A 56,105-nucleotide genomic window follows, 5' to 3' on the forward strand; every position below is an offset into this window, starting at 1 on the left:
GAGCTGCGCGCCGAGCTGTGCGCGCGCACCGAACGCGAGGGCCGGGCCACCGCGATGGTCGCGCACCCGTCCGTCATCACCGTCTTCGACGTCGTCACCGAGGACGACCGGCCGTGGATCGTGATGGAGCTGCTCCACGCGAGGTCCCTTGAGCAGCTCATCAAGGAAGAGGGACCGCTCCACCCCCGCAAAGTGGCCGAGATCGGCCGGCAGATCCTCGGCGCGCTGCGCGCCGTGCACGCGAAGGGCATCCTGCACCGCGACGTCAAGCCGAGCAACGTGCTGGTGACGGAGGACCGCGCGGTCCTGACCGACTTCGGCCTCGCCGCACTCGAAGGTGACGTCTCCATCACCCAGGCGGGCATCGTTCTGGGCTCCGCCGGATACATCGCTCCAGAGCGGGTGCTCGGCTCCAAGGCCAGCCCCGCCGGCGATCTGTGGTCGCTCGGCGCGACCCTCTACACCGCCGTCGAGGGCAGGGGCCTGAGCGGCAGGCGTACGGCCGCCGCCGCCCTGGCCGCGCTCACCAGCGGCGAGCCGATCCCCATGACCAAGGCGGGGCCGCTCGCGCCCGTGCTCGACGCGCTGCTCAGGATCGACCCCGCGACCAGGCTCGATTCCGTACGCGCCTCGCTCATGCTGGCCAGGGTGGCCGCGGGCGGCTCGGCGGAGGAGCCGCTGCCGCCGCGTAAAAGCGACGCCAAAAACGCAGGTAAAGCCACTGGCAGGCCCCCGGCGTCGAACCCACAGCCCTCTTTCGTACGCCGGCCCTCGCACCGGGGGATGCACAGGGCCGACCCGCCCGCCGCGCCGTTCACCGTGCCCTCGCCCAGACTCGAACGTAAATCCGGCGAAGGCGTCCACAGGAGGCGTGTCGAACAGCGGCCCACGCCGTCCGCTTATGCCCGATTCAAAGCGACGGTGATAAAGTTGTTCCTTCCTCGGCGGTTCTGGCCAAGAGAACTTCGCAAGCGAGGGTAAAGCACTTCCCAAGCGAGAATCGATATCTTCTTCTCATGCCGGAACAGCAGACACGCCTGCTCGCGGAGCGCTACGAGCTCATCGCCCCGCTCGGCCGGGGCACGATGGGAACCGTGTGGCGCGCCCGCGACCGCGCGCTCGGGCGCGAGGTGGCGGTCAAGGAAATCCGCCAGGACCCCGGGCTCACCGAGGAACAGCGGGCCGAGCTGCGCGAGCGCATGGTCCGCGAAGGACGTATCGCCTCGCGGATCAACCATCCGTCCGTGGCCTCCATCCACGACGTCCTCATCCAGGACAACAGCCCGTGGATCATCATGGAGCTCATCGAGGCCCGCTCCCTTGAGCAGGTGATCGAGGAGGAGGGGCCGCTGCCGCCGCGGCTCGTCGCGGAGATCGGCGTCGACCTGCTCGGCGCCCTCCGCGCCGCGCACGCCCAGGGCATCACCCACCGCGACGTCAAACCGGCCAACGTGCTCATCACCGAGAGCGGGCGCGTCGTGCTCACCGACTTCGGCATCGCCAAGGCCGAGGGCGACTCGCGGCTCACCAAGACCGGCATGGTCATCGGCTCCCCCGGCTACACCGCTCCCGAGCGGGCCCGTGGCGAGTACACCGGGCCCGAGTCCGACATCTGGTCGCTCGGGGCGACGCTGTACTTCGCCGTCGAGGGGCGGCCCGCGTACGAGCGGTCCACGATCGCCGAGACGCTGGCCGCGCTGCTCACCGAGAACGCCGACCCGCCCACCCAGGCGGGGCGGCTGCGTCCGGTGCTGAACGGGCTGCTCAACAAGGACTACCGGCAGCGCCTCGGCGCCGCCAAAGCGGAGACCCTGCTGCGCATGGTCGCCGACACCCCCACGAGCGAGATGCCGGCGCTGACGGCCGAGGCTCTTAAGGCGCAGGAGGCCGCTTTGCCCGACCCGTTCGCCCCCCAGTCCAAAACCTCCCAACCCCAGGGACGCGGCTCCCAACACCCCGGCGCAGCAGGCCAGGGCCCAGGCGCACAGGGCGGCCAGGGCGGACCGAGCGGCCAGGGCAGCCAGGGCAGGCCGGGAGGACCGGGTGCGCAGGGCGGCCAGGGCAGGCCGGGCGGCCCAGGTGGGCAGCGCCCGGGGATGCCGGTCAGCCCCGGCGGACCGGGCGCGCAGGGCCCCGGCATGCCCGGCGCTCCCGGCGGTCAAGGCGGTCCCGGCGGTCAAGGCGCCGGTGGACAGGGTGGCCCTGGTAGGCAGGGCGGCCCGGGTGGCGGGCAGGCTCCCACGGGGCCTGGCCGGCGACCGGCCGCTGCTGCCGGCGGCCGTGGCCCCGCGTCGGGTGCGCACCCGGCATCAGGCCCCCACAGTGCCACGGGCCCACAGGGTGCTTCCGGATCAGGCCCGCACGGACCCACGGGCCCGCAGGGGGCTCCCGGGTCTCGGGGTGCCACGGGTCCGCATGCTGCTTCAGGGCCGCAGGGCGGCGCGCGGGGTGCGAACTCGCCGACCATGCCCCAGGTCACCCCTCCCAGCTATCCCCCACCGGGCCAGCAGCAGGCTTTCGCCTCCCCGGCCCCGGGCGGCGCTCCCGGGACGGCACCGGGCCGGCCGGGAAACGGCCCGCACGGCAACACGCCGGGCGGCGCGGGCAGCGGGCCCTACGGAAGCGCGCCGGGCAATGGCCCGCACGGAGGCCCCCAAGGAAGCCCCCAAGGCGGGCCGCGCGGCGGTGCCCAGAGCGGCCCTCAAGCTCCCACCGGCCCTCAAGCTCCCACCGGGCCGCACGGGACCGCCCAGAGCGGCCGTCAGGCACCCACTGGACCGCACGGGACCGCCCAGGGCAGCGCTCAGGCGCCCACCGGGCCGCACGGGTTCGCCCAGGGTGGGCCCGGCGCGCCTCAGGGTGGGCCGCGTGGCGGTGCGGGCGGAGGGGGCGACGACTACGACCCCGAGCGGACGGTCAGCATCTCGCGCCCCAAGGGCCCCTTCCCGTCGGCTCCTGACCAGGGCGCGGGCGGCCGGCCACCTCAGGGTGGCGACGAGGGTGCGGTGGTCACCACTCGCATCCCGACCCCGCCCAAGAACCCACCGGGCCAGCAGGTCTACCCGGTGCCCCCGCCCCAGCCGGGCCAGCAGCCGGGCCAGCCGCAGCCGGTCGGGCCGCAGCAGGGCATCAGCGAGAGCCACGGCCTCGGCACGGACCTGTTCGCGATCGCCGGCCCGGAGGAGAAGCAACCGGCCGGCAACCGCAACGGCATGCTGGTCCTGATGGCGGTGGCCGCCGCGGCCGCCGTGGTGATCGCCGTCCTCATCGTGGCCCTCTTCTCCAGCTGACCCGCTCCAGAGCACCCACGCCTCCCCGGGAAACGCCGGTGGGGTTCAGGGGGAGAGCTACGCGGTGGGTAAGACTGGACGGCATGAGTGAGTTCAGGATCGAACATGACTCCATGGGTGAGGTGCGCGTGCCGTCCGGCGCCAAGTGGCGGGCGCAGACGCAGCGGGCCGTAGAGAACTTCCCGATCTCGGGGCGGACGCTGGAGCCGTCCCACATCGCGGCGCTCGGCCTGGTCAAGGCGGTGGCGGCGGAGGTCAACGGCGAGCTGGGCGTGATCGAGAAGGACATGGCGGAGGCCATCGCCCAGGCCGCGGCGGACGTGGCGGAGAACGAGCACGACGCCCAGTTCCCGATCGACGTCTTCCAGACCGGCTCGGGCACCTCGTCCAACATGAACGCCAACGAGGTGATCGCGATGCTGGCCGAGGAGCGGCTGGGCCGCCCGGTGCACGCGAACGACCACGTGAACGCCTCGCAGTCGTCCAACGACGTGTTCCCGACGTCGATCCACGTGGCGGCGGCCACGGAGGTGACGTACCACCTGCTGCCCTCGCTGCGCCATCTGGCGGAGGCGCTCAGGGAGAAGGCGGTGGAGTTCGACGGGGTGGTGAAGTCGGGCCGTACGCACCTCATGGACGCCACGCCGGTGACGCTGGGCCAGGAGTTCGGCGGGTACGCCACGCAGCTTGAGCACGCGGTGGTGCGGGTGACGGCGGCGCTGGAGCACGTCCTGGAGCTGCCGCTGGGCGGCACGGCGGTGGGCACGGGCATCAACACGCCGCAGGGGTTCGCGCAGCGGGCGATCGCGAAACTGCGCGAGGCGACGGGCATCCCGTTCCTGGAGGCGCGCGACCACTTCGAGGCGCAGGGCGCGCAGGACTCGATCGTGGAGCTGTCGGGACAGCTCAAGGTGGTGGCGGTGTCGCTCACCAAGATCGCCAACGACCTGCGCTGGATGGGCTCGGGGCCGCGGGCGGGGCTGGGCGAGATCAACCTGCCCGACCTGCAGCCCGGCTCGTCGATCATGCCGGGCAAGGTCAACCCGGTGATCCCCGAGGCCACGGCGATGGTCGCGGCCCAGGTGATCGGCAACGACGCGGCGATCACGTTCGCGGGCGCGTCGGGCGCCTTCGAGCTGAACGTGCAGCTGCCGGTGATCGCGCGCAACATCCTGGAGTCGATCAAGCTGCTGGCGAACGTGTCGCGGCTGCTCGCCGACCGCTGCGTCGCCGGGATCACGGCGAACGTGGACCGGCTCCGTGAGTACGCGGAGTCGTCCCCGTCCATCGTGACCCCGCTGAACCGCTACGTCGGCTACGAGGAGGCCGCGAAGATCGCCAAGCAGGCCCTGGCGGAGCGCAGGACGATCAGGGAGGTCGTCATCGAGCGCGGCCACGTCGCCGCCGGCACGCTGACCGAGGAGCAGCTCGACGCGGCCCTCGACGTCCTGTCGATGACCAGGCCGTGACGCTCAGCCGGAGCTGACGGGCCGCAGCCGGGCGGCGGCCTCCTGGGTGGCGTGCGCCCAGCGGGTGAGCAGCGACAGCGCCGCGCCGGAATCGACCGCGTCGGCGGCCCGCTTGACGGCGGCGGCCAGCGCGGGCGTCAGCTCGGCGGCGGGCGGCGTGCCGTCGGCGGCCACCAGCGCGGCGGCGGCGTTCAGCAGGACGACGTCGCGCACGGGCCCCGGCTCGCCGGCGAGCACCGCGCGGGCGACCTCGGCGTTGTGCCGGGCGTCGCCACCGCGCAGGTCGTCGGGGCGCGCCCGGGCGATCGACAAGTCGAGCGGGTCGAAGGTCGTGCGGGTGACCGCGCCGCGGCGTACCAGCCAGATCGTGGAGGGGCCGCAGGTGGTCAGCTCGTCGAGCCCGTCGTCGCCCCGGAAGACGAGCGCGGAGCAGCCGCGCTCGGCCAGCACGCCCGCGATCACGGGCGCCATCGACGGATGGTAGACGCCGACGGCCTGGGCGGGCGGCAGCGCGGGGTTGGTGAGCGGGGCCAGGAAGTTGAAGACGGTCGGCACGCCCAGCTCGCGGCGCGGCGCCGAGGTGCGTTTGAGCGCCGGGTTGAAGGCGGGCGCGAAGCAGAACGTGATGCCGGTCTCCTCCACCACCCGTACGACGGCGGCGGGCGGCAGGTCGACGACCACGCCCAGCGCCTCCAGCACGTCGGCGGAGCCGGCCATGGAGGAGGCGGCGCGGCCGCCGTGCTTGACCACCTTGGCGCCGGCGGCGGCGGCCACGACGGCGGCCATGGTGGAGATGTTCACGGTGCCCGCGCGGTCACCGCCGGTGCCGACCAGGTCGACGGGGTCGCCGGGCACCCGGATGGCCGCCGACCTGGCCAGCATGCCGTCGGCCAGGCCCGACACCTCGGCGACGCTCTCGCCCTTGGCGCGCAGCGCGACGGCGAACGCGGCGATCTGGGCGTCGGTGGCGCGCCCTGACATGATCTGGTCCATCGCCCACGCGGCCTGGCGGGAGGTGAGCGACACGCCGTCGAGCAGCGTGGTGAGGAGCTGCGGCCAGGTGGAGGTCATGGGTTCCCCTTCTCGTCTGTGCTCGACGGGGGGACACCCACCACACGGTGACGGCCGCCTCGTCGAGGCGGCCGTGTGCGTATCGCGCCGGGAGGACCGCCTAGGAGGCGGACCACCACTGGGACAAATACGCGATCATGCCTCCCAACATAGCAGACGCCGCTGATCCACATAGGACGCCGCGCATCTATGTCGCTCGGCCCCATGCTGCCCGCGGGGGTCGAGCGCCTAGGGTGCGAGGTATGGCGAAGGAGCTGACGGGGCGGACGGCGCTGGTGACGGGCGCCGGCGGCGGCATCGGGGCGGCCTGCGCCCGGCGTCTGGCCGCGGCGGGGGCCAGGGTGCTGGTCGTGGACGTGCGGGCCGAGTCCGCCGAGAGGGTGGCGGGCGAGGTGGGCGGCACGGCCGTGGTGGCCGACCTGAGCGATCCCGGCTTCGTGGCGGCGCTGCCCGGCGAGCCGGTGGACATCGTGGTGAACAACGCGGGCTTCCAGCACGTGGCGCCGATCGAGGAGTTCCCGCCGGAGGTGTTCGCCACGATGCTCAAGGTGATGGTGGAGGCGCCGTTCCTCATCGCGCGAAAGGTGCTGCCCGGCATGTACGCCAGGGGCTGGGGCCGGTTCGTGAACATCTCGTCGGTGCACGGGCTGCGGGCCTCGCCGTACAAGTCGGCTTATACGACGGCCAAGCACGCGCTGGAGGGGTTCTCCAAGGTGGTGGCGCTCGAAGGGGCGCCCCACGGGGTGACCTCGGTGTGCGTCTGCCCCGCGTACGTGCGGACCGGGCTGGTCGAGGCGCAGATCGCCGACCAGGCGCGGGTGCACGGCATCGACCCCGAGCAGGTCGTGACGGACATCATGCTCGCACCGGCCGCGATCAAGCGGCTGATCGAGCCGGAGGAGGTGGCCGACATGGTCGCCTACCTGTGCGGTCCGGGCGGGTCGTTCATCACGGGCGTGTCACTGCCCGTGGACGGCGGCTGGACGGCGCGGTAGTGGTCAGGCGGTTTCTCGAGCTGCTGGCCAGGGAGGCGTCGGCGGTCGAGTTCGAGGGGCCGATCATCCAGGCGCGGGCGGCGGGCGCTGACCCGGCGGCGATCGAGGAGCTGGAGCAGGCCAAGGTCGAGGCGCTGAAGGTACGCGACCTGCTCAAGCGGCGGGCGCGGCGCGAGGCGGAGCTGTCGGCCCTGTACGACACCGCCGGCGACCTCGCCGCGCTGCGCGACCTCGACGCGGTGCTGGAGGCCATCGTGCACCGGGCCAGGCAACTGCTGGCGACCGACATCGCGTACATGACGCTGCACGACCCCGAGCGCGGCGACACGTACATGCGGGTCACCGACGGGTCGATCTCGGCGAAGTTCCGTGCGCTGCGGCTGGCGATGGGGCACGGGCTGGGCGGGCTGGTGGCGCAGACGGCGACGCCGTACGCGACGGCCGACTACTTCGCCGACGCCCGCTTCCGGCACAAGGAGCACATCGACGAGGCGGTCACCGAGGAGGGTCTGGTCGCGATCCTGGGCGTGCCGCTGCGGCTCGGCCAGCGGGTGATCGGCGTGCTGATGGCGGCAAACCGCAGCGCGCGGCCGTTCCACCAGGAGGAGGTGTCGCTGCTGGCGAGCCTGGCGGCGCACGCCGCGGTGGCGATCGACAACGCCAGGCTGCTGCAGGAGACCAGGAACGCGCTGGAGGAGCTGTCCCAGGCGCACAGGACGGCCAGGGAGCACGGCGAGGCGGTCGAGCGGGCCGCGCTGGCGCACGACCGCATGACCTCGCTGGTGCTGCGCGGCGGCGGCATCGAGGACGTGGCGGCCGTGGTGACCGACGTGCTGGGCGGGTCGCTGGCGGTGCTCGACGACCTGGGCAGGGCGATCAGCGGTGACGTGGGCGAGCTGGACGCGGGGGTGTTCGAGGCGGCGCAGGCGTCGCGGGCGCTGGGGCGTACGGTGCGCAGGGGCGACCTGCTGATCGCCTCCGTGGACGTCGGCGGCGAGCCGCTGTGCACGCTGATCCTGCGCAGCGACGACGCCGACGAGCGGATCCTGGAGCGGGCGGCGCTGGTGTGCGCGCTGCTGCTGCTGTTCCGCAGGAGTGTGGCGGAGGCCGAGGGCCGGGTCAGGGGCGAGCTGCTCGACGACCTGATCTCCCGGCCCGAGTCGCCCGGCCTGTCCGACCGTGCCCGCAGGCTGGGCATGGACCTGGGCGCGCCGCACGTCGTGGTGGTGGTCAAGCACGGGGGTCAGCGCGAGCGTGCCGCGTTCTGGGCGTCCTCGCAGGCCGCCGTACGCCACGGGCTGGCCGCGGGCCGCGGCGACGAGGTGGTGCTGCTGCTGCCCGGCGACGACGCGGGCGGCGTGGCCCGGCGGGTGGCGGCGGAGCTGACGGCCTCGCTGCACAGCGCGGCGACGGCGGGCGCGGCCCGGGTGGGCGGCTCATGGGCGGGCTCCCGGCAGCAGGCCGGCGCGCACGAGGTCGCGGCGGCCTACCAGGAGGCGCGCAGGTGCGCGGACGCGCTGATCGCGCTCGGCCGCGCGGGCGACGGGGCGGGCGCGGTCGAGCTGGGCTTCGTGGGGCTGCTCATGGGCGACGGCCGCGACGTACGCGGCTTCGTCACCCGGGTGCTCGGCCCGCTCATCGACTACGACGCGCGCCGGGGCACCGCGCTGGCCGACACGCTGAGCGCGTACTTCGGGACGGGCGGCTCGCCGTCGCGGACGGCCGAGGCGCTGCACATCCACGTCAACACCGTCACGCAGCGGCTCGACCGCGTCGCCAAGCTGCTCGGCGACGGCTGGACGGACCCCGAGCGGGCCCTGGAGATCCAGCTCGCGCTGCGCCTGCACCGGCTGGGCCGCACCGACGACCCACACAGCTGAGCGGAAGACTGTGGGCTCCCGCACCATATGAGTGACTCCGGTCACACCCTACGGTGACCGGCATGGCCACTTCCATCAAGAAGATCGTCGCCGCGAGCCTGATCGGCACCACCATCGAGTGGTACGACTTCTTCCTGTACGGCTCGGCAGCCGCCCTGGTGTTCAACAAGCTCTTCTTCCCCGACTCCGACCCGCTGACCGGCACGCTGCTGTCGTTCCTCACCTACGCGGTCGGCTTCGTCGCCCGGCCACTCGGCGGTCTGGTCTTCGGCCACTTCGGCGACCGGATCGGCCGCAAGACGCTGCTGGTCGTCAGCCTGCTGATGATGGGCACGGCGACGTTCCTGATCGGCTGCCTGCCGACGTACGAGACGCTCGGGCCGGCCGCCGCGCTGGTGCTGACGGCGCTGCGGCTCGTGCAGGGCTTCGCGCTCGGCGGGGAGTGGGGCGGCGCGGTGCTGATCGTCTCCGAGCACGGCGACACGGCGCGGCGCGGCTTCTGGGCCTCCTGGCCGCAGGCGGGCGCGCCGGGCGGCAACCTGCTGGCCACCGGCGTGCTGGCGGCCCTGGCCGCCTGGCAGTCGGACGAGGCGTTCCTGTCGTGGGGGTGGCGGGTGCCGTTCCTGCTGTCGGGGGTGCTGGTGCTGATCGGCCTGTGGATCCGGCTGACGATCACCGAGTCGCCGGTGTTCCAGGCGGCGCCGCCGGAGCCGCGCGCGCCCATCGTCGGAGTGCTGCGCCATCACAGCAAGGACGTGGTGGTGGCGATCGGCGCCCGGCTCGCCGAGAACATCTCCTTCTACCTGCTGACCGTCTTCGTCATCACGTACGCCACGCAGAGCGGCATCGACAACTCGACCGTGCTGAACGCGGTGCTCGTCTCCTCCGCCATCCACTTCGTGACGATCCCGATGTGGGGCGCCCTGTCGGACCGGGTGGGCCGCCGCCCGATCTACCTCGCGGGCGCGGCGGGGATCGGCGTGTGGATCTTCGCGTTCTTCCCGCTGGTGGGCACCGGCAACTTCTTCGCGATCACGCTGGCGGTCACCGTCGGCCTGCTCTTCCACGGCATGATGTACGGCCCGCAGGCCGCCTTCTTCTCCGAGTTGTTCGGCACCAGGACCCGCTACACCGGCGTCTCGATCGGCGCGCAGCTGTCGGCCATCGTGGCGGGCGCCCTCGCCCCGATCATCGCGGTGGCCCTGCTGCGCGAGTACGCCAGCAGCGTGCCGATCTCCATCTACCTCGCGCTCGCGGCGGTGCTCACGCTGGCCGCCGTGTACGCGGCGCGCGAAACTCAGGGCAGCGACCTCGCGGAAAGGACGACCACGCGTTGACATTCCCCCCTCCTAAGGAGGGGGAGTCCCACGGTCGCCCGTGGGCCTTCCTGCTTCACCGCCGATTGCCCGCCCGAGAGGACTCTCGTTGAGGTCTTACACCAGCTCCACAGGCGTTTCAGCTCTCCGCCAGCCCGGCGGCGAGCACATTCTTGGCCGCGTTGACGTCCCGGTCGTGGACCGCGCCGCAGGCGCATACCCATGCGCGGATGGTCAGCGGCATCTTCTCCCGCAATGCGCCGCAGGACGAGCACAGCTTGGAGGAGGGGAACCAGCGGTCCACCGCCATCAGGGTGCGCCCGTACCAGGCGGCCTTGTACTCCAGCATCGACCGCAGCTCGCGCCAGCTCGCGTCCGAGATGGCGCGAGCCAGGCGGCGGTTGCGGACCATGTTGCGAACGTTCAGGTCCTCGATCACGACCGTTTGGTTCTCACGGACGAGCCGAGTGGTCACCTTGTGCAGGAAGTCCCTCCTGCGATCGGCGATGCGGGCGTGCACCCGCGCCACCTTCAGGCGGGCCTTGGCCCGGTTGTTCGACCCCTCCTCCTTGCGGGCGAGGTTCCGCTGGGCCTTGGCCAGTGTGCGGCGGTCGCGACGCTCGTGCCGGGGGTTGACGATCTTCTCGCCGGACGACAGCGTCACCAGGGCCGTGACCCCCGCGTCGACCCCCACCGACCGCTCCACCGGCGCAAGCGGGACGATCTCCTCCTCCACCAGGATCGACACGAACCAGCGCCCAGCCGCGTCGCGGGACACGGTCACCGTGCTCGGCTCCGCCCCCTCGGGAAGCGGGCGCGACCAGCGGATGTCGAGCGGGGCGTCCATCTTCGCCAGCGTCAGTGCGCCGCCGCGCCAGCGGAACGCCGATCGCGTGTACTCGGCCGAGGCCCGCGACCTCTTGCGGGACTTGAACGCCGGATACCCGGCCCGCTTGGCGAAGAAGTTCGCGAAGGCCGCCTGAAGGTGGCGCAATGCCTGCTGAAGGGGGACCGAGGACACCTCGGACAGGAAGTCGAACTCGCCGCTGCGTTTCCACTCCGTCAGCTGCGCCGAGGACTCCACGTAGGAGACCCTGCGACCTTCCAGCGCGTAGACACGGGTGCGCTCTTGCAGGGCCTTGTTGTAGACGAGGCGGACGCAGCCGAACGTCCGGGCGAGCTCCTCGGCCTGCCCGGACGTCGGATAGAAGCGGTACTTGTAGGCCCGCTTCACGACCTGCGCCACACCTCGCAGCGTACCGAACGATCAGCCAAGAATCGTGTGTTTGTTCGAAACTGCGTTTTGCCTGGCGGCGAAACGCTTGCCCCTGTCCTGCTTCGCAGGGGTCCGATTCCTCCCTCGCCTGAAGGCGGGGGTTTCCTCGGAGGTCTTCGATGAAGGTCACCACATCCAGGCTCACCCAGCACGTCATGACCGTCGAGGGCAGGGACACCGGCACGCCGGTGCTGTTCGTGCACGGCAACGTCTCCTCGTCGGCGTTCTGGCGCGACACGCTGACGGCGCTGCCCGAGGGCTTCCGGCCGCTCGCGGTGGACCTGCGCGGCTTCGGCGACAGCGACCCCTCGCCGGTGGACGCCACCAGGGGCCTGCGCGACTACTCCGACGACCTCGTCGAGCTGATCGAGGCGCTCGACCTCGGCGGCGTCCACCTGGTCGGCTGGAGCCTGGGCGGCGGCGTGGTGCTGCAGCTCCTGCGCGACCGCCCGGCACTGGTCGGGAGCGTCACGCTGGTCAACCCGGTCTCCCCGTACGGCTGGGGCGGCACGGAGGGCCCTGAGGGCCGTCTGACGCACCAGGACGGCACCGGCTCCGGCGCGGGCGCGGCCAACCCCGACTTCGTGGCCAGGCTCAGGGCCGGCGACCTGTCGGAGGAGTCGCCGACGTCGCCGCGCAACGTCTTCAGGACCACGTACGTCAAGAACCCGGTCCCCGACGAGGACTTCTACCTGCGCTCGATGCTGACCACCCGGGTCGGCGAGTCGCACTACCCGGGCGACGCGGTCGCCTCCGACGCCTGGCCGGGCGTCGCTCCGGGCAAGACCGGCGTGCTGAACGCCATCTCCCCCGTCCACTTCCGCCTGGACGACCTGCACGAGATCGACCCGAAGCCGCCGATCCTGTGGATCAGGGGCGCCGACGACGTGATCGTCTCCGACACCTCGCTGCTCGACCTCGCCCACCTGGGCGCGATCGGCGCGGTGCCCGGCTCGCCGGGCACGCCCGCGCAGCCCATGGTGACGCAGATGCGGGCGGTGCTGGAGCGCTACGGCGACCACCGCGAGGTCGTGCTGGACGACTGCGGCCACAGCCCGCACATCGAACGTCCTGAGGACTTCCGCCGCGTGCTGGCCGAGCACCTCGGGGAGGCGTAGATGTTCGTCGCGCTCACCCTGGTCGCGAGCCTGCTCACCCCGGTGCCGAAGCTCACCGTGCCCGGCGCGGAACACGTCGAGGTCGCCGTGCTGGCCGACCTGACCACGGCGGGCACGGTCGCGAGCGGCCACACCGACCCCGCCGACTGGGCGGGCCTGCACTCGGCCGCCACCGTCAACCCCACCGGCGTGCCGGGCACGCAGATCGACGGCTACTTCCCCGACACCTCCACCGGCAACGCCACGCACGGCTGGAACCACGACTCCCAGTTCGTCATCAGGCTGCCGAAGACGTGGAACGGCGGTCTCGTGGTCAGCGGCACGCCGGGCAACAGGGAGCAGTACGCCAACGACTACACGATCTCCGACTGGGTGCTGTCGAAGGGCTACGCGTTCGCCGCCACCGACAAGGGCAACGTGGGCGTGGACTTCCACCTCGACGGCCGCCGCCCAGGCGACGCCATCGCCGAGTGGAACGACCGGCTCACCCAGCTCACGGTGGCCGCCAAGGCCGTCGTCAAGCGGCACTACGGCCGGTCGGCCAAGCGCACGTTCGCGGCCGGCATCTCCAACGGCGGCTACCTCGTCAGGTGGCAGCTGGAGAACCGCGGCCGGCTCTACGACGGCGGCATCGACTGGGAGGGCACGCTCTGGCGGGTCAAGGGCGACGACCTGCTGAACTTCCTGCCGCAGGCGCTCAAGGCGTATCCGGACGAGCAGGGGGTGCGGGCGGCCGGGTTCGCGGCCGGGTCGGAGTTCCTGTGGCCGTTCCACCGGGACTACTACTGGGAGCTGACCCAGGAGCTCTACCAGAAGGAGCTGGACCCGGCGTACACGGGCGCGCCGGCCGACTACGACTACGACGCGCGCCGGCCGTACGCGGCCATGGCGAAGATCGGGCTGACCGGCCGCATCACCAAGCCGCTGATCACGCTGCACGGCACGCTGGACACGCTGCTGCCCATCACGCGCGACTCCGACGTCTACGCGAAGATGGTCGGCCCGCACCGCCCCTTCCGCTATCACCGCATCGAGGGCGGCAACCACCTCGACAGCCTCGTCGACGTCTACCCCGACCGGCTCAAGCCCATCCTGCCGGCCTTCAGGAACGCCTTCGGCGAGCTGGAGCGCTGGGTCAGTCCTTGAGGTAGCGATGGCCGCCCGCGCGCGCCAGGCGCACGATGTGCCGCGCGCCGGGCAGTCTCCTGCCGAGCCGGTGCAGCGCCGTGTCGCGGCCCATGGGCGAGTGCTCGGGGTCCGCGGCGGCGGCCGGCCTGGCCTCGATCCTGCCGCGGCGCATCTCCAGCGCGAAGCGCAGCCCGACCTCCTCCTCGGACGAGCGCAGCGAGCACATCCAGGCGCCTGGCCCGAGGTGCTCGACGCCCGGCAGCAGCCGCTTGACCGGCACCTTGGCGACGAGCTGGCCCGCGATCCTGCCCGGCACCCCGGCCTCGACCAGGGCGGGCGCGCACACCTCGCGGGCCCGCTTGCCGGTGCCGCGCATCACCAGCTCCAGGGGCGGCCCGCCGCTCGGCGGCACGTACGGCACCGGCAGCACCACGTACGCGTGCCCGCCGATGTGCCTGACCTCCACGCCCGGCGAGACCAGCGCGATCGACTCCGAGAACGAGCGCGGCTCGACGGCCAGGCCCAGCTCGCCCTGGTCGCTCCAGCACGGCACCACCAGCCGCATCCTGGGCCGCTGGGCCAGCACGCCCAGGCAGTTGAGCGGCCCCTCGGGGCGGCTGACGCGGCTCCTCGCCTGGTTGGCGCCGGAGAACATGCGGACGTGCACCTCCCACTGTCCTGGCCGCAGCGGCTCGCCCAGGGCCGCCTGGGTGACGTCCAACCGGGTCTCGCCCTTGATGCGCACCCGCATCCTGCGGCGGCCGTCCTCGATCCGCTCGACCTCCTGGGTCAGCGGCAGGAAGTGCACGAGCCCGGTCTCGGTGTGGCGGACGTACAGCTCGACGCGGGCCCGCTCGACGGCCTCGGTGATGTCGGTGATGTCGTCGGGCAGCCTCTTGGTGTCGAGCGCGCGCGGCGGGATCCAGTGCAGGCGGTCGCCGTCCACCCGGTAGCGGTCGGGCGTTCCGTCGCCGGTCACCACCTCGACGCTCACGCCGAGCACCAGCACGTGGGCGTCCCAGCGCACCTCGGTGAGGTCGGCGCGCAGGCCCGCCTTCCTGGTGGCGTTCGCCATGAGCACGATCTGGTCGAGGCGGCCGGCGCGCACGTACGCGGCCACCACGCGCAGCTGCACCGGCAGGTGGCGGTCGAGCCGCTCGGGGAAGCGGCGCTCGGTCAGCTCCTGGGCGACCCTGAAATGCGCGCCCCGGTCGACCGAGGAGTCCGCGAACTTGCTGGTGACCAGCGGGCGCAGCACCGCCTGGCGGAACCAGTGCGCGTAGACGCGGTCGCGCTGGCGGCCCTCACCGAGGTACATGTCCACGTCGTCGAGCAGCCGGTGCAGCTCCTTGACGATGGCCCTCGGGTCCTCCTCGGTGCGCGGCCGCTCCCCCAGATGGCAGCAGACGTGCTCGGCCAGCACCGCGATGACCTTGGCGTGCAGGTACGCCCGCGTCACGAACGCCTGCTCGCCCATGCGGCTGCCCGGCACGGAGAAGCCCAGCTCGTGCTCCTCCAGGAACGCGCGCCGGTAGAGCTGCTGCGGCGTCAGCACGGTCAGCAGCCGGTCGCGCAGGATGTCCCCCCGCGAGGTGCTGCGCTCGAAGGCGGTCATCGGCGGGCCCCAGTCGCGTACCAGGCGGCCCACCAGCACGTCGGCGTCGCTCTCCACGGCGCGCTCGTACATGCGGGCCAGGGCGTCCCGCTCCAGGCGGTCGTGCTGGCCGAGGAAGAAGACGTAGTCGCCGGCGGCCGCGGCGAGGCCCACGTTGCGTCCGCGCATGGGCGAGCCCGTGTGCGGCAGGTGGAGCGCGCGAGCGTTCTGCCTGATCGCGGCGATGGCGTCGAGGCGCTCGGCGATCCCGTCCGTGGACCCGTCGTCCACGAAGATCACTTCGTATTCGTCCGCGGGCATCGTCTGCTCCATCGCGGAGCGGATGCACGCATCGGCGGTGTCACCCGGATTGAGGACATCGACGATCACACTGACCTTCACACCCATGCGGCCCAGCGTGCGCCCGTATACAGGATGGGGCGCGACGGCTTGCCGATTGGAGAAGGAAAGTTGACCCGCTAATACCAACCCACGGACTGAGAGTGGCCCCAGGCGCCGCAGGGCGTGCCGTAGCGGCCCTTGATGTAGCCGAGACCCCACTTGATCTGGGTGGCGGCGTTGACCTGCCAGTCGGCGCCCGCGCTGGCCATCTTGCTGCCGGGCAGCGACTGCGGGATGCCGTACGCGCCGGAGTAGCGGTTCATCGCCCGCTCGTTCCAGCCGCTCTCCTTATGCCAGAGCCGCTCCAGGCAGCCCCACTGGTCGGCGCCGAACCCGAACGAGGCCATCATCGCCTTCGCGGTGGCCTTGTTGCTGCCCGGCGAGGGGTTGCTGCCGGGCGGGAAGTTCGCGGCGGGGAAGCCGTCACCGCCCGGCGCCCGCTTGGGCACCACCCAGTCGAGGCCCTTGCCCTCGGCGCCGGTGCGCTTCTTCTTGAGCTGGTCGGCCCGGTAGGCCTGCTCGGCTTCGGACTTGAGCAGGTCGGCCTCGGGGTCGGGGGCGTAGAGGTCGCCGCTGGCCAGCTTGCCGAGGTCTTCCATGGTGAAGGACTGCGGCGGCTTGTTGGCGTTCTCGACGGCGCGGTAGGCGACGAACCCGCCGCCGCCGGCGACGACGGCCACCGAGAGCACGGTGATGATCACCCGCTTGGGGGTGACGCGCGAAGGCCGGCGCCTCGGCGGAAGGTCTTCCTTCGGGGGGCGCTCGCTCAGCTTCGGACCGGGGCTCACGATGCATGAGCTTGCCCTGTCCTAGGGGGTGCTCCGCAACCGAAACGCGGGAATTGCTTGCCGTAAATTTCACCAACCACCTGGTTGGCTCCGGATTTCCGAAATATTGTGATGTTGGTCACAATAAGGGTGGCTGCCCTTCAGGCGCCCGTAACGGAAGGGAAGCCGCTTACAGCGTTCCGTGCGCACTTCCGGATCTCATCTACGACATGTCACAGTTCGGTGACACAACCCGGGTAATCAGGACATGGAATAATAATGTGCGCGTGGCTGGCATCCTCCTTGTAGAAGACGATCCCTCGGTGCGCACGGCTCTGGAGCTGGCGCTGACCCGGCAGGGACACTCCGTCACGTCGTACGCGACGGGTGAGGAGGCGCTCGACCACATCAGAGCCCGCCGCCCGGAGATCGCGATCCTCGACGTCATGCTCCCCGGCATCGACGGCATCGAGGTGTGCCGCCGCGTCCGCAAGCTCGACCAGCTCCCCGTCATCCTGCTCACCGCACGAGGCGACGACCTCGACGTCGTGGTGGGCCTCGAGGCCGGCGCCGACGACTACGTGGTCAAGCCGGTCGAGCCGCGCGTGCTCGACGCCCGCATCCGCGCCGTGCTGCGCAGGGCGGAGTCGGCCGCGTCCGACCGCATCACGTTCGGCGAGCTCGTCATCGACAGGGGCGCGCTGAAGGTCACGCTGTCCGGCAAGGAGATCCACCTGACGCCGACCGAGCTGCGGCTGCTGCTGGAGCTCGTCCGCCACCCCGGGCAGGTGCTCAACCGCCGCTACCTGCTGCGCGCGGTCTGGGACCACACCCACATCGCCGACTCGCGCCTGGTGGACGCCTGCGTGCAGCGCATCAGGGCCAAGATCGAGCCCAAGCCGGGCGAGCCCGTCTTCATCCACACCGTGCGCGGCTTCGGCTACCGGTTCAGCCCGCCGTGAGGCTCCCCCGCATCCCTCGTCCCACCGGGCTGCGCGCCCGCCTGGTCATCACCTTCACCCTCGTCGCCGTCGGCGCGGCGCTGCTGGTCGCGACCATCGGCTACGAGCTCGCCAAGTCCGCGCTGGTCTCCAGGGCGGAGACCACCGCGCTCGACGTGGTGACCAGGGAGCTGAGCAGCATCACGTTCCCGGTCGGCAAGCTCAGGCCGGGCGAGGCACCGCCGTCGCAGCGCGACCTGCAGCGCGTCGCCCACGCGCTGAGCGGGCCAGGCCGCAGCGTCTTCGTCGAATACCGCAACATGGTCGCCGCCGAGGGCCCGCTGTCGATGAGCGACGTGCCCAACGAGCTGCACGGCCGCGCCAAGCAGAGCGTCGTCACCCAGCGCAAGATCATCAGGGATGAGCTGTATCTCATCGTCGGCGCCGAGGTCTACCGCGCGAACGCCGGCGTGCCCGAGGCCACGGGGCTGCGCGCGTTCGCCTTCTTCCCGCTGCACGACGACGAGGCCCAGCTCGCCACCCTGCGGAACGCCCTCACCAGGACGAGCATCGTCATCGTGCTCATCGCGCTGGTCGTGGCCCTGCTCTCGGCCCGCCAGGTGCTGCTGCCGGTACGCCGCCTCAGCGCCGCCGCGCAGGCGCTCGGCGAGGGCCGCCTGGACACCCGCCTGCCCGTCCACGGCCAGGACGAGCTGGCCGGGCTGACCGCCAGGTTCAACGACGCCGCCGCCGCACTGGAGCTGAGCGTGGCCGAGCTGCGCTCGCTGGAGGCCATGTCACGCAGGTTCGTGGCCGACGTCTCCCACGAGCTGCGCACGCCGCTGACCGCGATGACCGCCGTCGCCGACATGCTCTTCGAGGAGGCCGACCACCTGCCCGAGGCGCCCGCCGAGGCCGTCAGGCTGGTGCTCAGGGAGATCGAACGGCTGCGCGAGCTGGTCGAGCACCTCATCGAGGTCAGCCGCTTCGACGCCGGCACCGCCACGCTCAACCTGGAGCCGGTCAACGTGGCCGACAGCATCGCCGACTGCCTGGAGGTGCGCGGCTGGAGCGACCAGGTGACGGTGAAGGCGTCGCAGGGCCTGACCGCCCACCTCGACCCCAGCAGGTTCGACGTCATCGTGGCCAACCTGGTCGGCAACGCGCTCAAGCACGGCCTGCCCCCGGTGCTGGTCAGCGCCAGGGCCACCGAGAACGGCCTGGAGGTCAAGGTGCGCGACCACGGCAAGGGCATCCCGCACGAGGCGCTGCCGCACGTGTTCGACCGCTTCTTCAAGGCGGGCGCGGGTCGCGCCCGCAGCCAGGGCAGCGGGCTGGGCCTGGCCATCGCCCGGTCCAACGTGCTGCTGCACGGCGGCACGATCTCCGTACGCCCTCAGACCCCCGGCACTCTCTTCACCGTCTGGCTGCCGCACTCATGAAGATCATCCGCGTGCTCGCCGTCGTCTCCCTGCTGGCCGGGGCGGCCTGCGGCATCTCGCCCACCGACGTGCAGGACCGCGGCAACGCCCCCACCGTGAAGATCCCGCCGCCGTCCAAGACGATCTACCTCATCAGGGACGGCAAGCTCACCCTGGAGCCGGCCGACGTCGAGGACGACACCGTGGACAGCCTGCTCGGCGCGCTCTTCGGGGCCTCCAGGCAGCCGCTGCTCGACGGGCGGGACACGGCGCTGCGCGGGTTCACGTACCTGCGGACCAAGAACTCCGTCAACCCGCCGCAGCGGGACGAGATCCAGCTCCCGCGCACCTCGACGCTGACCGTCTACATCCGCGGCGAGGGCACGCTCACCAGGATCGGCATCGCGCAGATCGTCTGCACCGCGCAGCAGGACGCGGCGTTCGAGCAGGTGAAGATCATCCGCGACAACCCGAACCGCCCCCCGAAGGTCGAGGGGCGGTACACCTGCGGCGAGCTCAAATGATCACATGGTGATGTCCTCGAGCATCTCCGTGACCAGCGCGGCGATGGGCGAGCGCTCGGACCTGGTCAGCGTGACGTGGGCGAAGAGCGGGTGGCCCTTCAGCTTCTCCACGACCGCGACCACGCCGTCGTGCCTGCCGACCCGCAGGTTGTCGCGCTGGGCCACGTCGTGGGTGAGCACCACCCGCGAGTTGGCGCCGATGCGGCTGAGCACGGTGAGCAGCACGCCGCGCTCCAGCGACTGGGCCTCGTCCACGATCACGAACGCGTCGTGCAGCGACCGGCCGCGGATGTGCGTGAGCGGCAGCACCTCCAGCATGCCCCGATCCAGCACCTCTTCGATCACCTCGGGCGAGGTGATGGCGCCGAGCGTGTCGTAGACGGCCTGCGCCCACGGGCCCATCTTCTCGCCCTCGGTGCCGGGCAGGTAGCCGAGCTCCTGCCCGCCGACCGCGTAGATCGGGCGGAAGACGACGACCTTGCGGTGCTGGCGGCGCTCCAGGACCGCCTCCAGGCCCGCGCAGAGCGCCAGCGCCGACTTGCCCGTGCCGGCCCTGCCGCCCAGCGAGACGATGCCGATCTCCGGGTCCATCAGCAGGTCGAGCGCGATGCGCTGCTCGGCCGAGCGGCCGTGCAGGCCGAAGACCTCGCGGTCGCCGCGGACCAGCTTGACGGACTTGTCCGGCTGCACCCGCCCGAGCGCCGAGCCCTTGGCCGACAGCAGCCGCAGGCCGGTGTGGGCGGGCAGGTCTCTGGCCTCCTCGAGGTCGGCGGTGCCCACGTCGAAGAGCGTCTCGACGTCCTCCGCGGTCACCTGGACCTCGGCCATCCCCGTCCAGCCGGACTCGTGCACCAGCTCGGCGCGGTACTCCTCGGCGGCCAGGCCGATCGAGGCCGCCTTGACCCGCATCGGCAGGTCCTTGGAGACCAGGACGACGTCGCACCCCTCGCTGGCCAGCGAGCGGGCCACCGTGAGTATGCGCGTGTCGTTGTCGCCCAGGCGGAATCCGACCGGCAGAATGGATGGGTCGCTGTGGTTGAGCTCAACCCTGATCGTGCCGTCCCCCGTGGGCATCGGCTCGTCCAGCCGGCCGTGCGTGACCCGAAGCTCGTCGAGGTAACGCAGAGCCTTCCTGGCGAAATAGCCGAGCTCTGGATGATGCCGCTTACCTTCCAGCTCCGTGATGACCACGATCGGAAGGACGACGTCGTGCTCGGCGAACCTGGTCATGGCCGCCGGGTCGGCCAGCAGCACCGAGGTGTCCAGCACGTACGTGCGCTTCGCCGGCTGGGAATTAGGGTTGCTCGAGGACACTGCCACACGTTCTCCCCCGGGTGCCCCTTGGTGCGGGCACCCTGCAGACGAGGTGGGAATCGGACCGGACCCGCGTCCCCGACCGCTTCACGCCGTCGGCGCCGGAGTCCGGCCCCCTCGGCATGTGATGGTGCAAAGGCGGGCCCTCTCCGAAATGTCCGACCTGTGGCCGGACATTTCCAACGTTACGTCCTAGATACCCGATTGTCGCGTCAGGAACCGTAACGTCGGTGTCTCGCAGCGTAATCGCGCAGCGCCCGCAGGAAGTCGACCCTGCGGAAGTCAGGCCAGTAGGCCTCGTGGAAGTAGAACTCGGAATGAGCGCTCTGCCAGAGCATGAAGCCCGACAGACGCTGCTCGCCCGAGGTCCGGATGAGGAGGTCCGGGTCGGGCTGGCCGCGAGTGTAAAGATGCTCCGCGATGTGCTCCACATCGAGCACCTCGACGAGGTCCTCGATGCTCGCTCCCCTGCTCGCTTGCTCCTGGAGCAGTGAGCGCACCGCATCGGCAATCTCACGCCTTCCTCCATACCCAACTGCAACGTTCACAATCAGGCCCGGACGGTGTGATGACGCTTCTTTTGCATTCTTCAGGACATTCGCCGTGCGGTCCGGCAGCAGGTCGAGCGCTCCGACGGGGATGATCCGCCAGCCCTCGGCCACCAGCTCCTGGGTCACGTCCTCGATGATGCGCAGCAGGGGCTCCAGCTCCTCGCGCGGCCGGTTGAGGTTGTCGTTGGACAACATCCAGACCGTGACGACCTCGACGCCGGTCTCCCGACACCAGCCGAGAAGCTCGGAGATCTTGTCCGCGCCCTTGCGGTGGCCCGAGGACACGTCTCCCATGCCCCTGGCACGCGCCCAGCGGCGATTGCCGTCGATGATGACCCCGACGTGCCGGGGGATGCTGTCCTTGGACAGCTTGGCCTCCAGCCGGTGCTCGTACAGCCGGTAGACCAGATTGCGCAGGCCCACGGAGCGCCTCCCCAGCGGTGCTGATTGACCTAACAGGCAATTATCACCGCGATTCGCCCGTGCCTGCTCCGCCTCCCAGATTCCTCGCCATATCTCTACCTTTCAGACACCCTTCCGCCTCATTCAGCAGCTCACGGACGAACCCCGCCAGCTCAGACGAGGTCAGCACCGCTCTCGTGCCGACGCCGCTGGCGGCCCACGCCTCGACGTACGCCCTGCGGGTCAGCCGCCACTCGCCGCGTCCCGCCTGCCAGACCGGGATCGTCCTGAGCTGGCAGCGCAACTCGCCGCCCGGCAGGCCGGCCCTGGTGCGGTAGCGGAAGGAGAACAGCTCGCCGTCGGGCTCGTCGCCCGGGAAACGGTCTTCGGGATCGGCCCAGCGGCGGGCCGCGCCCCTGCCTTGGCGGGCCTCGTCGACGCCGCGGGCCAGCCGGGCCAGCAACCAGCCGCAGCGCTCCCCCACGCTGCCGTAGGGGGTGCCGTCGCGGTGGAGCTCAAGGGTGACCTCGTACGGCGCGCCGACGCTGTCGGTGCACGCGACAGGAGTGACGGTCAGGTAAGAGCCGTCGACACAGCGTAGTCCTCCCATCCCCTGTCAGTTTCCGGGCGGATGCCGCCTAAACCCCGCCGCCAACCGCCTCCACCAGGGCTTTTCCGGTACGGGCTCCGGCTCCATCAGGCCGCGCTCCCGCAGCCAGTCGGCGAAGCCGGCGGCGTCCGTCCGGTAGTCCGGCGGGGGCGTGGCCCTGCTTCGCGCGTACGCCTCGAACTCGGCGGCCAGGTCATGCCCCGCGGCGGCGGCCACGTCGGGACTGATCCGCGCCACGATGGCCCGCCGCTTGGCCAGCAGGCTCGCGGCCTGCACCCGCATCCGCTCCTCGTCGAACCCGCCGGGCACCTCGCCACCGGTGACCAGCGCCGCCACCACCCTGGCCTGGATGTCCGCCAGCCTGGCCCGCTCCCGCTCAGGGGTCATCGCCGGTCCCCGGCCACGCTCATGGCCGTCCTGATCCTGGTCAGCTCGTCCGCCAGCACGGCGTCGCTCGGATACTCGTCGTCCCACTCCAGCAGCACCCCGGGCGGGGTGGCGCGGGCGCACAGCTCGGTGAGCAGGTCGAGGACCTCCTGGGGGGCGGTCGTGGTGTGGGTGTCGTGCCAGATGCCGTGGGCCTCGTAGCCGCCGGCGACGTGCACGTACGCCAGGTGCTCCAGCGGGAGCACGTCCAGGGCCTGCACGGCGGGCAGGCCCAGGTTGACCTGGTTCGTGTGGAGGTTGGCGACGTCGATGAGCAGGCCCACGCCCGTGGCCGTCACCAGCTCGGCCAGGAACTCCGCCTCGGTCAGCTCGTCGTCCGGCCAGCCGAAGATGGCGGCCACGTTCTCCAGGGCCAGCGGCACGGGCAGCGCGTCCTGGGCGCGGCGCACGTTCTCGATGACGACCCTCAGCGAGTCCCGGGAGCGCGGGACCGGCAGCAGGTGCCCGGCCTCCACGCCGCCGCCGCGTACGAACGCCAGATGCTCGCTGACCAGCGGCGAGCCCAGTGCCTCGGCGCATTCCGCCAGGTGTGCGAGCCTCGCCGGGTCGGGCGGCTCCGCCCCGCCGACCCCGAGCGACACGCCGTGCGGGATCACCGGCAGGCCCCTGCCCCGCAGGATCCGCAGGGACTCCGGCAGGCGGGCGGGCCTGATGTTCTCGGCGACCACCTCCACGAAGTCGACGCCGTCCATGCGCTCGATCGTCAGGTCCAGCTCCGACCGCCACCCGATCCCCACACCCAGTCGCGCCACCCCGGCCTCCTCACCCCGGCTCCTCCACACCCATGTCCATCGCGTCCGGACTTGTCGAGACTCATCCGCTCCGCCAAGCCCCGTCCCATTCCAAGCGGCTCGCCACGACCGGTGCTTCCCGTTGCGCCGGTCGTGGCGAGCCGTGGTCCGGTCAGCTGCCGCCGCCGCAGCCACCACCGCCGCAGCCACTCCCACCGCCGCAACTGCTGCTCCCGCCGCCGCAGCCGGAGGAAGCGCCGTAGGTCGCACCTCCGGGGACGTAGCCGCCGCTGGAGCTCCGGGTGGGGATCCGGCCCGTCTGAACGGGCCGGCGTGACGGGCGGCGGAGCTCCTTGCGCAGGATGTCGTCGCGCAGTGCGGCCGTCCCGTGCAGCGCGATGGACGTGGCCTCGTCGCCGGCGTTCGCGGCCCGCCTGGCCGCGTCCAGGACCTCTTGGCCGGCCGGCGTGAGCGCCGCCGCCATCGACCGCCGGTGGCCGCGGAGCATGATCCCCGCGGCCACGGCGGTGCCCCCGAAGACGACCAGGGCGAGCAGCGCGTACGAGCCGGGTCCGGCGGACAGCCCCACCCCCGCGAAAGCCGCCCCCACGACCGCCGCCACCACCGTCACCAGCAGCCGGCGCGCCCACGCACGCAGCCGCCACACGCCGTCGTCCCCCACGACCAGCCCGTCCTCCGCGAGGCGGCGCCTGATCTCGTCGACGGCGATGCTGCCCGCCACCTCACTCTTGAGCACGGCCACGTTCCGCCCCGACCGGCCGACGACCAGGTTGATGACGACGTTCTCGACGGACTCCTCGCCGGCCGGGCCGCGCTTGACCTTGTGGATCCGCCCGCCGCTCCCGAGGCGCACGGCGCCGGAGCTCACCAGCAGGGCGATCGCGGTCTCGGCGGCCCGCAGCGGCCCGCCCGCCAGGTAGGCCAGCTCGTACAGCTCCACGGTGCGGCGTCCGAGCTCGATGGGCGTCCCGCTGCGGACGGCCCGCCACCGTCCTGCGGCCGCTGCGGCGGTGAAGAGGGCCAGGATCACCGCGGCGATCAGCAGAAAAAGGTTCATGAACGACCTCCCCTCGTGCGGTCGATCAACGTCATGTCCTGAGACGTGACTCCTGCATTGCACGGTAAAAGGGCGGTCCGCTCGAACCGGGGTTTTGCTCCTTTAGCTCCCCGCCTTCGCGCGAAAGAACGGCGCCGGCCGTCGCGGTGACGGCCGGCGCCGTGGTGGCGGCCCCGAGGGGCCTCGATCAGCCGAGGCGCTCGAGCAGGGCGTGGTACTCGTCCCACAGCTCCTTGGGCAGGTGGTCGCCGAACTTCTCGAAGTGGGCCGGGATCAGCGCCGCCTCCTCGCGCCAGACGTCCTTGTCGACGCTCAGCAGCGTGCGCAGGTCCTCATCGGACAGGTCCAGGCCCTCGGTGTCGAGGTCGGCGGGCAGCAGCCCGATCGGCGTGGGCACGGCCTTGGCCTCGCCGTTGAGGCGCTCCACGATCCACTTGAGCACCCGGCTGTTCTCACCGAAGCCCGGCCAGACGAACCTGCCTTCGGCGTTCTTGCGGAACCAGTTGACGTAGTAGATGCGCGGCGGCTTCGCGCCCTTGCGGCGGCCGATCTCCAGCCAGTGACCGAAGTAGTCGCCCATGTTGTAGCCGCAGAACGGCAGCATCGCGAACGGGTCGTGGCGCAGCTCGCCCACCTTGCCCTCGGCCGCGGCGGTCTTCTCGGAGGCGACGTTGGCTCCGAGAAAGACGCCGTGCTCCCAGCTCAGCGACTCCGTCACCAGAGGGACGGCGGTCGCCCGGCGCCCTCCGAACAGGATCGCCGAGATGGGCACGCCCTTGGGGTCCTGCCATTCAGGCGCGATGGTCGGGCACTGCGCGGCGGGGGTGGTGAAGCGGGCGTTCGGGTGGGCGGCCGGCTCGTCGCTGTCCGGCGTCCACGAGCGGCCCTTCCAGTCGGTCAGGTGCGCCGGCGGCTGCTCGGTGAGCCCTTCCCACCACACGTCGCCGTCGTCGGTGAGCGCGACGTTGGTGAAGATGCTGTTGCCCCAGAGCGTCCTGACCGCGTTGGCGTTGGTCACCTCGCCGGTGCCGGGGGCCACGCCGAAGAAGCCGGCCTCCGGGTTGATCGCGTAGAGGCGGCCGTCCTCGCCGAAGCGCATCCAGGCGATGTCGTCGCCGATCGTCTCGACCTTCCAGCCGGGGATCGTGGGCTGGAGCATGGCGAGGTTCGTCTTGCCGCAGGCGCTCGGGAAGGCGGCGGCGATGTAGCGGGTCTCGCCCGACGGCGGCGTGAGCTTCAGGATGAGCATGTGCTCGGCCAGCCAGCCCTCGTCGCGGGCCATGACGCTGGCGATGCGCAGGGCGTAGCACTTCTTGCCGAGCAGCGCGTTGCCGCCGTAGCCGGAGCCGTACGACCAGATCTCGCGGGTCTCGGGGAAGTGGCTGATGTACTTCGTCGAGCTGCACGGCCACGGCACGTCGGCCTGGCCGGGCTCCAGCGGCGCGCCTACGGAGTGCACGGCCTTGACGAAGTCGCCGCGCTCCTCGATGAGCCGCAGCGCCCGATCGCCCATGCGGGTCATCACACGCATGGAGACGGCGACGTACGGGGAGTCGGTGATCTCGACGCCGAGCTGCGAGATCTCCCCGCCCAGCGGGCCCATGCAGAACGGGACGACGTACATGGTCCTGCCGCGCATGCAGCCCTTGAACAGCTCGCCGAACGTGCGGCGCATCTCGGCGGGCGCGATCCAGTTGTTGGTCGGCCCCGCGTCCTCCTCGCGCTCCGAGCAGATGAACGTGCGGTCCTCGACGCGGGCCACGTCGCTCGGGTCGGACTTGGCGTAGAAGCTGTTGGGCCGGGCGGCCAGGCGCGTGAACGTCCCCTGCTCGACGAGGAGGTTGGTGAGCCGCGTCCACTCCTCCTCAGACCCGTCGCACCACTCGACGCGGTCCGGCTGGGTAAGGGCGGCGACCTCGTTCACCCACGCGGCCAATTCCTTATTGCTGGTGGGTGCGGTTACTTCTACGGAAACGGACACGGCGCTGACTCCTCCACTCTCCCAGGGCCCAGTCATCATTAACGACGAAGCGGCTTTCACGCCAATTGGCATAGACCTGTCGGTCAGGCCGTCGCCGCAGGCAGCGGCCCTGACGATTGGGGGAGCCTACCCAGGAAGAGGAGATTTAAAAGAGGAAATTCTCGGCAGTGGTCCAGACCAATAGGGCTGGTCTGAACCAATTTCCGAAGTGGTTTAGTCCATTCGCCGGTCCGTTTCCGCTGGCGGGTCTCAGGAATTGACGTCGGGGCCCGCGGCGCGAACGCGGTCGACGTGCTGCAGCGCGTCTCTCAGATCTGCCAGCCACGTGTCGGTGTGTCTGCCGACCAGGCGTACGCACCACGCGAGCGCGTCGCTGCGGCTTCTGGCCACGCCGGCGGCCACGAGCGTGTCGAGCACCTGGCGCTCGGCCTGGCGCAACCGGGTCATGACGGGCACCGACAGTGTGGTGAACATCACAGTCTCGCCCCCGCACACCACACCCCAGGAGACCTTCTGGCGGAACTTGTGCTCGGCCTCCCTGGCGATCTCGATCCGCCGCTCCCTGGTCTCCTCCCTGAAGCGGCGGGCCAGCCCGTCGATCAGCGCGGCCCGCTCGGCCTCCGGCACGTCCTGCGGCGGGTCGGGGAGCGGACCCAGGACCGCGATCTCCTCGCGGTCGACGATGATCTCGGGAGCGCCGGTGAACCAGTCGCCGGGCAGCCGTCCGGTGAACCACCCGCGCACCTGCGCCGTCACGTCATCTGTTGCCATGTAATCAACATTACATACTTGCGGCGCCTTTGCACGTGCTTGAGGGCGGAGGTTCTTCCGGGTGGATCTTCCGGGTGGATCTTCTGGGCGGTTCTTCCGGGTGGATCTTCTGGGCGGTTCTCAGCGCACCTTGGCGGCGGCGATCGGGCTGACCCTGACGACCCCGGCCAGGTTGCGGGTGCTCACCGGGACGATCTTCACCACGTCTCCGGTACGTGGCGCGTGCAGCATTTTCCCGTTACCCCAATAAATCGCCACGTGGGAAATGTAAGCGGGATTTGTCGGGTCGTTTCGCCAGAAAAGCAGGTCGCCCGGCTGCGCCTGCGCGTATGCCACCTGCGGCCCCGTCACCCACTGCTGATGCGTCACCCGGGGCATGCGCACCCCGGCCTGCGCGTAGGCCCACTGCACGAGCCCCGAGCAGTCGAAGGTGTCGGGCCCCTCGGCGCCCCACACGTACGGGCGGCCCAGCTTCGACACGGCCGCCCTGAGCGCCACCGTGAGCTGCTCGCCCGTCATGAACGACCCGGCCGGCCAGTTCTGGGTCACCTTCTGCTTCGGCTGCGGCAGCACCGGGTTGACCATCGCCACCTGCGTGCCCTTGGGCAGCCTGGCGAGTATGCGCTTGCGCAGCACGTCGGAGTCGGCCTTGGGCGCGCTGACGATGAGCGCGTTGTCGCGCGGCAGGCCCAGGCTGCGGCCGATGTCCTTGGAGACGACGGCGTCGACGGCGCCGAAGCCGGTGGTGGCGTACGCGCCGACCCGCAGGTGCAGCGACTGCCCCGCGGAGACCCGGCTGTGCAGCGGCAGCCCGCCGTCGTTGCCCAGCACGAACGAGACCGCCACGTCGCCGGCCGCGACGTTCTGCCACAGCGCGTCGGACGAGGCGGTCACCTTGGGGGTGTAGGCGCGGAACGTGGACGGGTTGACCGCCAGCGTCTGCACCCGCTTGCCGTCCAGCATGATCGAGGCAGCGTCGGCCAGCTCGAGCGCCCGCACGCCCGGCACCTTGGCCACCTTCTGCAGCAGCTCCTGGGTGAAGGGCTTGCGGGTCAGCACGAACAGGTTGGGCTTGTGCAGCTTGCTCAGCGGCGCCACCGGCTGGACGGCCGGCCCCGTGGGTGAGGCCGCCGGCGACGCCTGGACGCGCTCCGGCCGCTTCTGCGCCAGCAGCGACTGCTTCGGCGTGGCGCGCGGCACCTCGGGCTCTAAGAGGCTCTCGGGCTGCGCGAGTAAGAGCACGTCGGCGGTCAGCACCGCGACCAGGGCCACCACGATGAACGGCACCAGCCTGGCCGTGTTACGCCGCCGCCGGTTCCTGACCAGGAAGCTCAGATCCTGGCGGATTCCCGACCCATGCGAAAATGCCGCCGGGCCATCGGGGGCCCGGCGGTCGTCGTTCGGTGGGGTCAGTTGCCGATGTACGGCACAGCCTCGAGGATCTCGACGGTGTTCTGCCGTCCGTTGGGCATGGAGTAGGTCGCCTTCTCGCCGATCTTCTTGCCGTTGATCGCCGCCCCGAGCGGGGACTTGGGCGAGTAGACGTCGATCGGTGCTCCGCTCTCCTCGCGGGAGGCGAGCAGGAAGGTGACCTCGTCGTCGTCACCGACGAACCGGATCGTCACGGTCATGCCGGGTCCGACGACGCCTTCGGCCTTGGGGGCCTCTCCGACCTGGGCGTTGTCGAGGATCTGCCTGAGGTGGAAGATCCGGGCCTCCATCTTGCCCTGCTCGTCCTTGGCGGCGTGATAGCCGCCGTTCTCACGCAGGTCGCCCTCTTCCCGAGCGGCCTCGATCTTCTTGGCGATGTCGACGCGCCCGGGACCAGAGAGATATTCGTACTCCGCCTTCAGACGGTCGTACGCCTCCTGCGTCAGCCATGTGACGTTCTCATCGCGAGAGTCGGCCACGGGTTCTCCTTGCTTGCCTAGGGGGCCCTGAGATCACTTGAGGTTGCATACGGTTGAATTGCGAAAGGCTAACAAGTCCGTCGCTCGAACGCTTCCCCAAATGTCTCACTATACGAGATTGCAGTACTGGATGTGGACGGAAGTCGCCTGACCGCTCGTGTCGAGGCTTTCCTTGAGCTGCTTACTACCCTCACCAGCCGGGATTCTTACTTCCTTGCTGCCCACTTCCGCGTGATCGACGTCCAGCGCCCTGATCCGGCAGACGGCCACCCTATCGTCGGGCTTGTACACCTCAAAGGTGATCTCCGCCCGCGTCGGACCGGTGATCTCGAACGTCACCACCTGTGACGGCGCCTCCGACCCGCCCGCCGTCATCGACCACATCACGTAGCCCCAGCCGCCCGCGATGATGGCCACCAGCACGCCTATCACCACGTGGACGACGAGCCGGCCGCCTCTCCTGGGCCGGTCGGGGAAGTCGTCGGGTGTGCCGAGAACGGGCCCGTTCCCGGCATCTCTGGTGACCATGGCGGAATCTCCCTGCACTCCCTCGGCGTTATCCGAGACAATTGTCGCCCGCGAGGGGTGTGCCCTCGCGACCGCCCAGCAGAAACTAACCTCTCTGGGCGAGTGACCGGTCCCTACTGAGGAGCTTCGAGCCCGTGAGTGCACCGTTGAGGCTGATGGCCGTCCACGCCCACCCCGACGACGAGTCGAGCAAGGGCGCCGCCACCATGGCGCGTTATGTGCGCGAGGGCGTGGAAGTGCTGGTGTGTACGTGCACGGGCGGTGAGCGAGGATCCGTGCTCAACAAGAAGATGGACCGGCCCGAGGTCGTAGCCAACATCGCGGAGGTGCGCAGGGCCGAGATGGCGCGGGCCCGCGAGATCCTCGGCGTGCAGCAGCGTTTCATGGGCTTCGTCGACTCCGGGCTGCCGGAGAGCGAGGACGAGGCGCTGCCTGAGGGCTGCTTCGCGCTGCAGAAGCTTGAGGACGCCACCGCGCCGCTGGTCGCCGCGATCCGCGAGTTCCGTCCGCACGTGATCATCACGTACGACGACGACGGCGGCTACCCGCACCCCGACCACATCATGACCAACAGGGTCTCGGTCGAGGCGTTCGAGGCGGCCGGCGACCCCGACCGCTACCCCGGCACCGGCGACCCGTGGCAGCCGCTCAAGCTCTACTACCACATGGGCTTCACCAAGGAGCGCTTCGAGGCGCTGCACGAGGCCATGATGGAGCGCGGGCTCGGCTCCCCCTACGCCGACTGGATCTCCCGCTGGGAGGACCGCCCCGCCAAGTGGCCGGTCACCACCCGCGTGCCGTGCGGCGACTACTTCGAGATCCGCGACCAGGCGCTGCTGGCCCACGCCACCCAGGTCGACCCCGACGACGGCTTCTGGTTCGTCTGCCCGCGCGAGCTGCAGCAGGAGATCTGGCCGACCGAGGACTACCACCTGGCCCGCTCGCTGGTCGACACCGCGGTGCCCGAGGACGACCTGTTCGCCGGCATCCACGCCGACGAGGTCGAACCGGCCTGCCACTGACCGGACCACGGCATCGCGGTGGCAGACTGGAGTCGTGACCGTTCTAGCAGCAGGTGAAGTCAGCCCGGGCCTGCTCGGGTTCGTCGTCGTGGCCGTGCTCGGTTTCGCGCTCTACATGCTGATCAAGTCGATGAACAAGCAGATGTCGAAGATCCAGGTGCCGCGCGAGCACGAGCAGGACACCGACCAGGCCGAGCCCGCCCAGGCGTCCGCCCAGGCGTCGGGCAATGCGGCGCGCGGCGCCGACGACAAGGGCGGCGAATAGATGGCCGGCGAGGTCGTCGACAACCCGGCGGAGAGCCGCTTCGAGATCCGCGTGGACGGCGAGGTCGCGGGGTTCGCCGACTATCGCCTGCTGCCCACGAAGATCGTCTTCCTGCACACCGAGGTCAAGCCCGCCTACGAGGGGCAGGGGCTGGCCGCCGCGCTGGTCGCCCACGCCCTGCGGGCCAGCGCCGACACGGGGCTGAAGGTGCAGCCGCTCTGCCCGTACGTCGCCAAATACATCAAGCGGCACCCCGAGTTCCAGGAGCTCCTCGACACCGAGGCCTAGCCCTCGCCCGACCAGGCGCGCTCCAGCGCCTTGGGCAGGCCCCACCAGCCGAGCGGGGTCAGCACGTCGTCGGCGTCCACGATGCCGAGCAGGCCCCACAGGCCCACCACCGAGGTGAAGAGGCTCTCGGTGGTGTGGAGGTCCTCGTCGTCCTGGTCGTCGATGTCGATGTCCTCCGACTCGGCGATCAGCCGTGCCATCCGCTCGGGCGAGGCCAGCACGCCTGGCCCCATCCTGACCAGCGCCGCCACCCCGGCCAGCCAGTCGGCGTGCTGGATGGCGCACAGGTTGGCGAGCGCGGTGTCCTCCTCGCTCAGCTCCCTGTCGAGGTCGGCGAACTCCTCCAGCACGTCGGCGCCCTCCGACAGGTCCGCGATCGGCCCCGCGATGCCCGCCGCGACCGTCAGCCACAGCTCCACGTCGTCGTCGGGCAGCGGCCGCTCGTCGAAACCCGCGCAGGCCCGCAGCACGCTGGCGGGGTAGCCGGGCAGGGCCAGCAGGGCGCGCAGCCTGGTGGCCGCCGTCTCCAGCTCCGCCATCGGCAGCTCGGGCTGCTTGGGCAGCTCGGCGACTATGCGCCGCAGCTCCGACAGCGCGAACTCCTCCTCCTCGTCCCAGGCCGAGAACAGCTCCTCGTCCAGCTCGTCGCTCACCGCGAACCCGGGCACCCGGCCGTCGGGCAGCGGCGTGCTCAGCCAGCTCTCCTGGAGCTCCTCGTACGCCGAGCGCGCCTCCTGGTCGCCGGCCGCCAGCGCGTCGGGGTCGATCTCCCCCGCCGCGACCTTGTCCTCCAGGTAGGCGACCAGCCGCGCGAACATCTCGGTCGCCACCGGCCCGCGCTCGTCCTCCTCAGGCCAGACGAAGTAGCTGGGCGTCATGAGGATCGGCTCGGTGCCCGTCGACTCGACCCACCGCTGCACGTCGCCCACCGTCGCCACGCCCGCCTCGATCGCGCTGAGCGTCGCCTTGGCCGACTCCCAGAAGGCCACCGACAGCGGGTTGCCCGCCGCGACCATGGCCCGCCGCAGGTCGGGCAGCGCCACGAGCGCCACGCCCGAGGGGACGGCGAGCAGGGCGCGCGCGACGTCCCTGCGGGTCACGGCCGTCGCCGGCCGGCCGGCATGCGCGCAGACGAACTTGATATCCACCCCTCGTAACCTACGCGTGCCCGCGCCATGCCGCACGTCACCGTGAGGTCCGCCACGACGGGGTGGCTAGGGTGGGCCGGGGAGGTCCTGATGAACCGCTTGAAAGACGCGACGAGCCCCTACCTGCTCCAGCACGCGGCCAACCCCGTCGACTGGTGGCCCTGGGGTGAGGAGGCGTTCGCGGAGGCGCGGCGGCGTGATGTGCCCCTGCTGATCAGCGTGGGCTACTCGGCTTGTCACTGGTGTCACGTCATGGCTCACGAGAGTTTCGAGGACGCCGAGACGGCCGCGTTGATGAACGAGCACTTCGTCAACGTGAAGGTCGATCGCGAGGAACGTCCCGACGTCGACGCCGTCTACATGAACGCCACGCAGGCCATGACCCGTCAGGGCGGCTGGCCGATGACGGTGTTCGCCACGCCAGAAGGCCATCCGTTCTACTGCGGCACCTACTTCCCGCGGCCTCAGTTCAGGAGGCTGCTGCAGGAGGTGCACCGCGTCTGGACGGGCGACCGCGACTCCGTCGTCAGTCAGGGCGCCAAGGTCGTCGAGGCCCTCAACGCGCACACCTCGCTGCCCAGCGGGCCCGAGCCGGGCGAGGAGACGCTGCGGCAGGCCGTAGGGAATCTGCGGGAGTCGTTCGACGCGGCCTCGGGCGGGTTCGGCGGCGCGCCCAAGTTCCCGCCGTCGATGGTGCTGGAGTTCCTGCTGCGCTCGGGCGAGCGCGAGATGAGCGTCAAGACGCTGGAGTCGATGGCCCGCGGCGGCATGTACGACCAGCTCGGCGGCGGTTTCGCCCGCTACAGCGTGGACGACCGCTGGGTGGTCCCGCACTTCGAGAAGATGCTCTACGACAACGCCCTGCTGCTGCGCGTCTACACGCACTGGTGGCGGGCCGGCGGCGGCGAGCTGGCGCGGCGGGTGGCGCTGGAGACCGCCGACTGGATGCTGCGCGAGCTGCGCACGCCCGAGGGCGGGTTCGCCTCCGCGCTCGACGCCGACAGCGAGGGCGTGGAGGGCAAGTTCTACGTCTGGACGCCGGACGAGCTGCGCGAGGTGCTCGGCGAGGACGACGGCCGGTGGGCGGCCGGGCTGTTCGAGGTGACCCCGCAGGGGACGTTCGAGCACGGCGCCTCGGTGCTGCAGCTCCTGCGCGACCCCGAGGACCCGGCCCGCTACGACAGCGTGCGGACCCGGCTGCTGGCCGCCAGGGAGCGGCGGATCCGTCCCGGCCGCGACGACAAGGTGGTGGCCGCGTGGAACGGCCTGGCCATCGCGGCGCTGGCCGAGACCGGCGTCGCGTTCGAGCGGCCCGATCTGGTCGCGGCGGCCACGCAGGCGGCCGAGCTGCTGGCGGACGTCCACGTCGACGGTGACCGGCTGCTGCGCACCTCCAGGGACGGCCGGGCCGGCACGAACGCCGGCGTGCTGGAGGACCACGGCGACCTGGCCGAGGGGCTGATCTCCCTCTACGGCGTCACCGGCGAGCCCAGGTGGCTCCGGCTCGCGGGCTCCCTGCTCGACACCGTGCTCGACCGGTTCTCCGATGGGGCCGGCGGCTTCTACGACACCGCTGACGACGCCGAACGCCTCTTCCAGCGTCCCCAGGACCCGACCGACAACGCGACCCCCTCAGGCCAGTACGCGGCCGCTGGGGCGCTGCTGTCGTACGCCGCCCTGACCGGCTCCACCCGGCACCGCGAGGCCGCGCAGGCCGCGCTCGGCACCGTGTCGGTGCTGGCCGGCGGGCACGCCAGGTTCGCCGGGTGGGGGCTGGCCGTGGCGCGGGCGGCGCTGTCGGGGCCCGTGGAGGTCGCGGTGGTGGGTGCGGCCGACGACCCGCGTACGGCGGAGCTGCACCGCGCGGCGCTGCTCTCCGACGCGCCCGGCCTGGTGGTGGCGCTCGGCCGGCCCGGCGGCGACGGCTACCCCGCCCTGCTGGAGGGGCGCGGCCAGGTCGGCGGGGCGCCCGCGGCGTACGTGTGCAGGGGCTTCACCTGCCGCATGCCCGTGACCACCGTCGAAGCCCTCGAAGCCGAACTGGCCGGCTGAGCCGGGTCAAGCCGCGGGCTGGCGGTCGCGGCCGTCCTGGGGGCGGGTGTCCTGGAGGTCGTCCTGCTGAATGGACGGCTGGTCGGGCTCGTCCGTCTCCGGCGGCGCCGTCTCCTCTGGCGGCCCGCCCGAGCGGCCCAGGTCGTCGGGCAGCTCGTCCGTCGGCGGCTCGTCGGTGGGCGGCAGGACGGGGTCGGACTCGGGGCCGTCCCAGCCGGGGTCGGCGGGCGGCGCGGTGTAGTCGGGCCTGGGCAGGTCACGGTCGCGGTCGGGCTCGGTGTAGCCGGACGACCAGCCGTACTCGGAAGGCTCGGGGAACTCCTCGACGGGCTTGCCCGCCATCGCCTCGGTCATGAACGCCCGCCAGATCTGCGCCGGCAGCTGCCCGCCGAACTGCGTGCCGTAGCCGGGGATGGTGACGGTGGCGTTGTCGTCGCGGAACATGTCGACCGCGACCGAGAGCTGCGGGGTGAAGCCGTTGAACCAGACCGACTTCGACTCGTCCGTGGTGCCCGTCTTGCCGGCGACGGGGCGGTCGTAGAGCCGGGCGGCGGTGCCGGTGCCGTATTTGACGACCTGCTGCATCGCGTACGTGGTGTCGGCGGCGGCCTGCTCGCCGACCACCTTGGTGGCGACCGGCTCGACGACCTGCTCGCGCCCCTCGGCGTCGGTCACCGACTTCACCACGTGGGCCTCCATGTGCACGCCCTTGTTGGCGAAGGTGGAGAAGCCCGAGGCGTTCTGGACGGCGCTGACGGACGCCACGCCGAGCGGGAAGGCGGCGGCGTGCTTGTGCTGGTCGAGCTGGGACGCGGGGATGCCGGCCGCCTCGGCGACCTCGGCCACCTTGTCGAGCCCGACCTTCTGGCCGAGGTCGACGAAGGCGGTGTTGACGGAGTTCTGGGTGGCGGAGATCAGGTTGATCTGCCCGTACGAGCGGTCGCCGTCGTTGGGGATGGCCTGCGCGGCCGAGGCGACCCGCAGCGGCGAGTTGCCGTCGACCCTGGTGGACAGGTCGAAGCCGTTGTCGAGCGCGGCGGCCAGCGTGTACGGCTTGAACGTCGACCCGGCCATGACCTTGGCCGAGAACGCGCTGTCGTAGTACTTCGACTGCGACGGCTTGCCGCCGTAGAAGGCCACGACCTCGCCCGTGGCGGGGTCGACGGCGGCGAGCCCGGTGCGCACCTTCTTCGGCGTGGCGTCGGGCAGCACCTCGGTGACCGCCCGCTTGGCGGCCTGCATGAGCTTCTTGTCGAAGGTCGTGACGATCTTGAGGCCGCCGCTGTTGATGTCCTCGTCGCTGTAGCCGCGCCGGTTGAGCTCGGCGGTGACCTGCTCCAGCATGTATTGGGCCTGGCCCTTGAGCTCGAACGGCTTCTTCGGCTCGACCAGCTCGGGGAAGCGCTCGGCGGCCACCTGCTGCGGGGTCAGCGCGCCGGTCTGCCCCATCGCCTTGATCACCGACTGCCAGCGCGCCCTGGCCGCCGCGAGGTCGGAGCCCTTGGGGTCGGCGAAGCGGCTGGGCTGCTGGATCACCGCCGCCAGGTAGGCGCCCTCGGCCACGCTGAGTTTCTCGACGTCCTTGCCGAAGTAGGCGCGGGCGGCCGACTGGACGCCGTTGGCGCCGCGGCCGAAGTAGATCGTGTTGAGGTATTGCTCCAGCACCCAGTCCTTCGACTTGGACTGGTCGACCTTCACCGCGATGAGGATCTCTTTGAACTTGCGGGTGACCGAGCGCTCCTGGCTGAGGCCGCTGTAGTAGTTGCGGACGAGCTGCTGGGTGATGGTGGAGCCGCCCTGGAGCTGGCGGCCGGTGAGCGTGGACCAGACGGCCCGCGCGGTGCCCTTGACCGACACGCCGGCGTCCTCGTAGAAGGAGCGGTTCTCGGCGGCGATGACGGCGTCGCGTACGTGCTTGGGCACCTGCGACAGATCGACCCGCCGGCGGTCGACGCCCTGCCGGGCCAGCACGCTCTTGCCGTCGCGGTAATAGATCACGGAACCCTGTGCGGTCGCCTGCTTCTGGGTCTCGTCCGGAATGGGAGTCAGTGCCCACGCAACGGCGAAAAGCCCGATCAGTACGAGGATTCCCGCGCCACTGGATATCAGGACTATTCGGAGAATCCGCCGCTTCCGCATTCCTTTTCCACCACCACTACGCACCCTTCGGCCACCCCCCTCGTCGACCCTCGCCCAACCCCCGCAAGCTGGGCGAATGCCAAGGGTAAACGATCCACAACGGTGCCTCGTCCCTAGCGATACTACGACCGGCGGCCCTCGCGACGTGGAACATCGGCGACCAAAGGCAGCACTCGGTAGGGAACCGGAGTGTCCAGGGCGATGATCGAATTAGTCCGGAGTACGCCCCGTACATCGACGATCAAATCGATAACCCGCTGCAAATCGGCGTTCGTCCGCGCCACCACGCGGCAGAGGAGATCGCTGTCGCCGGTGATCGTGTGCACCTCCAGCACCTCGGGGATGGCCGCGAGCCGGTCGGCCACCGGGTCGTGCCCGGCCACCTGCCTGATCTCCATCGTCACGAACGCCGTCACGCCGTAACCCAGCGCGGCGGGCGACACGTCGGGGCCGAAGCCGGTGATCACGCCGCGGTCCATGAGGCGGTCGAGCCTGGCCTGCACGGTGCCGCGCGCCACGCCGAGCCGGCGCGAGCACTCCAGCACGCCGAGCCGGGGCTCGGCGGCGAGCAGGGCGATGAGGCGGGCGTCGAGGTCATCGATCGTCATGCTGTACAGATTTACCGCCTATGGCGGGCTGATACTAGGCAGATTGTGCACTCATACAAGTAACTCTTGCGCAACTCGTCCAGGAAAATCGAGAGTTGGTGGTATGAGTGATGTCTTTCCGGTCAACGGCATGGACGCCGTGGTGTTCGCCGTGGGCAACGCCAGGCAGGCGGCCCACTACTACTCGACCGCTTTCGGCATGCGGCTCGTCGCCTACCGGGGCCCGGAGAACGGTGATCGGGACACGGCCGCGTACGTGCTGACCTCGGGCGGCGCCACGTTCGAGTTCCGCGGGTCGCTGCGGCCCGACACCGACCTGGCCCGGCACGTGGCCGCGCACGGCGACGGGGTCATCGACCTGGCCATCCAGGTGCCCGACGTGGAGGCCGCCTACGCCCACGCCGTGGCGCACGGAGCGCGAGGGCTGGCGGAGCCGTACACGCTGGAGGACGAGCACGGCAAGGTGCAGCTCGCGGCCATCGCGACGTACGGCGAGACCCGGCACACCCTGATCGACAGGTCCAACTACGGCGGCGCCTACCTGCCCGGCTACGCCGCCGCCGAGCCGCTGGTCGCCCCGCCCGCCACCAAGAACGGCCGGCTCTTCCAGGCCGTCGACCACTGCGTCGGCAACGTCGAGCTGGGCAAGATGGACGAGTGGGTGGAGTTCTACCGGAAGGTCATGGGCTTCACCAACATGGCGGAGTTCATCGGCGACGACATCGCCACCGAATACTCCGCGCTCATGTCCAAGGTCGTCGCCGACGGCAGCCGCAAGGTCAAGTTCCCGCTCAACGAGCCGGCGGTCAGCCGCAAGAAGTCGCAGATCGACGAGTACCTAGAGTTCTACGGCGGACCGGGCGTGCAGCACATCGCGCTCGCCACCAACGACATCCTCACCACCGTCGACCACATGCGCGCCGCCGGAGTGCGCTTCCTCGCCACCCCCGACTCCTACTACGACGACCCCGAGCTGCGCGAGCGCATCGGGCGGGTGCGGGTGCCGATCGAGGAGCTGAAGAAGCGCAAGATCCTCGTGGACCGCGACGAGGACGGCTACCTGCTGCAGATCTTCACCGAGCCGGTGCAGGACAGGCCCACGGTCTTCTTCGAGCTCATCGAGCGGCACGGCTCGCTCGGCTTCGGCAAGGGCAACTTCAAGGCGCTGTTCGAGGCCATCGAGCGCGAGCAGGAGCGCAGGGGCAACCTTTGATGTAGCCGGTGGTTTGCCTCGGCGGGGCGGCGGTCATCCATCCCCGCATGGGACTGCCGCCTCCGGGGCTGGCGGGGCGCTGGCGGCGGTTGTTCGCCGGCGTGCTCGACTGGCTGATCGTCAACGTCATCACCACCCCCTTCACCTGGACGACCTGGACCTACGCCTGGGACGCGGGCGTGTGGGCGCGCTATCCCGTCGAGCACACCTTCTTCGCCGGCCTGGTCGCCTTTCTCTACTTCTGGCTGCTCCACGCCTTCTGGAATGGTCAGACTCTGGGAAAGAAACTCTTCGGCATCCGTGTCGTGGCGGAATCCGGCGGCAGTATGGGCGTGGGGCAGGTCGCCGTCAGGCAGGCCGTGGAAAGCGTGCTCATCTGGTTCTGCTGCCTGGGCGCGTTGCTCGATCTCGGCTGGATCCTCTTCGACCCGCGCAAGCAGGCCCTGCACGACAAAGCCGCGAGGACCGTCGTCGTCATCGCCTGACTCAGCGTAAACTTCTGGTCACGATACGAAGGGGGCTCGTATGCGTTTCACCAGAAGCGGGGTGGCGTTGCTGGCGGCGCTCAGCACCTTGACCGCCTGCACGGCGAGCGACGAGCCGCCGCCGATCGGCAACTCGGTGGTCGGGGGCGAGCGCGCGGGGGCGGCCGGCATCGGCGACCCCGACTTCCCGAAAGACGGAAACGGCGGCTACGACGTCGCCCACTACGACCTCGACGTCACCTACACGCCCAAGGGCAAGCGCCTCGACGGGGTCGCCACCATCCGCGCCGCCGCCACCCAAGACCTGTCCAGCTTCAACCTCGACCTCACCGGCCTGCACGTGCGCGGGGTGACCGTCGACGACGCGGCGGCCACCTTCACCCGGCAGGGCTCCGAGCTGACCGTGCGCCCGGCCAAGGCGATCGGCGCCTCGTCCTCCTTCACCGTCAAGGTCACCTACTCCGGCCGGCCGAGGCCCGCCAACGACAGCGCCAACCTCGGCACCTACGGCTTCATCCCCACCCCCGACGGCGCCTTCGTGGCCTCCGAGCCCAACGGCTCCAAGACCTGGTTCCCCAGCAACGACCACCCCGCCGACAAGGCCACCTTCGACTTCACCATCACCGTGCCCGCCGGGGTCACCGCCCTGGCCAACGGCGAGATGACGGCCAAGCCCGCCACCAGGGGCGGCCTGACCACCTACAAGTGGAGCGAGCGCCACCCCATGGCCACCTACCTCGCCACGGCCACGCTCGGCAAGTTCGACCTGCGCGAGGGCAAGACCGCCGCCGGCATACCCAACCTCGCCGCCACCGACCCCAGGTTCAAGCGCTCGCTCGACCACCTCTACACCGCCTCAGGCGAGATCACCGACTACTGGACGACGGTCTTCGGCCCCTACCCGTTCGCCTCCACCGGCGGCGTCGTCGACGACTACTCCGCCGGCTACGCGCTGGAAAACCAGACCAAGCCCCTTTACGGCGGCTTCGAGCCCGACGAGGCGATCATCGCGCACGAGCTGGCCCACCAGTGGTTCGGCAACAGCCTGACCGTCAAGCGGTGGAAGGACCTCTGGCTCAACGAGGGCTTCGCCACCTACGCCGAATGGCTGTGGTCCGAGCACAAGGGCACCAAGACCGCCGACGCCACGTTCAACGAGCTCCACGCGCGGCCCGCGTCCGACCCCATGTGGTCCTACCCGCCCGGCCGCGCCAAGCCCGACGACCTGTTCAACCAGTCCGTCTACACGCGCGGCGGCATGACGCTCCACGCGCTGCGCAAGGCCATCGGCGACCCCACGTTCTTCACCCTGCTCAAGACCTGGACGGCCGAGCACCGCTACGGCAACGTCACCACCGAGGAGTTCATCGACCTGGCCGAGCGGCTGTCGGGCAAGGACCTCGGCCCCCTCTTCGACGCCTGGCTCTTCCAGCCCAGCCGTCCCGCCTGACCGCGCCCGGAAACGCTTCCCGCCGCCCGGTCCAAGTAGGGGTGTAAGGGCGAACGACGAAGGGAGCGAGGCCGGTGCGCCTCAACGAAGACCCCGGGGCCTTTGAGGCCTTCTATCGCCGCCACGTCGACGCCGTCCAGCGGTTCGTGGTCCGCCGGGTCAGCGACCCCCACCTGGCCGCGGACCTGACAGCCGACGTCTTCCTGGCGGTGCTCGACTCCGCGCACACCTACCGCGCCGGCCGGGGCAGCGAGGTCGCCTGGCTGTACGGCATCGCACGCAACGTGGTGTCGGCCCAGCACCGGCGGGCGGCTCGCGAGTCGCGGGCCACCGGCCGGGTCGCCGGGCGGCGGCTGATGGACGACGACGACCTGGCCAGGATGGAGGAGCGCATCGACGCCGAGCGGCGGATGCGCGGCGCTCTCGAGGCCATGGCGGTGCTGCCCGAGGGCGAGCGGGCGGTGCTCGAGCTCGTCGCTATCGACCAGCTCACCGTCACCGAGGCCGCAGCCGCGCTGGGCATCAGGCAGGTGACCGCGCGGGTCAGACTCCACCGGGCCAGACGTGCACTCTCCGGCGTCGCTTCGCCATCGGCCGTGTACGTGGAAGGACAGACGTGAGCACCTTCGAGGACCGCCTTCTCAGTGCACTCAAGGACGAGATGAGGACGAGGATGGCGACAGAGACGACGCCGGAAGTGACGCCGGGGGCGACGCCGGGAGTGACGCCAGGGGTGACGCCAGGGGTGGCCGCGCCCGCACGGCGCCCGCGCCGGCTGGTGGGGCTGACCGCCGCGGTGGCGGGGGTCGCGGCGGCCGCCACGGCGGTGGTGGTGCTGGCCGGGGTGGGCGGGAAGCCCGCGTACGCGGTCGGCAAGGGCTCCGACGGCGGGGTGACCGTACGCATCCACGCGTTCACCGACCCCGACGGCCTCGAACGCGACCTGGCCGCGGCCGGCGTCCCAGCGGCGGTGGACTATCTGCCCGAGGGCCAGACCTGCAAGGCGCCGCGCGGCCGTCACGCGGACGCGGGAGGTGCCTTCGCGACGGGCATCCGTAAGGACGGCGACGGCATCGCGTTCACCATCGAGAAGGGCCAGGTCCCCAAGGGCTCCACACTGGTCCTGACCGTCTCGAAGAGCGCCCAGGGCGACGCGGCACCTCCCGCCGCCACCAGCCTGGAAATCGTCGAGGGCCAAGTGGCTCCATGCGAACCCACCTCCCTCCCCCTGCCGCCCCCCGACCAGGGCAGGCCCGGCGACCAGCAGGACGAGGGCCCGTCAACGAACTCCCGCACCGACCCCGACAACGGCCCCACCCTCACCACCACCCACCCCTGACGAGGGCTCGACCCGGTGCCCCTCCCCGAGCAGCGACGGGCACCGGGCCTTCAGACTGCCGTGGCCTGAGCTCTCCGGCCTTCGCAGGCAAGGGGCGCGTCGCTCTCCGGGCCCCGCAGATCGAAGCGCACGTCGCTTCCCGAGCCACATAAGCCGAAGGCCGCATCCCTCCCCCGGTCCCGCAGGCCGAAGCACGCGTCGCTCCCCGAGCCTCACAGGCCGAAGGGAGCGTCGCTTTCCGGGCCTTTGGACCGGGGGTCAGGTGGGCCAGTAGCGGTCGGCGGCCAGGTGGAGGGCGGCGGCGCCGACGAGGCCCGCGTCCTGGCCGAGTGCGGCGGGCAACACCTCGATGTCCCGGGCGAAGCCCATTCTGGCGTGCTCGCGCAGCGCCTCCTCCAATGGGCCGAACAGCGGCTCCCCCGCCTGCGCCAGCCCGCCGCCGACGGTGACCAGGCCGAGGTCGCACAGGTGCGTGGCGGAGGCGATCGCCACGCCGAGCGCCCGCCCGGCCCGTCGCATCGCCCGTACGGCGACCGGATCCCCGGCCAGCGCGTCCGCCGCCAGCTCCCGCGCCGTCACCTCCCGATCCTCCCGGTACGCGACCCCTTCCCCGTCAAGACCACTCCCGGCCGCCTCCCGACCCTCCCGGTACGCGACTCCCTCCCCGTCAGGACCGCTCCCGGTCAGCACGCGACCCACGGCGGCATTGGCGTGGGGTGCGCCCTCGCCGGCCCGTTGAGCGGTCCGTACGTGCGTCCCAGCGGACCATCCGGGCTCGCCACCTGCGGCGCCGAGTCCTACAGCGATGTTCGGCTGGGCGGTGATCGGTGCGGGGACGGGAGCCGGGGGTTTGCGGGGGTTCGGGTGCCAGCCGTTCGCCAGGGCCCAGGAGGTCAGGGCGGGGCCGCGGGCCACTGCTTCGAGGCAGCCGTGGCCGCCGCACGTGCAGCGAGGGCCGTCGTGGGGCTCGACCACGACGTGGCCGATGTGCCCGGCGTTGCCGGTGCGGCCGTGGGCCAGGCGGCCGCCCAGGATCAGGCCGCCGCCCACGCCGGTGGAGACGACCATCCCGAGCATGTCTCTGCTGCCGCGCCCGGCACCCAGCCAGTGCTCGGCCACGGCCAGGCAGACGGCGTCATTGTGCAGGCGTACCGGTAAAGAGGGGAACTGCTCCGCGAGACGGGCGCGCAGCGGGAAGCGCCGCCAGCCGGGGATGTTGAGCGGCGAGACCTCGCCGTCCGGCCAGCTCATCGGACCGCCGCAACCCACCCCCACCGCCTCCGCGTGACCCGCGAGGGGCTCGACCAGGGCGATGAGCGTACGCCAGAGGGTCTCGGCGTCCGCGCCCTGCGGCGTCGCGACCCGCCGCGATCCGGTTACCGTCCCGTCGCGGGAGACCAGGCCGGCGGCCAGCTTGGTGCCGCCGACATCGATGGCGAGGATCACGAAGTCCCGACCCGCAGGACAGACACGGCCGGCCCTGAGCCCCGGTCGGCGGGCAGCGTCACGGCGTGCTCGAAAGACCCGTCAGCGGGCAGCGTCACGGCGTGCTCGAAGGGCTGGAGAAGACCAGGACGGAGGCGGTGAAGCCGTGGACGTGGTTGTGGCCGGCGACCGGGCCGACCTCGCCGGCGGCGAAGAAGCCCGCCACGCCGATAGGGCCCAGCGTGTCGCGCAGCGCGACGGGGTCGTGGTCGGCGGTGCCGAACATGGCGGAGCCGCGGCCGTTGCAGGAGAACAGCAGTGCCCCGTCCACCTTGCCGATCTCCTCGCGGTGGGCGTCGAGCAGGTCGTAGAGATCCTCGTCGGCGGTGGCGGCGTCGCGGACCTGGAAGCGTACGGTCCTGCCGACCTCGACGACGTCCCCGATGGCGACGGCCTCCCTGTCGGGGTCGATGCCGATGACGCCCCGGATGAGGAAGTCGCCGCGTTCGTGGCGTTCGGCGTACTCGTCCATGGCCAGGCCGATCTGCAGCCCTGAGGCGACGAGCTCGCGGTCGTCCTCGTCGAGGTCGCTGACGATGTCCTCGAGGCGGGCGAGCGCGGGCTGCCCGGCGAGTTCCAGCAGCAGGTTGTCCTCGGAGGCGGTGACGACCATGCTGGGGCCGATCGGCCGGCAGCCCTGGCTCACCACCGTGCTGACCTTGATCGGCCCGCTGAGCAGCACGCCGATGGCGCCCTCGGTGTAGATCTCGCCGTCGGCGAAGAGGCGTACGGACCCGCGTCCCTGCAGCCCGTTGGCCAGCCCGCCGATGAGCGGCAGCTCGCCGAGCACGTCGACCGAGCGTTCCACGAACGCGTCGGTCGGGAAGGTGTACGGGTCGGCCAGCAGGATCGCCACGTGGTCGTCCCCATTGCGCTCCGGCAGCCCCACGACCACGAACCGGTCCTCGGCCGCCAGCGTCTCCAGCGCGAACGTGGTGAGCCGAGCACCCTCCAGGGTCGCCGCCCACGCGCTCACGGCGGGCGTCAGCTCCACCCCTTGACCGTCACCGATCACTCCGGTGGCGCTGCATCCGATCACGTGCGCTTCGGGCGCGAGTTTCATCGCGGCCTCGCCGGCCCTGGCGACGTCGTCGGGGTCGTCGCCGCAAATGAAGAAGCAGACCAGATCTGCTTGGCCGCTGAGCCTCGACAGTGCCTGGCCGACGGCGTTCTCCGCGGCCTCCACCAGGTCGGAACCCACGGCGAGGCCGTCGGCGAAGCGGCTTGTCATCAAGGCCACGGATCTCGCCTCCCTCGACATGTCCAAGTTCCCTAGGCCCGATTCTCCCCACTAAAGGGACAAGCACGCGCACGAACCGTCACCTAATAGTCAAGATCCGAAATCTCCGCCAGGTGCGAAAGTCTCTGCCACATTCCTCGCTGGGGACGTAGTCTCGTTCCCGTGCATCAGCCACGTATTCTCCGCGAGTTGCGAGAGAGCGGCCACGTTCATCGCAGCGTCAAAGCCGAGGTCCGGGAAAACCTGCTGGCCAAGCTGCGGGCGGGTGAGCCCCGCTTCCCCGGCATCGTGGGCTTCGACGACACCGTCCTGCCCCACCTGGAGCGGGCGCTGCTCGCCGGGCACGACCTGGTTCTGCTGGGCGAGCGCGGTCAGGGCAAGACCCGGCTCATCCGCACGGTCACCGGCCTGCTCGACGAGTGGACGCCGGTGATCGAGGGCTGCGAGATCAATGACCACCCGTACGCGCCGGCCTGCACCCGCTGCCAGGCTCTGGCGCGGGAGCTGGGCGACGAGCTGCCGGTGGCGTGGAAGCACCGCGACGAGCGCTACGGCGAGAAGCTCGCCACTCCCGACACCTCCGTGGGCGACCTGATCGGCGACGTCGACCCGATCAAGATCGCCGAAGGGCGCCGGCTCGGCGACCCCGAGACGGTCCACTACGGCCTGGTGCCGCGCACCAACCGCGGCGTCTTCTCCGTCAACGAGCTGCCCGACCTGGCCGAGCGCATCCAGGTCTCGCTGCTCAACGTGCTGGAGGAGCGCGACGTCCAGGTGCGCGGCTACAACCTGCGCCTGCCGCTCGACCTGCTGCTCATCGCCAGCGCCAACCCCGAGGACTACACCAACAGGGGCCGGATCATCACGCCGCTGAAAGACCGGTTCGGCGCCGAGATCCGCACCCACTACCCGCTGACCGTCGAGGACGAGCTGACGCTCATCCGCCAGGAGTCCATGCCCGACATCGGGGCCGACGTCCCCGAGCACCTGATCGAGGTGATCGCCCGCTTCACCCGGCTCGTCCGCGAGTCGACCGCGGTCGACGCCCGTTCCGGCGTGTCGGCCAGGTTCTCGATCGCCGCGGCCGAGACCGCGGCCGCCTCGGCGGTGCGCCGTGCCGCCATCATGGGCGAGGACCAGCCGGTCACCCGCGTGGTCGACCTCGGCTGCGTGGTCCACAGCCTGCGCGGCAAGGTGGAGTTCGAGGTCAGCGAGGAGGGCAGGGAGACCGAGATCCTGGCCCACCTGCTGCGCCGGGCGACGGCCGAGACGTTCAGGAGCCGGCTGGGCGGCATGGACCTGTCGCCGGTGACCGACAAGTTCGCCGAGGGCAACCAGGTGGAGTCGGGCGAGCTGGTCTCCGCCGGTGACCTGCTCACCCGCATCGGGCCGGTCGCCGGTCTCGCCAAGGTCATGTCGCGGCTCGGCATGGGCGCGGGCGAGGAGTCGCCCGGGCACGCGGCGGCGGCGCTGGAGTTCGCCCTTGAGGGTCTTTACCTGATGCGGCGGCTGTCCAAGGAAGATCTTGACGGCGTGACCGTTTACCGCACGTGAACATGTCGGCGGTCTCCCGCGTCAAAGGGGGTGAGTTCATCACTTAGCCGGGGGAGACCGTCATGCGCCTGCTTGCCTGCGCCACCGCCGCCGCTCTCGTCCTGGGCGGGTTCGCGGCACCCGCCGAGGCCGCCACGTCCGCGTACGGGTACGCGTGGGCCGACGGCCAGGGCCGCCTGCGGCTCGTGCCCAAGAAGGCGGCCCGGGTCAAGGGCACCAAGTTCCACCGGCTGGCGAGCGCCGCCGGGGTCAAGGAGCTGCGGCTCGGCTACGCCAAGGCCGCGTACGGGCGGGTAACGACGGCCTGCGACCTGAAGGAGACCGAGGGCAGGGTCGCGCTCGACGGCAACGGCCTGGGCCGTACGCGCTGCGCGCCCGCCGACCTGACCGCCTCGCTGGCCCGCGGGCCCGTGCCGGTGCGGGTCGAGTACCGCGGCGGCGCGGCGACCCGGGTCAACGAGATCCTGCTCAACGAGTGGCCCGCGCCGCGGACGGCCACGGGGACGATCAAGCGGGTGAACGACACCACCGTGCTGTTCGCGAGCGGCGGAAAGACGGTCAAGCTGGGTTACACGTACGCGACCACGTTCTCCCGCACCACGGCCCGCTGCGGCGACGGCTGGCTCACCGGCCGTCCGGTCAACGCGGACAAGAACGGCCTGGGCAAGAAACCGTGCAGGTGGACGGACCTGACGAAGGCCCTCAAGACCGTCAGGTACCCCGTCCTGGCGAAGGTCGACTACACGCCCGGCTCCGACGCGCTCAACCAGGTGTGGGAGGTCTTCGGCGACGCCTGAGCTCTCGGCGTAACACCACGGGGCTCGTTTCGGGGTTAGCGTGGTTTCGTGATGGCCTTCCGCTATGGCGAGTACCACGACGGCCCCGATCCCCTGGCGCCTCCCTATGACGTACGCGCCGCGCTCGACGAGATGGGCGACGCCATCCTGTCGGGCTCGACCCCGGTCCACGCCCTGCGCGACCTGCTCAAGCGCGGCCTGCCGGGCACCCAGGAGCGACGCGGGCTCGACGACATGCTCAGGGAGGTCCGCAAGCGCCGCCGTGACCTGCGCGAGCGCGGGCGGCTCGACGGCACGCTGGAGCGGGCGAGGGCGCTGCTGGACAAGGCGATCGGGCAGGAGCGGGCCGAGCTGTTCCCCGACCCGTCCGACGACGCGCGGCTGCGGGAGGCGGGCCTTGACGCGCTGCCCGAGGACACCGCGAGCGCGATCCAGGAGCTGAGCTCTTACGACTGGCGCTCCCAGGCGGCCAGGCAGACCTTCGAGGAGCTGCGCGACCTGCTGCGCAGGGAGGTGCTCGACAGCCAGTTCAGGGGGCTGCGCGACGCGCTGACCAACCCCGATCCCGAGGCGATGCGGCGCGTCCGCGAGATGATGGCGGACCTCAACGGGATGCTCGACAAGGACGCCCGCGGCGAGCACACTCAAGCCGATTTCGAGCAATTTATGGCGAAATATGGCGACCTGTTCCCCGAGAAGCCCCGCAACCTCGACGAGCTGGTCGACATCCTCGCCCGCCGCGCCGCCGCCACCCAGCGCATGCTGGCCTCGATGACGCCGCGCCAGCGCGAAGAGCTGGGCAACCTGATGAACCAGACCCTTGAGCAGGCGGGCCTGGCCGACGAGATGCGCCGGCTCGGCGAGGCCCTCTACTCCCGCCGCCCCGACCTCGCCTGGAACGCCCCCGAGCGCCTCACCGGTGAAGAGCCGCTCGCCATGGGCGACGCCGTCACCGCGCTTGAGGAGCTGGCCGACCTCACCCAGCTCGAGACCGCCCTGCGCCAGGACTACCCGGGCGCGCGGCTCGACGACATCGACGAGGACGCCGTACGCCGTGCGCTCGGCCGCTCCGCCGTCGACGACCTCGAAGCGCTCAAGCGCATCGAACGCGAACTTGAGGAGCAGGGCTACCTCCTGCGCCGGCGCGGCAAGCTGGAGCTGACCCCCAAGGCGGTGCGCCGGCTCGGCGAGACCGCGCTGCGCCGGGTCTTCTCCTCGCTCGACGCGGGCCGCAGGGGCGACCACGACCAGCACGACGCCGGCTCGGCCGGAGAGCTGACCGGGTCGTCGCGGCCGTGGCGGTTCGGCGACGAGCAGCCCATCGACGTCGTACGCACGCTGGTCAACGGCGTGCGCAGCGGCGGCGTCACCCTCGGCGACCGGGTCGGGGTGCGGCTGTCGGTCGACGACTTCGAGGTGGCCGAGACCGAGCGGCGCAGCGCGGCGGCCGTCTGCCTGCTGGTCGACCTGTCCTACTCCATGGCGCTGCGCGGCACGTGGGCCGCCGCCAAGCAGACCGCGCTGGCCCTGCAGGCGCTGGTGGCCTCGAAGTTCCCGCAGGACGCCGTACAGATCATCGGCTTCTCGAACTACGCCAGGGTGCTGCAGCCCGACGAGCTGGCCGGGCTCGACTGGGACATGGTCCAGGGCACCAACCTGCACCACGCGCTGCTCATCGCCGGGCGCCACCTCGACCGCCACCCCGACTTCGAGCCGGTGGTGCTGGTCGTCACCGACGGCGAGCCGACCGCCCACCTCCTGCGCAACGGGCGCTCGGCGTTCGAGTGGCCGCCGTCGCACGAGACGCTGGAGCTCACGCTGTCCGAGGTGGACAAGATGACCCGGCGGCGGGCCACGATCAACGTCTTCATGCTGGCGGCCGACGACCGGCTGAAGGAGTTCGTGGACGAGGTGGCGCGGCGCAACGGCGGGCGGGTCTTCTCGCCGAGCGCCGACCGGCTGGGCGAATACGTGGTGAGCGACTTCCTGCGGTTGCGACGCACGCGCTGACGGCCGCGAAGTTGTCGGTGCCGCCTGCGAGACTGCCCGGCATGGACGTACGGCTGAGAGACGTGACGGAGGCCGATCTGGAGGTGTTCCTGGCGCAGGAGCACGATCCCGAGGCGGCGCGGCGGTCGAGGTTCGCGCCACGCGAGCGTGAGGCGTTCCTGCGCCACTGGAAGGCCAACATCCTCGGCGACCCCACCGTCTACGTGCGGGCCGTGCTGGCCGACGGCGAGCCGGCGGGCAACCTGGTGGCGTGGTGGGAGGAGGAGCGGCGCTTCATCGGCTACTGGTTGGGGCGCGCCTTCTGGGGGCGCGGCATCGGCAGCCGCGCGATGGCGCTCTTCCTCGCCGAGGAGCCCAACCGGCCGCTCTACGCCGACCCCCACGAGGGCAACACCGCCTCGGTCCGCCTGCTGGAGAAACACGGCTTCCAACGCGAGGGCATCGTCCACCACGGCGACGACCAGCACATCATGCTGGCCCTCCACGCCCCCGAGCCCTAGCCGCCGGCGAAGCGCCGGCCCCACGCGTGGCGGCGCCTCGCGTGACGGCGCCGCGCGTGGCGCGCCCGGCCTGTCGTGGTCGTGGCGCTGCCTCGCAAAGGCGACTCCCCTCGCGAAGGCGAGGCCCCGCACATGACGGCTCCCTCGCTGAGTCGCGCCCGGTTTGTCCTCGTCGGGTGCTGCTCAGTGCTGCACTTTCAGGACCAGTTTGCCGGTGGTGCCCCCGGACTCGATGCGGCGGTGGGCTTCTGCGGCCTGGGTCAGGGGGAGCCGGTCGATCTGGACGCGCAGGCCGCCGCCTGCGGCGGCGTTCACGGCTCGGCGGAGGGCCTGGCCTACGGCTTCCGGGTGGGTGGCGGCGAAGGCGGCCAGGTTGAAGCCGGAGACGGTCTTGTTGGTCAGCCACAGCTCGTTGGCCGGCATGCCGACGTCCTCGGCGCCGGAGGCGTTGCCCATGACGACCAGCCGGCCCATCGGGGCGAGCAGGTCCAGGCTGTCGCGGCGGGTCGCGCCGCCCACCATGTCCACGACCACGTCGAACCACCCTGAGGCCGCCGCACGCAGCACGACCTCGTCGTACCCGAACGCTCTGGCCGCCTCGACCTTGGCCGGGCCGCCCACGGTGCCCACCACGCGGCCCGCTCCCAGCAGCCGGGCGGCCTGCCCGAGCTGGCTGCCCACGCCGCCGGCCGCAGCGTGCACCAGCACGCTCTCCCCCGGCTCGATACGAGCCACCCGGTCGAGCACCAGGAACGCCGTCGTGCTGTTGGACGGCAGTGCCGCCGCCACGTCGAGCTCCAGCGCGAGCCCGTCCAGCGGAGCCACCAGGTCGGCGGCGGTGACCGCCACCTCGGCGTACCCGCCGCCGTCCACGATCGTGAGCGCGGCGACCGGCTGCCCCACCCGCAGCCCCTCGACACCGGGGCCCAGCGCCCTGACGTGACCGGACACCTCGATGCCCGGGACGAACGGCAGCGGCACGTCGGCCAGCCCCTGCCGGTAGAGGATCTCGGCGAAGTTCGCCCCCGCGTACGCCACGTCGATGGACACCTGGCCGGGCCCTGGCTCGGGCACCTTGACCTCGTCGAGCCGGAGAACGTCAGCGCCGCCGAATGCGGGAATCGTGATTGCCTTCATGCCGTCCATCGTCCGGGCTGAGCCGCAGGTGAGGCAGTGCCGGCTCATCCTGGGTGTACGAACACCAGGCTCTCCAGCTTCCGCTGCGTGTCGGTGTCGGGGTCGGGCGTGTGCAGCACCACGTTCAGGTCCGCGCGGTCCGGCAGCCGGAACAGCGAGTACGCGAACACCAGGTCACCGGCCTCGGGATGGGTGATCGCCTTGACCCCCTGCGAGCGGGACCGCACGTCGCTCCGCGCCCACAACGCCGCGAACTCCGGGCTGACCGCGCGCAACCCCCCGGCGATCTCCTCGAAGACCGGATCGTCCGGATATCGGGCCGCCGACGCCCGGAAATCGGCCACCATGTCGGGCGCGAACTCGTCCCACGCCGTGAACCTGCCCCGGTAGATGGGATGGGTGAAGAACGCGACCATGCAGTTGCTGACGTCCTCGTCGAAGCCGAACACGCGCCGGGAGGCGTCGTTCATCGCCACCAGGCCGTAGTGCCGGTCGAGGACGTGTGCCGGGTTGGGCATCCAGGCGTCCAGCACGGCCCTGAGCTGGTCGTTCACGGGGGCGCCCGGCTGCCCTGCGGGGTCCGGCGGGTTCAGGCCGGCGAGCACGTACAGGTGCGTACGCTCGGCCTCGTCCAGCAGCAGCGCGCGGGCGACCGCGTCGAGCACGGCACCGGAGACCTTGATGTCGCGCCCCTGCTCCAGCCACGTGTACCAGGACACCCCGACCCCGGCGAGCACCGCCACCTCCTCCCGCCGCAGCCCGGGAGTGCGGCGACGTCCGGCGGCGGGCAGCCCGACGTCAGTGGGCGCGAGCGCTTCGCGCCTGGCACGCAGGAACTCCTTGAGCTGCTCACGGCGATGCTGACTGGCACTCACGAAACACACCATAAGCGACAAACCCCGCTACGGACTGGCCTCCTGGGCGGCTGCGCGGAGGCGGGCGGACAGGGCCTGGCAGCGGGCGGCCAGTTCGGGTGGGTCGAGGACGTCGAAGTCGTGTCCGAGCAGCACCACGTGCATGATCACGAAGTCGAGGTTGTCGGCGCCGGTGACCACCTCGCAGCCGTCGCTCCCCCGGTCGTGCACGACGCCCGCCGCCGCCGGCACCTGCGCCCGCACCACCTCGACCGGCGCGTGCACGAGGAAGCGCGCCTGGTGCCGGTAGACCCGCGTGGTGACGCTCTCCTGCACGTACGCCGCCGCGTCCGGCGCCTCCCGTGGCCGGAACCGCCGGGTCCGCGCGGCGACCTCACTCATCCGATCGACCCGGAAGTTACGCCAGTCGTCGCGGTCGAGGTCGAAGGCGAGCAGGTACCAGCGCCGGGAGGAGGCGACCAGCCGGTACGGCTCCACCGTCCGCGTCCGCTGCCCCTCCCGCGACGGGTATTCGAAGGCGACCTCCACCTCGTCCCGGCACGCCCTGGCCAGCGTCATCAGCACCTTCGGGTCGATCGGCTCCCGGCCGCCACCGGCGAAGGACTCCACCGAGCCGGCCAGCGCCCGCACCTCGTGCCGCAGCCGCGTGGGCAGCACCCGGTCGAGCTTGGTGAGCGCCCGCAGCGCGGCGTCACCCGCGCTGGCCACCGCCCCACCGGCCCCGACCAGCAGGGAGACGGCGGTGGCGATCGCCTCCTCGTCGTCGAGGAGCAGCGGCGGCAGATCCTGCCCCGGGCCGAGCTGGTAGCCGCCGCCGACCCCCTGGCTGGCGTGCACCGGGTAGCCGAGCGTGCGCAGGCGTTCGACGTCGCGCCGCACGGTACGTGAGGTCACCCCGAGCCGGGCGGCCAGCTCTGGCCCGGTCCAGATCTGGCGCTGCTGGAGCAGCCCGAGCAGGGTGAGCACCCGCTCCGTCGTTCCGCGTTCGTCCTCGCTTGCCAGGGTCATTTTCTCAGCCTGCCAGAGATTGCGGACCGATCCTGTCCGCTAGGGGTGTCATCGTGGAGCCATGAGCACAACCGCGTTCGACTGGAACATGACGCTGCGCGAGCAGTTCACCTGGCACTGGACCCACCAGCTGCGGCCCCGCCTGGAGGGGCTCACCGACGACGAGTACTTCTGGTCACCGGTGCCCGGCCCCTGGAGCGTGTGGCCGCGCGGCCGGTCGACGGCGCCCATCCAGGGCGGGACGAGAGACTTCACCATCGACTTCGCCTACCCGACACCGGTCCCAGCGCCGTTCACCACCATCGCCTGGCGGCTCGGGCACGTCATCGTCGGCGTGCTCGCCACTCGCACCGCCTCCCACTTCGGGGGGCCGCCGGCGTCGTACGAGACCTGGGAGTACGCCGGCACCGCGGCGCAAGCGCTCGACCAGCTGGACAGGGAGGTCGAGGCGTGGCTGGCCGGCGTCCAGGGTCTGGGCGAGGACGGGCTGCGCGTCCCGGTCGGCGACAAGGAGCCGTACCCCGAATCCCCCATGGCGGATCTGGTGCTCCACATCCACCGCGAGCTGATCCACCACCTGTCCGAGGTCTGCCTGCTGCGCGACCTCTACCTGCACACCCACCTTGCGAACGACGCACGAACCACGGAAGGCGCGCAGCGATGAGCCGGCACGTTCAGATCACCTTCGACGCTCACGACCCGCGGGCGCTGTCCGTCTTCTGGCGCGACGTGCTCGGGTACGTCCACCCCGCGCCTCCCGGGGTCGAGCTGCCCGAGGGCGCCGACCCGCTGGCCGCGTGGGACGACTTTCTGGAGCGCATGGGCGTGCCGGAGGAGCGGCGCAACACCAGCTCGGCCATCGAGGACCCCGACGGCGCCGGGCCCCGGGTGTTCTTCCAGCAGGTGCCCGAGGACAAGGTCGCGAAGAACCGCGTGCACCTCGACGTGCGTGCCGCTCCCGGCCTGGCGGGCGACGAGCGCATGGCGGCGCTGGAGACGGAGTGCGAGCGGCTGCTCAAGCTGGGGGCCACCCGGGTCCAGAGGTACGAGCCGCAGCCGCCGATGAGCGGCGGCCACATCGTGATGCTCGACCCGGAAGGCAACGAGTTCTGCCTGGACTGACGGCGCCCCGGGCGCGAGGGTCAGGCGTCCACGAGGCGGGAGTAGAAGTCGAGGGCGACGTCGAAGCCGTCGCGGCAGTTGCGGTGGGAGCGGTAGCAGGGGCGCCAGGCCGAGCTGGCTCCCACCCCGGCGCGTGCGTCGCGCAGCGCCTCACGCACCCGCTCGGGCCGCGGCAGCAGCCCGTGACCGAGATAACGGACGCCCGAAAGCTCGGTGTGCTGCCCGCGCCCGCCGGCGACGAACCGGCCGAGCCGCCACCCGCTCTCTTCGTCCCACACGAGCGCGGTGCCGTCGGTGAGCTTGACCGTGGCGTCACGCGGATCGCAGGGGCCCTCCCACCAGTCCGAGACCTCTGACCCGAGCAGTTCGACAACGCGCTGCACGTAGCTGATCGGCTGCTGCAGCCACTCGTCGGAGTACGGCTCGACGTGCTTGATGGCCACGGACGGCACCTCCTTGTGCCCAAACGGTAAGGAAAAAACGGCGTTGCCCAACCATACCCGCGCCGAACTTATTCCGTTGCACAGCCGTCTAGTCATTACGGACGATATTTACGTCCCCGACGGGGAAGGAGGAGGACCCATGATTACCGCGGTGCTCCTCGTCGTGCTCATGGTCGTCACGGTGACGGCCATGGAGCTGTGCATGCATTGCCCTGCCAAGGGCAAAGAGAGTGTCGAATCCCCCAGCGAGATCATCGGGGACTAGTCTCTCCCGCATGGACCTGCTTCTCTGGCTGCACATCGGATTCGCGATCTTCACGCTCGGTCCGATCACCGCGGCGACGATGTCGGCGCCCCGGGTCATCCGCACCAAGAACGTGCCCGCGCTGCGCTTCATCCAGCGCACGACCAGGATCTACGCCATCGGCAGCATCGGCGTGTTCGTGTTCGGCCTGATCCTCGGCATCGTCATGGGCGACGGGCTGCTCGGCCGGTGGTACATGACGGCGTCGATGACGTTGTTCATCGTGGGCATCGTGCTGCTCGTCCTCATCGACCGCGACCTGCGCGCCGCCGTACAGGCGCTCTCCAACGAGAGCGCCGAGGACGACGCGAAGGTCGAGAACGGGCGGATCGCCGCGATCAGCAGCCTGCTGTCGGTGATCTGGCTGGTGATCCTCTTCCTGATGGTGGTGCCCGAGTAGGGGGCCACCGTCAGGAACGGCTCAGCCCAGCGCCTGGGTGAGGTCGGCGAGCAGGTCGTCGGCGGTCTCGATGCCGACCGACAGGCGCACCAGGTCGGCGGGCACCTCGAGCGGCGACCCCGCGGCCGAGGCGTGCGTCATGCGGCCGGGGTGCTCGATGAGCGACTCCACTCCCCCGAGCGACTCCCCCAGCGTGAAGAGCTTGGCGCGGTCGCACACCGCCACGGCCTCCGCCTCGCCCCCTGCGACGCGGAACGACACCATGCCGCCGAACCTGCGCATCTGCTTCGACGCCACCACGTGACCGGGGTGGTCGGGCAGCCCCGGATAGAGCACCTCGGTCACCTTCGGGTGCGACAGCAGCAGGTCGACGACGCGCTCGGCGTTGGCGCAGTGGCGGTCCATGCGCACACCGAGCGTCTTGAGCCCGCGCAGCGTCAGCCAGGCGTCGAACGGCCCGGCCACCCCGCCGATGGAGTTCTGATGGAAGGCCAGCTCCTCGCCGAGCCCCGCGTCGGCGGCCACCAGCGCGCCGCCCACCACGTCGGAGTGCCCGCCGACGTATTTGGTGGTCGAGTGCACGACCACGTCGGCGCCGAGCGCGAGCGGCTGCTGCAGGTAGGGCGAGGCGAAGGTGTTGTCGACGACCAGCAGCGCGCCGTTGTCGTGCGCGAGCTGCGCCAGAGCCGCGATGTCGGCGATGCCGAGCAGCGGGTTGGTGGGCGTCTCGACCCAGACGACCCTCGTCTTCTGCGTCATGGCGGTGGCCACGGCGTCGAGGTCGTGGAGCGGCACGGGGTCGTAGTGCAGGCCCCAGCGCTCGTGGACCTTGGAGAAGAGGCGGTAGGTGCCGCCGTAGGCGTCGCCGGGGATGATGACGTGGTCCTGCGGCTTGCAGACCGTACGCAGGAGGGTGTCCTCGGCGGCGAGACCCGACGCGAACGCGAGCCCGCGCGCCCCGCCCTCCACGGCGGCCAGCGCGGCTTCGAGCGCGGTCCTGGTCGGGTTGGCCGAGCGGCTGTACTCATATCCGGACCGCAGGCCGCCCACGCCGTCCTGCTTGTAGGTGGACGTGGCGTAGATCGGCGGCACGACCGCGCCGGTCAGCGGGTCGGGCTCCTGACCTGCGTGAATGGCCAGGGTCTCAAAACCGTTGCTCATACCAGCCACGTTAGTGGACGCGCGCCGCGCTCAAGCCGCCCCGCGTCAGCGCCCCGGCCGGGGCGCTGACGCCGTCGGCGAACACCAGCCCGACCAGGCCCGACGCCTCCGCGACGGCCCGCCCGTGACGGTGGGCGGCCCGAAGCCCGGTCCCCCGATGGTGGGCGGCCCGAAGCCCGGTCCCCGGATGGTGGGCGGCTCAGGCCGCCCTGGTCTCGTGCCGGTCCCCGCCGGACCGCGCGGGCAACCGAACGACGTCCGCGTCGATGAATCGGCCTCTGCCGCCCTCCGCGCGCTCCCCGTTGATGCGCGAGAGCAGTACCGGGTCGGCCAGCGCGAGCATCACCGCGACGACCAGCCCGGCCCCCAGGAGGGCGAACCCGATGGCAACCATGTCTGTCCCCTTTCCGACCTCTCCAGCATCGGCGAGGACCCCCGTCCGCCACCTCCCCTGAAGGGCTGGTCTCCGCAACGCCCGGTCGGCCGAACGGTCGATACGCCTTGTCCGACTTCAGGCTTAGGCTCGACGCCGTGGGGGACTCGAA

General features: G+C 71.1%; 54 protein-coding genes and 1 pseudogene (2 of these 55 cut by a window edge). 29 read left to right on the forward strand and 26 right to left on the reverse strand.

Going from position 1 to position 56,105, the window contains the following annotated elements:
• The 3 genes from ACFFR3_RS17245 to ACFFR3_RS17255 all read left to right on the forward strand — a co-directional run.
• Positions 1-981, forward strand: the 3' portion of a protein-coding gene (locus ACFFR3_RS17245; RefSeq protein ID WP_364371517.1) for a serine/threonine-protein kinase. 156 nt of this gene lie to the left of the window's left edge; only the last 981 of its 1,137 coding nucleotides appear in the window; the start codon falls outside the window, past its left edge; it ends in the stop codon at positions 979-981.
• Positions 982-1,016: 35 nt separating this feature from the next.
• Positions 1,017-3,290 carry a protein kinase domain-containing protein gene (locus ACFFR3_RS17250; RefSeq protein WP_379483428.1) on the forward strand — a complete coding sequence of 758 codons (2,274 nt, stop codon included), beginning with the start codon at positions 1,017-1,019 and terminating at the stop codon, positions 3,288-3,290.
• 83 nt (positions 3,291-3,373) lie between these two features.
• Positions 3,374-4,759 carry a class II fumarate hydratase gene (locus tag ACFFR3_RS17255; protein WP_379483429.1) on the forward strand — a complete coding sequence of 462 codons (1,386 nt, stop codon included), beginning with the start codon at positions 3,374-3,376 and terminating at the stop codon, positions 4,757-4,759.
• A 3-nt stretch (positions 4,760-4,762) separates the two neighbouring features.
• Here ACFFR3_RS17255 and trpD read toward each other — a convergent pair whose 3' ends face one another.
• Positions 4,763-5,830 carry an anthranilate phosphoribosyltransferase gene (gene trpD / locus ACFFR3_RS17260; RefSeq protein WP_379483430.1) on the reverse strand — a complete coding sequence of 356 codons (1,068 nt, stop codon included), beginning with the start codon at positions 5,828-5,830 and terminating at the stop codon, positions 4,763-4,765.
• A gap of 242 nt (positions 5,831-6,072) precedes the next feature.
• Between trpD and ACFFR3_RS17265 the strand changes: the two genes are divergently transcribed.
• From ACFFR3_RS17265 to ACFFR3_RS17275, 3 genes are all read left to right on the forward strand, one after another.
• Positions 6,073-6,825, forward strand: coding sequence for a 3-hydroxybutyrate dehydrogenase (locus ACFFR3_RS17265; RefSeq protein ID WP_364371529.1), 753 nt, complete (start codon positions 6,073-6,075; stop codon positions 6,823-6,825).
• Entirely contained in the window at positions 6,825-8,705 is a 1,881-nt protein-coding gene (locus ACFFR3_RS17270) for a helix-turn-helix domain-containing protein (protein ID WP_364371532.1), read from the forward strand. Before ACFFR3_RS17265 ends, ACFFR3_RS17270 begins: the two co-directional genes overlap by 1 nt.
• Before the next feature lie 62 nt (positions 8,706-8,767).
• Positions 8,768-10,042, forward strand: coding sequence for an MFS transporter (locus ACFFR3_RS17275; RefSeq protein WP_364919119.1), 1,275 nt, complete (start codon positions 8,768-8,770; stop codon positions 10,040-10,042).
• Here ACFFR3_RS17275 and ACFFR3_RS17280 read toward each other — a convergent pair.
• Positions 10,003-11,267, reverse strand: a pseudogene (locus ACFFR3_RS17280) (RNA-guided endonuclease InsQ/TnpB family protein). The gene ACFFR3_RS17275 and the pseudogene ACFFR3_RS17280 sit on opposite strands and share 40 nt — an antisense overlap.
• Positions 11,268-11,416: 149 nt before the next feature.
• On the opposite strand from ACFFR3_RS17280, the gene ACFFR3_RS17285 reads away from it, so the two are divergent.
• Positions 11,417-12,415 (forward strand): alpha/beta fold hydrolase, encoded by a 999-nt coding sequence (locus ACFFR3_RS17285; protein WP_345390091.1) that lies wholly within the window; start codon positions 11,417-11,419, stop codon positions 12,413-12,415.
• Positions 12,416-13,561 carry a tannase/feruloyl esterase family alpha/beta hydrolase gene (locus ACFFR3_RS17290; protein WP_345390094.1) on the forward strand — a complete coding sequence of 382 codons (1,146 nt, stop codon included), beginning with the start codon at positions 12,416-12,418 and terminating at the stop codon, positions 13,559-13,561. It abuts the gene before it with no gap.
• Here ACFFR3_RS17290 and ACFFR3_RS17295 read toward each other — a convergent pair.
• Positions 13,551-15,545 carry a glycosyltransferase family 2 protein gene (locus ACFFR3_RS17295; RefSeq protein ID WP_345390097.1) on the reverse strand — a complete coding sequence of 665 codons (1,995 nt, stop codon included), beginning with the start codon at positions 15,543-15,545 and terminating at the stop codon, positions 13,551-13,553. The genes ACFFR3_RS17290 and ACFFR3_RS17295 overlap by 11 nt on opposite strands.
• A 71-nt stretch (positions 15,546-15,616) precedes the next feature.
• Complete coding sequence (locus ACFFR3_RS17300; RefSeq protein ID WP_364371550.1) at positions 15,617-16,240, reverse strand: aggregation-promoting factor C-terminal-like domain-containing protein; 624 nt, start codon at positions 16,238-16,240, stop codon at positions 15,617-15,619.
• A 353-nt stretch (positions 16,241-16,593) separates the two neighbouring features.
• On the opposite strand from ACFFR3_RS17300, the gene ACFFR3_RS17305 reads away from it, so the two are divergent.
• From ACFFR3_RS17305 to ACFFR3_RS17315, 3 genes are read left to right on the forward strand one after another with little or no spacing between them, the layout of a single operon-like run.
• Complete coding sequence (locus ACFFR3_RS17305; protein WP_355431278.1) at positions 16,594-17,268, forward strand: response regulator; 675 nt, start codon at positions 16,594-16,596, stop codon at positions 17,266-17,268.
• Complete coding sequence (locus ACFFR3_RS17310) at positions 17,265-18,689, forward strand: ATP-binding protein (protein ID WP_364371553.1); 1,425 nt, start codon at positions 17,265-17,267, stop codon at positions 18,687-18,689. Before ACFFR3_RS17305 ends, ACFFR3_RS17310 begins: the two co-directional genes overlap by 4 nt.
• The gene (locus ACFFR3_RS17315; protein WP_364371556.1) at positions 18,686-19,192 is read left to right on the forward strand and encodes a hypothetical protein; all 507 of its coding nucleotides are present in this window, start codon (positions 18,686-18,688) and stop codon (positions 19,190-19,192) included. The genes ACFFR3_RS17310 and ACFFR3_RS17315 overlap by 4 nt, the downstream gene beginning before the upstream one ends.
• On the opposite strand, the gene phoH2 is transcribed toward ACFFR3_RS17315, so the two are convergent.
• From phoH2 to ACFFR3_RS17370, 11 genes are all read right to left on the reverse strand, one after another.
• The gene (phoH2, locus tag ACFFR3_RS17320) at positions 19,193-20,512 is read right to left on the reverse strand and encodes an RNA 5'-3' helicase PhoH2 (protein WP_345390103.1); all 1,320 of its coding nucleotides are present in this window, start codon (positions 20,510-20,512) and stop codon (positions 19,193-19,195) included.
• Between the two features lie 206 nt (positions 20,513-20,718).
• The gene (locus ACFFR3_RS17325; protein WP_364371559.1) at positions 20,719-21,480 is read right to left on the reverse strand and encodes an isoprenyl transferase; all 762 of its coding nucleotides are present in this window, start codon (positions 21,478-21,480) and stop codon (positions 20,719-20,721) included.
• Positions 21,481-21,523: 43 nt separating this feature from the next.
• Positions 21,524-22,069 (reverse strand): hypothetical protein, encoded by a 546-nt coding sequence (locus tag ACFFR3_RS17330; RefSeq protein WP_345390107.1) that lies wholly within the window; start codon positions 22,067-22,069, stop codon positions 21,524-21,526.
• 6 nt (positions 22,070-22,075) lie between these two features.
• The gene (locus ACFFR3_RS17335; protein ID WP_379483431.1) at positions 22,076-22,456 is read right to left on the reverse strand and encodes an SCO6045 C-terminal-like domain-containing protein; all 381 of its coding nucleotides are present in this window, start codon (positions 22,454-22,456) and stop codon (positions 22,076-22,078) included.
• Positions 22,453-23,268, reverse strand: coding sequence for an MbnB/TglH/ChrH family RiPP precursor modification enzyme (locus ACFFR3_RS17340; RefSeq protein ID WP_379483432.1), 816 nt, complete (start codon positions 23,266-23,268; stop codon positions 22,453-22,455). The genes ACFFR3_RS17335 and ACFFR3_RS17340 overlap by 4 nt, the downstream gene beginning before the upstream one ends.
• 151 nt (positions 23,269-23,419) lie before the next feature.
• Positions 23,420-24,325, reverse strand: a complete 906-nt coding sequence (locus tag ACFFR3_RS17345; protein ID WP_379483433.1) for a TIGR04222 domain-containing membrane protein — start codon at positions 24,323-24,325, stop codon at positions 23,420-23,422.
• Positions 24,326-24,512: 187 nt separating this feature from the next.
• Complete coding sequence (locus ACFFR3_RS17350; protein WP_364371824.1) at positions 24,513-26,342, reverse strand: phosphoenolpyruvate carboxykinase (GTP); 1,830 nt, start codon at positions 26,340-26,342, stop codon at positions 24,513-24,515.
• A gap of 213 nt (positions 26,343-26,555) precedes the next feature.
• Positions 26,556-27,077: an ATP-binding transcription factor AbmR gene (gene abmR, locus ACFFR3_RS17355; RefSeq protein ID WP_355431251.1), complete on the reverse strand. Its 522-nt coding sequence runs from the start codon at positions 27,075-27,077 to the stop codon at positions 26,556-26,558.
• Positions 27,078-27,197: 120 nt separating this feature from the next.
• Entirely contained in the window at positions 27,198-28,364 is a 1,167-nt protein-coding gene (locus tag ACFFR3_RS17360; RefSeq protein WP_379483434.1) for a C40 family peptidase, read from the reverse strand.
• A 122-nt stretch (positions 28,365-28,486) separates the two neighbouring features.
• Positions 28,487-28,987, reverse strand: coding sequence for a transcription elongation factor GreA (greA, locus tag ACFFR3_RS17365; protein WP_148437100.1), 501 nt, complete (start codon positions 28,985-28,987; stop codon positions 28,487-28,489).
• A gap of 108 nt (positions 28,988-29,095) precedes the next feature.
• A complete protein-coding gene (locus ACFFR3_RS17370) occupies positions 29,096-29,515 on the reverse strand; it encodes a DUF4307 domain-containing protein (protein WP_345390125.1) in 420 nt (139 codons plus the stop codon).
• 134 nt (positions 29,516-29,649) lie between these two features.
• On the opposite strand from ACFFR3_RS17370, the gene mca reads away from it, so the two are divergent.
• The 3 genes from mca to ACFFR3_RS17385 are packed head-to-tail and all read left to right on the forward strand — an operon-like array spanning position 29,650 to position 31,090.
• A complete protein-coding gene (gene mca, locus ACFFR3_RS17375) occupies positions 29,650-30,537 on the forward strand; it encodes a mycothiol conjugate amidase Mca (protein WP_345390128.1) in 888 nt (295 codons plus the stop codon).
• A 34-nt stretch (positions 30,538-30,571) separates the two neighbouring features.
• Entirely contained in the window at positions 30,572-30,802 is a 231-nt protein-coding gene (locus tag ACFFR3_RS17380) for a hypothetical protein (protein ID WP_345390131.1), read from the forward strand.
• Entirely contained in the window at positions 30,803-31,090 is a 288-nt protein-coding gene (locus ACFFR3_RS17385; RefSeq protein WP_345390135.1) for a GNAT family N-acetyltransferase, read from the forward strand.
• Here the strand turns inward: ACFFR3_RS17385 and ACFFR3_RS17390 are convergent.
• On the reverse strand, positions 31,087-32,238 hold the full coding sequence (locus ACFFR3_RS17390; RefSeq protein WP_345390138.1) for a hypothetical protein: 1,152 nt from the start codon (positions 32,236-32,238) through the stop codon (positions 31,087-31,089). The two genes, ACFFR3_RS17385 and ACFFR3_RS17390, sit on opposite strands and share 4 nt — an antisense overlap.
• A 90-nt stretch (positions 32,239-32,328) precedes the next feature.
• Here ACFFR3_RS17390 and ACFFR3_RS17395 point away from each other — a divergent pair, with 90 nt between their 5' ends.
• Positions 32,329-34,290 (forward strand): thioredoxin domain-containing protein, encoded by a 1,962-nt coding sequence (locus ACFFR3_RS17395; protein WP_345390141.1) that lies wholly within the window; start codon positions 32,329-32,331, stop codon positions 34,288-34,290.
• 6 nt (positions 34,291-34,296) lie between these two features.
• Here the strand turns inward: ACFFR3_RS17395 and ACFFR3_RS17400 are convergent, their stop codons facing one another.
• Both ACFFR3_RS17400 and ACFFR3_RS17405 read right to left on the reverse strand, forming a co-directional pair.
• A complete protein-coding gene (locus ACFFR3_RS17400) occupies positions 34,297-36,288 on the reverse strand; it encodes a transglycosylase domain-containing protein (protein WP_345390144.1) in 1,992 nt (663 codons plus the stop codon).
• A 263-nt stretch (positions 36,289-36,551) separates the two neighbouring features.
• Positions 36,552-37,037: an Lrp/AsnC family transcriptional regulator gene (locus ACFFR3_RS17405; protein ID WP_345390147.1), complete on the reverse strand. Its 486-nt coding sequence runs from the start codon at positions 37,035-37,037 to the stop codon at positions 36,552-36,554.
• A 103-nt stretch (positions 37,038-37,140) separates the two neighbouring features.
• Between ACFFR3_RS17405 and hppD the strand changes: the two genes are divergently transcribed.
• From hppD to ACFFR3_RS17430, 5 genes are all read left to right on the forward strand, one after another.
• Positions 37,141-38,250, forward strand: coding sequence for a 4-hydroxyphenylpyruvate dioxygenase (gene hppD, locus ACFFR3_RS17410; protein WP_345390150.1), 1,110 nt, complete (start codon positions 37,141-37,143; stop codon positions 38,248-38,250).
• A gap of 47 nt (positions 38,251-38,297) precedes the next feature.
• A complete protein-coding gene (locus ACFFR3_RS17415; RefSeq protein ID WP_345390153.1) occupies positions 38,298-38,735 on the forward strand; it encodes an RDD family protein in 438 nt (145 codons plus the stop codon).
• A 40-nt stretch (positions 38,736-38,775) separates the two neighbouring features.
• On the forward strand, positions 38,776-40,185 hold the full coding sequence (locus ACFFR3_RS17420) for a M1 family metallopeptidase (protein WP_364371590.1): 1,410 nt from the start codon (positions 38,776-38,778) through the stop codon (positions 40,183-40,185).
• A gap of 74 nt (positions 40,186-40,259) precedes the next feature.
• Complete coding sequence (locus tag ACFFR3_RS17425) at positions 40,260-40,805, forward strand: RNA polymerase sigma factor (RefSeq protein WP_345390162.1); 546 nt, start codon at positions 40,260-40,262, stop codon at positions 40,803-40,805.
• 53 nt (positions 40,806-40,858) lie between these two features.
• Entirely contained in the window at positions 40,859-41,524 is a 666-nt protein-coding gene (locus ACFFR3_RS17430) for a hypothetical protein (RefSeq protein ID WP_379483435.1), read from the forward strand.
• A gap of 258 nt (positions 41,525-41,782) precedes the next feature.
• Here the strand turns inward: ACFFR3_RS17430 and ACFFR3_RS17435 are convergent, their stop codons facing one another.
• Both ACFFR3_RS17435 and ACFFR3_RS17440 read right to left on the reverse strand, forming a co-directional pair.
• Positions 41,783-42,970 (reverse strand): ROK family protein, encoded by a 1,188-nt coding sequence (locus tag ACFFR3_RS17435; RefSeq protein WP_379483436.1) that lies wholly within the window; start codon positions 42,968-42,970, stop codon positions 41,783-41,785.
• Positions 42,971-43,064: 94 nt separating this feature from the next.
• Entirely contained in the window at positions 43,065-44,240 is a 1,176-nt protein-coding gene (locus tag ACFFR3_RS17440; RefSeq protein WP_345409397.1) for an FIST signal transduction protein, read from the reverse strand.
• A 171-nt stretch (positions 44,241-44,411) separates the two neighbouring features.
• Here ACFFR3_RS17440 and ACFFR3_RS17445 point away from each other — a divergent pair, with 171 nt between their 5' ends.
• The 4 genes from ACFFR3_RS17445 (at position 44,412) to ACFFR3_RS17460 (ending at position 49,110) form a co-directional block, all read left to right on the forward strand.
• Positions 44,412-45,803, forward strand: coding sequence for a sigma 54-interacting transcriptional regulator (locus ACFFR3_RS17445; RefSeq protein ID WP_355416648.1), 1,392 nt, complete (start codon positions 44,412-44,414; stop codon positions 45,801-45,803).
• A gap of 62 nt (positions 45,804-45,865) precedes the next feature.
• Complete coding sequence (locus tag ACFFR3_RS17450; RefSeq protein WP_345390174.1) at positions 45,866-46,600, forward strand: hypothetical protein; 735 nt, start codon at positions 45,866-45,868, stop codon at positions 46,598-46,600.
• A 51-nt stretch (positions 46,601-46,651) separates the two neighbouring features.
• Entirely contained in the window at positions 46,652-48,610 is a 1,959-nt protein-coding gene (locus tag ACFFR3_RS17455) for a vWA domain-containing protein (protein ID WP_379483437.1), read from the forward strand.
• Positions 48,611-48,651: 41 nt separating this feature from the next.
• Entirely contained in the window at positions 48,652-49,110 is a 459-nt protein-coding gene (locus ACFFR3_RS17460) for a GNAT family N-acetyltransferase (RefSeq protein ID WP_379483438.1), read from the forward strand.
• Positions 49,111-49,293: 183 nt separating this feature from the next.
• Here ACFFR3_RS17460 and ACFFR3_RS17465 read toward each other — a convergent pair whose 3' ends face one another.
• From ACFFR3_RS17465 to ACFFR3_RS17475, 3 genes are read right to left on the reverse strand one after another with little or no spacing between them, the layout of a single operon-like run.
• Positions 49,294-50,247: a quinone oxidoreductase family protein gene (locus ACFFR3_RS17465; protein WP_379483439.1), complete on the reverse strand. Its 954-nt coding sequence runs from the start codon at positions 50,245-50,247 to the stop codon at positions 49,294-49,296.
• A 44-nt stretch (positions 50,248-50,291) separates the two neighbouring features.
• Positions 50,292-51,122: a helix-turn-helix transcriptional regulator gene (locus tag ACFFR3_RS17470; protein ID WP_379483440.1), complete on the reverse strand. Its 831-nt coding sequence runs from the start codon at positions 51,120-51,122 to the stop codon at positions 50,292-50,294.
• A gap of 27 nt (positions 51,123-51,149) precedes the next feature.
• A complete protein-coding gene (locus ACFFR3_RS17475; RefSeq protein WP_345390182.1) occupies positions 51,150-52,130 on the reverse strand; it encodes a helix-turn-helix transcriptional regulator in 981 nt (326 codons plus the stop codon).
• A 61-nt stretch (positions 52,131-52,191) separates the two neighbouring features.
• On the opposite strand from ACFFR3_RS17475, the gene ACFFR3_RS17480 reads away from it, so the two are divergent.
• On the forward strand, positions 52,192-52,794 hold the full coding sequence (locus ACFFR3_RS17480) for a DinB family protein (RefSeq protein ID WP_345390184.1): 603 nt from the start codon (positions 52,192-52,194) through the stop codon (positions 52,792-52,794).
• Positions 52,791-53,252 carry a VOC family protein gene (locus ACFFR3_RS17485; protein WP_364371623.1) on the forward strand — a complete coding sequence of 154 codons (462 nt, stop codon included), beginning with the start codon at positions 52,791-52,793 and terminating at the stop codon, positions 53,250-53,252. The genes ACFFR3_RS17480 and ACFFR3_RS17485 overlap by 4 nt, the downstream gene beginning before the upstream one ends.
• A 20-nt stretch (positions 53,253-53,272) precedes the next feature.
• On the opposite strand, the gene ACFFR3_RS17490 is transcribed toward ACFFR3_RS17485, so the two are convergent.
• On the reverse strand, positions 53,273-53,695 hold the full coding sequence (locus tag ACFFR3_RS17490; protein ID WP_345390187.1) for a DUF6292 family protein: 423 nt from the start codon (positions 53,693-53,695) through the stop codon (positions 53,273-53,275).
• Between the two features lie 139 nt (positions 53,696-53,834).
• Between ACFFR3_RS17490 and ACFFR3_RS17495 the strand changes: the two genes are divergently transcribed.
• Together ACFFR3_RS17495 and ACFFR3_RS17500 are read left to right on the forward strand one after the other, a co-directional pair.
• Entirely contained in the window at positions 53,835-53,960 is a 126-nt protein-coding gene (locus tag ACFFR3_RS17495; RefSeq protein WP_364371627.1) for a hypothetical protein, read from the forward strand.
• A gap of 10 nt (positions 53,961-53,970) precedes the next feature.
• Positions 53,971-54,399, forward strand: a complete 429-nt coding sequence (locus ACFFR3_RS17500) for a hypothetical protein (RefSeq protein ID WP_345390190.1) — start codon at positions 53,971-53,973, stop codon at positions 54,397-54,399.
• Between the two features lie 21 nt (positions 54,400-54,420).
• Here ACFFR3_RS17500 and ACFFR3_RS17505 read toward each other — a convergent pair whose 3' ends face one another.
• Positions 54,421-55,560 (reverse strand): cystathionine gamma-synthase, encoded by a 1,140-nt coding sequence (locus ACFFR3_RS17505; protein WP_345390193.1) that lies wholly within the window; start codon positions 55,558-55,560, stop codon positions 54,421-54,423.
• A gap of 199 nt (positions 55,561-55,759) precedes the next feature.
• Positions 55,760-55,954 carry a hypothetical protein gene (locus ACFFR3_RS17510; RefSeq protein ID WP_364371631.1) on the reverse strand — a complete coding sequence of 65 codons (195 nt, stop codon included), beginning with the start codon at positions 55,952-55,954 and terminating at the stop codon, positions 55,760-55,762.
• Positions 55,955-56,091: 137 nt separating this feature from the next.
• Here ACFFR3_RS17510 and ACFFR3_RS17515 point away from each other — a divergent pair, with 137 nt between their 5' ends.
• Positions 56,092-56,105, forward strand: partial view of a sensor histidine kinase gene (locus ACFFR3_RS17515; protein ID WP_364371634.1) — the 5' end (the start) only. It continues 1,129 nt past the right edge of the window; 14 of the gene's 1,143 nt are visible here — the first part of the coding sequence; the start codon lies at positions 56,092-56,094; its stop codon lies beyond the right edge, outside the window.

The sequence above is a fragment of the Nonomuraea salmonea genome (assembly GCF_042428605.1).
Taxonomy (GTDB): Bacteria; Actinomycetota; Actinomycetes; order Streptosporangiales; family Streptosporangiaceae; genus Nonomuraea; species Nonomuraea salmonea.

Bases quoted from the DNA above. Each gene is read 5' to 3' on its own strand.
- ACFFR3_RS17505 (WP_345390193.1), bottom strand. From the start codon at position 55,560: ATGAGCAACGGTTTTGAGACCCTGGCCATTCACGCAGGTCAGGAGCCC.
- ACFFR3_RS17315 (WP_364371556.1), top strand. From the start codon at position 18,686: ATGAAGATCATCCGCGTGCTCGCCGTCGTCTCCCTGCTGGCCGGGGCG.
- ACFFR3_RS17460 (WP_379483438.1), top strand. From the start codon at position 48,652: ATGGACGTACGGCTGAGAGACGTGACGGAGGCCGATCTGGAGGTGTTC.
- ACFFR3_RS17335 (WP_379483431.1), bottom strand. From the start codon at position 22,456: ATGACCCCTGAGCGGGAGCGGGCCAGGCTGGCGGACATCCAGGCCAGG.
- ACFFR3_RS17295 (WP_345390097.1), bottom strand. From the start codon at position 15,545: ATGGGTGTGAAGGTCAGTGTGATCGTCGATGTCCTCAATCCGGGTGAC.
- ACFFR3_RS17385 (WP_345390135.1), top strand. From the start codon at position 30,803: ATGGCCGGCGAGGTCGTCGACAACCCGGCGGAGAGCCGCTTCGAGATC.
- ACFFR3_RS17370 (WP_345390125.1), bottom strand. From the start codon at position 29,515: ATGGTCACCAGAGATGCCGGGAACGGGCCCGTTCTCGGCACACCCGAC.
- ACFFR3_RS17495 (WP_364371627.1), top strand. From the start codon at position 53,835: ATGATTACCGCGGTGCTCCTCGTCGTGCTCATGGTCGTCACGGTGACG.
- ACFFR3_RS17350 (WP_364371824.1), bottom strand. From the start codon at position 26,342: ATGACTGGGCCCTGGGAGAGTGGAGGAGTCAGCGCCGTGTCCGTTTCC.
- ACFFR3_RS17475 (WP_345390182.1), bottom strand. From the start codon at position 52,130: ATGACCCTGGCAAGCGAGGACGAACGCGGAACGACGGAGCGGGTGCTC.
- ACFFR3_RS17500 (WP_345390190.1), top strand. From the start codon at position 53,971: ATGGACCTGCTTCTCTGGCTGCACATCGGATTCGCGATCTTCACGCTC.
- ACFFR3_RS17265 (WP_364371529.1), top strand. From the start codon at position 6,073: ATGGCGAAGGAGCTGACGGGGCGGACGGCGCTGGTGACGGGCGCCGGC.
- ACFFR3_RS17450 (WP_345390174.1), top strand. From the start codon at position 45,866: ATGCGCCTGCTTGCCTGCGCCACCGCCGCCGCTCTCGTCCTGGGCGGG.
- ACFFR3_RS17275 (WP_364919119.1), top strand. From the start codon at position 8,768: ATGGCCACTTCCATCAAGAAGATCGTCGCCGCGAGCCTGATCGGCACC.
- ACFFR3_RS17455 (WP_379483437.1), top strand. From the start codon at position 46,652: ATGGCCTTCCGCTATGGCGAGTACCACGACGGCCCCGATCCCCTGGCG.
- ACFFR3_RS17250 (WP_379483428.1), top strand. From the start codon at position 1,017: ATGCCGGAACAGCAGACACGCCTGCTCGCGGAGCGCTACGAGCTCATC.
- ACFFR3_RS17440 (WP_345409397.1), bottom strand. From the start codon at position 44,240: ATGACAAGCCGCTTCGCCGACGGCCTCGCCGTGGGTTCCGACCTGGTG.
- ACFFR3_RS17430 (WP_379483435.1), top strand. From the start codon at position 40,859: ATGGCGACAGAGACGACGCCGGAAGTGACGCCGGGGGCGACGCCGGGA.
- abmR (WP_355431251.1), bottom strand. From the start codon at position 27,077: ATGGCAACAGATGACGTGACGGCGCAGGTGCGCGGGTGGTTCACCGGA.
- ACFFR3_RS17255 (WP_379483429.1), top strand. From the start codon at position 3,374: ATGAGTGAGTTCAGGATCGAACATGACTCCATGGGTGAGGTGCGCGTG.
- ACFFR3_RS17395 (WP_345390141.1), top strand. From the start codon at position 32,329: ATGAACCGCTTGAAAGACGCGACGAGCCCCTACCTGCTCCAGCACGCG.
- ACFFR3_RS17415 (WP_345390153.1), top strand. From the start codon at position 38,298: ATGGGACTGCCGCCTCCGGGGCTGGCGGGGCGCTGGCGGCGGTTGTTC.
- ACFFR3_RS17510 (WP_364371631.1), bottom strand. From the start codon at position 55,954: ATGGTTGCCATCGGGTTCGCCCTCCTGGGGGCCGGGCTGGTCGTCGCG.
- hppD (WP_345390150.1), top strand. From the start codon at position 37,141: ATGAGTGATGTCTTTCCGGTCAACGGCATGGACGCCGTGGTGTTCGCC.
- ACFFR3_RS17485 (WP_364371623.1), top strand. From the start codon at position 52,791: ATGAGCCGGCACGTTCAGATCACCTTCGACGCTCACGACCCGCGGGCG.
- ACFFR3_RS17480 (WP_345390184.1), top strand. From the start codon at position 52,192: ATGAGCACAACCGCGTTCGACTGGAACATGACGCTGCGCGAGCAGTTC.
- ACFFR3_RS17330 (WP_345390107.1), bottom strand. From the start codon at position 22,069: ATGGGAGGACTACGCTGTGTCGACGGCTCTTACCTGACCGTCACTCCT.
- ACFFR3_RS17420 (WP_364371590.1), top strand. From the start codon at position 38,776: ATGCGTTTCACCAGAAGCGGGGTGGCGTTGCTGGCGGCGCTCAGCACC.
- ACFFR3_RS17405 (WP_345390147.1), bottom strand. From the start codon at position 37,037: ATGACGATCGATGACCTCGACGCCCGCCTCATCGCCCTGCTCGCCGCC.
- ACFFR3_RS17465 (WP_379483439.1), bottom strand. From the start codon at position 50,247: ATGAAGGCAATCACGATTCCCGCATTCGGCGGCGCTGACGTTCTCCGG.
- ACFFR3_RS17345 (WP_379483433.1), bottom strand. From the start codon at position 24,325: ATGAACCTTTTTCTGCTGATCGCCGCGGTGATCCTGGCCCTCTTCACC.
- ACFFR3_RS17285 (WP_345390091.1), top strand. From the start codon at position 11,417: ATGAAGGTCACCACATCCAGGCTCACCCAGCACGTCATGACCGTCGAG.
- ACFFR3_RS17290 (WP_345390094.1), top strand. From the start codon at position 12,416: ATGTTCGTCGCGCTCACCCTGGTCGCGAGCCTGCTCACCCCGGTGCCG.
- trpD (WP_379483430.1), bottom strand. From the start codon at position 5,830: ATGACCTCCACCTGGCCGCAGCTCCTCACCACGCTGCTCGACGGCGTG.